Source organism: Salinicoccus hispanicus (genome assembly GCF_009831115.1).
GTDB classification, from domain to species: Bacteria; Bacillota; Bacilli; order Staphylococcales; family Salinicoccaceae; genus Salinicoccus; species Salinicoccus hispanicus.
Window position 1 is genome coordinate 57,234 of sequence record NZ_WUUK01000003.1, and the last position, 57,671, is coordinate 114,904.

Annotated in this window: 58 protein-coding genes and 1 riboswitch (2 of these 59 cut by a window edge); of the genes, 27 read left to right on the forward strand and 31 right to left on the reverse strand. The window is 47.8% G+C overall.

Features of this window, described 5'->3' with window-relative positions; translation table 11 throughout:
* The 6 genes from GQ671_RS07795 to GQ671_RS07820 all read left to right on the forward strand — a co-directional run.
* Positions 1–8: the final stretch of an ArsR/SmtB family transcription factor gene (locus GQ671_RS07795; protein WP_160655236.1), read on the forward strand. The gene continues 337 nt to the left of window position 1, outside the view; 8 of the gene's 345 nt are visible here — the last part of the coding sequence; its start codon lies beyond the left edge, outside the window; the stop codon is at positions 6–8.
* Positions 8–1,312, forward strand: a complete 1,305-nt coding sequence (locus GQ671_RS07800; protein ID WP_160656317.1) for an arsenic transporter — start codon at positions 8–10, stop codon at positions 1,310–1,312. Before GQ671_RS07795 ends, GQ671_RS07800 begins: the two co-directional genes overlap by 1 nt.
* A gap of 17 nt (positions 1,313–1,329) precedes the next feature.
* On the forward strand, positions 1,330–1,749 hold the full coding sequence (arsC, locus tag GQ671_RS07805; RefSeq protein WP_170288669.1) for an arsenate reductase (thioredoxin): 420 nt from the start codon (positions 1,330–1,332) through the stop codon (positions 1,747–1,749).
* A gap of 178 nt (positions 1,750–1,927) precedes the next feature.
* Complete coding sequence (locus GQ671_RS07810; protein ID WP_160655239.1) at positions 1,928–2,950, forward strand: NADH:flavin oxidoreductase/NADH oxidase; 1,023 nt, start codon at positions 1,928–1,930, stop codon at positions 2,948–2,950.
* A 22-nt stretch (positions 2,951–2,972) separates the two neighbouring features.
* Entirely contained in the window at positions 2,973–3,878 is a 906-nt protein-coding gene (locus GQ671_RS07815) for an acetamidase/formamidase family protein (RefSeq protein WP_160655242.1), read from the forward strand.
* 12 nt (positions 3,879–3,890) lie between these two features.
* Positions 3,891–4,970 (forward strand): glycerate kinase, encoded by a 1,080-nt coding sequence (locus GQ671_RS07820; protein ID WP_160655244.1) that lies wholly within the window; start codon positions 3,891–3,893, stop codon positions 4,968–4,970.
* A gap of 87 nt (positions 4,971–5,057) precedes the next feature.
* Here the strand turns inward: GQ671_RS07820 and GQ671_RS07825 are convergent, their stop codons facing one another.
* Positions 5,058–5,924: an aldo/keto reductase gene (locus GQ671_RS07825; protein ID WP_246153205.1), complete on the reverse strand. Its 867-nt coding sequence runs from the start codon at positions 5,922–5,924 to the stop codon at positions 5,058–5,060.
* A 154-nt stretch (positions 5,925–6,078) separates the two neighbouring features.
* On the opposite strand from GQ671_RS07825, the gene GQ671_RS07830 reads away from it, so the two are divergent.
* Genes GQ671_RS07830 through murJ form a run of 3 tightly spaced genes read left to right on the forward strand, consistent with a single transcriptional unit; the run spans position 6,079 to position 8,639 of the window.
* Positions 6,079–6,843: an ATP-grasp domain-containing protein gene (locus GQ671_RS07830; protein ID WP_246153206.1), complete on the forward strand. Its 765-nt coding sequence runs from the start codon at positions 6,079–6,081 to the stop codon at positions 6,841–6,843.
* A gap of 12 nt (positions 6,844–6,855) precedes the next feature.
* The gene (locus GQ671_RS12995; RefSeq protein ID WP_322789473.1) at positions 6,856–7,101 is read left to right on the forward strand and encodes an ATP-grasp domain-containing protein; all 246 of its coding nucleotides are present in this window, start codon (positions 6,856–6,858) and stop codon (positions 7,099–7,101) included.
* A 14-nt stretch (positions 7,102–7,115) separates the two neighbouring features.
* Entirely contained in the window at positions 7,116–8,639 is a 1,524-nt protein-coding gene (murJ, locus tag GQ671_RS07835) for a murein biosynthesis integral membrane protein MurJ (RefSeq protein WP_160655247.1), read from the forward strand.
* Between the two features lie 388 nt (positions 8,640–9,027).
* Here the strand turns inward: murJ and GQ671_RS07840 are convergent, their stop codons facing one another.
* The 7 genes from GQ671_RS07840 to GQ671_RS07870 form a co-directional block, all read right to left on the reverse strand.
* Entirely contained in the window at positions 9,028–9,555 is a 528-nt protein-coding gene (locus tag GQ671_RS07840) for a chromate transporter (protein WP_160655250.1), read from the reverse strand.
* Positions 9,552–10,088 (reverse strand): chromate transporter, encoded by a 537-nt coding sequence (locus GQ671_RS07845; RefSeq protein ID WP_160655253.1) that lies wholly within the window; start codon positions 10,086–10,088, stop codon positions 9,552–9,554. Before GQ671_RS07845 ends, GQ671_RS07840 begins: the two co-directional genes overlap by 4 nt.
* A gap of 9 nt (positions 10,089–10,097) precedes the next feature.
* A complete protein-coding gene (locus tag GQ671_RS07850) occupies positions 10,098–11,687 on the reverse strand; it encodes a gamma-glutamyltransferase family protein (RefSeq protein ID WP_160655256.1) in 1,590 nt (529 codons plus the stop codon).
* Between the two features lie 77 nt (positions 11,688–11,764).
* Complete coding sequence (locus GQ671_RS07855) at positions 11,765–12,793, reverse strand: Rho termination factor N-terminal domain-containing protein (protein ID WP_160655259.1); 1,029 nt, start codon at positions 12,791–12,793, stop codon at positions 11,765–11,767.
* A gap of 68 nt (positions 12,794–12,861) precedes the next feature.
* Positions 12,862–13,785 (reverse strand): AEC family transporter, encoded by a 924-nt coding sequence (locus GQ671_RS07860; RefSeq protein WP_160655262.1) that lies wholly within the window; start codon positions 13,783–13,785, stop codon positions 12,862–12,864.
* A gap of 14 nt (positions 13,786–13,799) precedes the next feature.
* Positions 13,800–14,087, reverse strand: a complete 288-nt coding sequence (locus GQ671_RS07865; RefSeq protein ID WP_170288670.1) for an AzlD domain-containing protein — start codon at positions 14,085–14,087, stop codon at positions 13,800–13,802.
* Positions 14,084–14,770 (reverse strand): AzlC family ABC transporter permease, encoded by a 687-nt coding sequence (locus tag GQ671_RS07870; protein WP_160655265.1) that lies wholly within the window; start codon positions 14,768–14,770, stop codon positions 14,084–14,086. The genes GQ671_RS07865 and GQ671_RS07870 overlap by 4 nt, the downstream gene beginning before the upstream one ends.
* Before the next feature lie 94 nt (positions 14,771–14,864).
* Here GQ671_RS07870 and GQ671_RS07875 point away from each other — a divergent pair, with 94 nt between their 5' ends.
* Positions 14,865–15,707: an HAD-IIB family hydrolase gene (locus GQ671_RS07875; protein ID WP_160655268.1), complete on the forward strand. Its 843-nt coding sequence runs from the start codon at positions 14,865–14,867 to the stop codon at positions 15,705–15,707.
* A 4-nt stretch (positions 15,708–15,711) separates the two neighbouring features.
* Here GQ671_RS07875 and GQ671_RS07880 read toward each other — a convergent pair whose 3' ends face one another.
* On the reverse strand, positions 15,712–16,314 hold the full coding sequence (locus GQ671_RS07880) for an alpha/beta hydrolase (protein ID WP_160655271.1): 603 nt from the start codon (positions 16,312–16,314) through the stop codon (positions 15,712–15,714).
* A gap of 78 nt (positions 16,315–16,392) precedes the next feature.
* On the opposite strand from GQ671_RS07880, the gene GQ671_RS07885 reads away from it, so the two are divergent.
* Together GQ671_RS07885 and GQ671_RS07890 are read left to right on the forward strand one after the other, a co-directional pair.
* Positions 16,393–17,319 (forward strand): VOC family protein, encoded by a 927-nt coding sequence (locus GQ671_RS07885; RefSeq protein WP_160655274.1) that lies wholly within the window; start codon positions 16,393–16,395, stop codon positions 17,317–17,319.
* Between the two features lie 17 nt (positions 17,320–17,336).
* Positions 17,337–17,918 (forward strand): protein-L-isoaspartate(D-aspartate) O-methyltransferase, encoded by a 582-nt coding sequence (locus GQ671_RS07890; protein WP_160655277.1) that lies wholly within the window; start codon positions 17,337–17,339, stop codon positions 17,916–17,918.
* A 77-nt stretch (positions 17,919–17,995) separates the two neighbouring features.
* On the opposite strand, the gene GQ671_RS07895 is transcribed toward GQ671_RS07890, so the two are convergent.
* The 4 genes from GQ671_RS07895 to GQ671_RS07910 form a co-directional block, all read right to left on the reverse strand.
* Entirely contained in the window at positions 17,996–18,958 is a 963-nt protein-coding gene (locus GQ671_RS07895; protein ID WP_160655280.1) for an ATP-grasp domain-containing protein, read from the reverse strand.
* A gap of 13 nt (positions 18,959–18,971) precedes the next feature.
* Positions 18,972–20,021, reverse strand: coding sequence for an LLM class flavin-dependent oxidoreductase (locus tag GQ671_RS07900; RefSeq protein WP_160656329.1), 1,050 nt, complete (start codon positions 20,019–20,021; stop codon positions 18,972–18,974).
* 78 nt (positions 20,022–20,099) lie between these two features.
* Positions 20,100–20,202, reverse strand: a riboswitch (SAM riboswitch).
* 89 nt (positions 20,203–20,291) lie between these two features.
* Positions 20,292–20,891, reverse strand: coding sequence for a response regulator (locus GQ671_RS07905; RefSeq protein WP_160655283.1), 600 nt, complete (start codon positions 20,889–20,891; stop codon positions 20,292–20,294).
* Positions 20,888–21,919 carry a sensor histidine kinase gene (locus GQ671_RS07910; protein WP_246153207.1) on the reverse strand — a complete coding sequence of 344 codons (1,032 nt, stop codon included), beginning with the start codon at positions 21,917–21,919 and terminating at the stop codon, positions 20,888–20,890. The genes GQ671_RS07905 and GQ671_RS07910 overlap by 4 nt, the downstream gene beginning before the upstream one ends.
* A 127-nt stretch (positions 21,920–22,046) precedes the next feature.
* On the opposite strand from GQ671_RS07910, the gene GQ671_RS07915 reads away from it, so the two are divergent.
* Genes GQ671_RS07915 through GQ671_RS07925 form a run of 3 tightly spaced genes read left to right on the forward strand, consistent with a single transcriptional unit; the run spans position 22,047 to position 25,145 of the window.
* Complete coding sequence (locus tag GQ671_RS07915; protein WP_160655286.1) at positions 22,047–22,976, forward strand: ABC transporter ATP-binding protein; 930 nt, start codon at positions 22,047–22,049, stop codon at positions 22,974–22,976.
* Positions 22,977–22,990: 14 nt separating this feature from the next.
* Positions 22,991–24,028, forward strand: a complete 1,038-nt coding sequence (locus GQ671_RS07920) for an ABC transporter permease (protein ID WP_246153208.1) — start codon at positions 22,991–22,993, stop codon at positions 24,026–24,028.
* Complete coding sequence (locus GQ671_RS07925) at positions 24,015–25,145, forward strand: ABC transporter permease (RefSeq protein ID WP_160655292.1); 1,131 nt, start codon at positions 24,015–24,017, stop codon at positions 25,143–25,145. The genes GQ671_RS07920 and GQ671_RS07925 overlap by 14 nt, the downstream gene beginning before the upstream one ends.
* A gap of 46 nt (positions 25,146–25,191) precedes the next feature.
* Here GQ671_RS07925 and GQ671_RS07930 read toward each other — a convergent pair whose 3' ends face one another.
* The 3 genes from GQ671_RS07930 to GQ671_RS07940 form a co-directional block, all read right to left on the reverse strand.
* A complete protein-coding gene (locus GQ671_RS07930) occupies positions 25,192–25,971 on the reverse strand; it encodes a hypothetical protein (RefSeq protein WP_160655295.1) in 780 nt (259 codons plus the stop codon).
* 72 nt (positions 25,972–26,043) lie between these two features.
* Positions 26,044–26,961: an EamA family transporter RarD gene (gene rarD, locus GQ671_RS07935; RefSeq protein WP_160655298.1), complete on the reverse strand. Its 918-nt coding sequence runs from the start codon at positions 26,959–26,961 to the stop codon at positions 26,044–26,046.
* 103 nt (positions 26,962–27,064) lie between these two features.
* Complete coding sequence (locus tag GQ671_RS07940; RefSeq protein WP_160655301.1) at positions 27,065–27,982, reverse strand: hypothetical protein; 918 nt, start codon at positions 27,980–27,982, stop codon at positions 27,065–27,067.
* Positions 27,983–28,162: 180 nt separating this feature from the next.
* Between GQ671_RS07940 and GQ671_RS07945 the strand changes: the two genes are divergently transcribed.
* The 9 genes from GQ671_RS07945 to GQ671_RS07985 all read left to right on the forward strand — a co-directional run bounded on the left by GQ671_RS07945 (position 28,163) and on the right by GQ671_RS07985 (position 39,473).
* A complete protein-coding gene (locus GQ671_RS07945) occupies positions 28,163–29,605 on the forward strand; it encodes a PTS mannitol transporter subunit IICB (protein WP_160655304.1) in 1,443 nt (480 codons plus the stop codon).
* Between the two features lie 27 nt (positions 29,606–29,632).
* The gene (locus tag GQ671_RS07950) at positions 29,633–31,633 is read left to right on the forward strand and encodes a BglG family transcription antiterminator (RefSeq protein WP_160655307.1); all 2,001 of its coding nucleotides are present in this window, start codon (positions 29,633–29,635) and stop codon (positions 31,631–31,633) included.
* 17 nt (positions 31,634–31,650) lie between these two features.
* Positions 31,651–32,076: a PTS sugar transporter subunit IIA gene (locus tag GQ671_RS07955; protein WP_160655310.1), complete on the forward strand. Its 426-nt coding sequence runs from the start codon at positions 31,651–31,653 to the stop codon at positions 32,074–32,076.
* A 1-nt stretch (position 32,077) separates the two neighbouring features.
* Positions 32,078–33,184, forward strand: a complete 1,107-nt coding sequence (locus GQ671_RS07960) for a mannitol-1-phosphate 5-dehydrogenase (RefSeq protein WP_160655314.1) — start codon at positions 32,078–32,080, stop codon at positions 33,182–33,184.
* A gap of 144 nt (positions 33,185–33,328) precedes the next feature.
* Complete coding sequence (locus GQ671_RS07965) at positions 33,329–35,323, forward strand: catalase (protein ID WP_160655317.1); 1,995 nt, start codon at positions 33,329–33,331, stop codon at positions 35,321–35,323.
* A gap of 161 nt (positions 35,324–35,484) precedes the next feature.
* Entirely contained in the window at positions 35,485–35,949 is a 465-nt protein-coding gene (locus GQ671_RS07970; protein WP_160655320.1) for a MarR family winged helix-turn-helix transcriptional regulator, read from the forward strand.
* Positions 35,933–38,578 (forward strand): MMPL family transporter, encoded by a 2,646-nt coding sequence (locus GQ671_RS07975; RefSeq protein ID WP_160655323.1) that lies wholly within the window; start codon positions 35,933–35,935, stop codon positions 38,576–38,578. The genes GQ671_RS07970 and GQ671_RS07975 overlap by 17 nt, the downstream gene beginning before the upstream one ends.
* Before the next feature lie 42 nt (positions 38,579–38,620).
* Positions 38,621–38,869 carry a hypothetical protein gene (locus GQ671_RS07980; RefSeq protein WP_160655326.1) on the forward strand — a complete coding sequence of 83 codons (249 nt, stop codon included), beginning with the start codon at positions 38,621–38,623 and terminating at the stop codon, positions 38,867–38,869.
* Between the two features lie 79 nt (positions 38,870–38,948).
* A complete protein-coding gene (locus GQ671_RS07985; protein WP_160655329.1) occupies positions 38,949–39,473 on the forward strand; it encodes a hypothetical protein in 525 nt (174 codons plus the stop codon).
* Positions 39,474–39,645: 172 nt separating this feature from the next.
* Here the strand turns inward: GQ671_RS07985 and GQ671_RS07990 are convergent, their stop codons facing one another.
* The gene (locus GQ671_RS07990; protein WP_160655332.1) at positions 39,646–40,752 is read right to left on the reverse strand and encodes an amidohydrolase; all 1,107 of its coding nucleotides are present in this window, start codon (positions 40,750–40,752) and stop codon (positions 39,646–39,648) included.
* A gap of 92 nt (positions 40,753–40,844) precedes the next feature.
* Between GQ671_RS07990 and GQ671_RS07995 the strand changes: the two genes are divergently transcribed.
* On the forward strand, positions 40,845–42,284 hold the full coding sequence (locus GQ671_RS07995) for a YfcC family protein (RefSeq protein ID WP_160655335.1): 1,440 nt from the start codon (positions 40,845–40,847) through the stop codon (positions 42,282–42,284).
* Positions 42,285–42,296: 12 nt separating this feature from the next.
* On the forward strand, positions 42,297–43,436 hold the full coding sequence (gene menC, locus GQ671_RS08000) for an o-succinylbenzoate synthase (protein WP_160655338.1): 1,140 nt from the start codon (positions 42,297–42,299) through the stop codon (positions 43,434–43,436).
* Between the two features lie 65 nt (positions 43,437–43,501).
* Here the strand turns inward: menC and GQ671_RS08005 are convergent, their stop codons facing one another.
* The 4 genes from GQ671_RS08005 to GQ671_RS13070 all read right to left on the reverse strand — a co-directional run bounded on the left by GQ671_RS08005 (position 43,502) and on the right by GQ671_RS13070 (position 46,077).
* Positions 43,502–44,131, reverse strand: a complete 630-nt coding sequence (locus tag GQ671_RS08005; protein ID WP_160655342.1) for a LysE family translocator — start codon at positions 44,129–44,131, stop codon at positions 43,502–43,504.
* Positions 44,131–44,982: a metallophosphoesterase gene (locus GQ671_RS08010; protein WP_160655345.1), complete on the reverse strand. Its 852-nt coding sequence runs from the start codon at positions 44,980–44,982 to the stop codon at positions 44,131–44,133. Before GQ671_RS08010 ends, GQ671_RS08005 begins: the two co-directional genes overlap by 1 nt.
* 61 nt (positions 44,983–45,043) lie before the next feature.
* Positions 45,044–45,898, reverse strand: a complete 855-nt coding sequence (locus GQ671_RS08015; protein WP_160655348.1) for an MBL fold metallo-hydrolase — start codon at positions 45,896–45,898, stop codon at positions 45,044–45,046.
* A 53-nt stretch (positions 45,899–45,951) separates the two neighbouring features.
* Positions 45,952–46,077, reverse strand: a complete 126-nt coding sequence (locus GQ671_RS13070) for a hypothetical protein (RefSeq protein WP_281354840.1) — start codon at positions 46,075–46,077, stop codon at positions 45,952–45,954.
* A gap of 28 nt (positions 46,078–46,105) precedes the next feature.
* Between GQ671_RS13070 and GQ671_RS08020 the strand changes: the two genes are divergently transcribed.
* Complete coding sequence (locus tag GQ671_RS08020) at positions 46,106–47,038, forward strand: aldo/keto reductase (RefSeq protein ID WP_160655351.1); 933 nt, start codon at positions 46,106–46,108, stop codon at positions 47,036–47,038.
* A gap of 87 nt (positions 47,039–47,125) precedes the next feature.
* Here GQ671_RS08020 and GQ671_RS08025 read toward each other — a convergent pair whose 3' ends face one another.
* The 10 genes from GQ671_RS08025 to GQ671_RS08065 all read right to left on the reverse strand — a co-directional run.
* The gene (locus GQ671_RS08025; protein WP_160655354.1) at positions 47,126–48,109 is read right to left on the reverse strand and encodes a Gfo/Idh/MocA family protein; all 984 of its coding nucleotides are present in this window, start codon (positions 48,107–48,109) and stop codon (positions 47,126–47,128) included.
* A gap of 78 nt (positions 48,110–48,187) precedes the next feature.
* Positions 48,188–49,423: a hemolysin family protein gene (locus GQ671_RS08030; RefSeq protein ID WP_160655357.1), complete on the reverse strand. Its 1,236-nt coding sequence runs from the start codon at positions 49,421–49,423 to the stop codon at positions 48,188–48,190.
* A 152-nt stretch (positions 49,424–49,575) separates the two neighbouring features.
* Positions 49,576–49,785 (reverse strand): copper chaperone CopZ, encoded by a 210-nt coding sequence (gene copZ / locus GQ671_RS08035; RefSeq protein WP_160655360.1) that lies wholly within the window; start codon positions 49,783–49,785, stop codon positions 49,576–49,578.
* Between the two features lie 114 nt (positions 49,786–49,899).
* The gene (locus GQ671_RS08040) at positions 49,900–51,165 is read right to left on the reverse strand and encodes a cytochrome P450 (protein ID WP_246153209.1); all 1,266 of its coding nucleotides are present in this window, start codon (positions 51,163–51,165) and stop codon (positions 49,900–49,902) included.
* Between the two features lie 81 nt (positions 51,166–51,246).
* The gene (locus tag GQ671_RS08045; protein ID WP_160655363.1) at positions 51,247–51,402 is read right to left on the reverse strand and encodes a hypothetical protein; all 156 of its coding nucleotides are present in this window, start codon (positions 51,400–51,402) and stop codon (positions 51,247–51,249) included.
* A 29-nt stretch (positions 51,403–51,431) separates the two neighbouring features.
* On the reverse strand, positions 51,432–51,566 hold the full coding sequence (locus tag GQ671_RS13075; RefSeq protein ID WP_281354841.1) for a hypothetical protein: 135 nt from the start codon (positions 51,564–51,566) through the stop codon (positions 51,432–51,434).
* A 56-nt stretch (positions 51,567–51,622) separates the two neighbouring features.
* Positions 51,623–53,407, reverse strand: coding sequence for a S9 family peptidase (locus tag GQ671_RS08050; protein ID WP_160655366.1), 1,785 nt, complete (start codon positions 53,405–53,407; stop codon positions 51,623–51,625).
* A gap of 499 nt (positions 53,408–53,906) precedes the next feature.
* Entirely contained in the window at positions 53,907–55,946 is a 2,040-nt protein-coding gene (ptsG, locus tag GQ671_RS08055) for a glucose-specific PTS transporter subunit IIBC (RefSeq protein ID WP_160655369.1), read from the reverse strand.
* A 118-nt stretch (positions 55,947–56,064) separates the two neighbouring features.
* A complete protein-coding gene (glcT, locus tag GQ671_RS08060) occupies positions 56,065–56,898 on the reverse strand; it encodes a glucose PTS transporter transcription antiterminator GlcT (protein WP_160655373.1) in 834 nt (277 codons plus the stop codon).
* 109 nt (positions 56,899–57,007) lie between these two features.
* Positions 57,008–57,671 carry the 3' portion of a M20 metallopeptidase family protein gene (locus GQ671_RS08065; RefSeq protein WP_160655376.1) on the reverse strand. It continues 497 nt past the right edge of the window, so the window shows 664 of its 1,161 coding nt (coding positions 498–1,161); its start codon lies off the right edge, out of view; it ends in the stop codon at positions 57,008–57,010.

The window sequence follows — 57,671 nt, forward strand, 5'->3', positions numbered from 1 at the left end:
GCTGCTGATGGAGAGCTTCCAGTCCATCATTGCGGTCGTCCTGTTCCTCGTCACTCTGTTTCTCGTCATCCGCCAGCCGCGGGGCCTTGGTATCGGCTGGTCCGCATGTATCGGTGCAATCGTTGCCCTGCTCTTCGGTGTGGTGAGCCTTGGTGATGTAGCCACCGTATGGGGCATCGTCTGGAATGCCACATTGACTTTTGTCGCTGTCATTCTCATTTCGCTGGTACTGGATGAGATCGGCTTCTTCGAATGGTCCGCACTCCATATGGCACGTTTTGCCAAAGGGAGCGGTCTGAAGCTTTTCGTCTATATCATCCTGCTCGGTGCCATCGTCGCCGCACTGTTTGCCAATGACGGTGCTGCACTGATACTGACACCGATTGTACTCGCAATGGTCAGGAATCTGAACTTCACTGAAAAGATGGTCATGCCATTCATCATGGCCAGCGGATTCATTGCAGACACTGCTTCCCTGCCGTTCATCGTCAGCAATCTGGTGAATATCGTCTCTGCCGACTTCTTCGGCATCGGCTTCATTGAATATGCTTCCCGCATGATTGTACCGAACCTGTTCTCGATTCTTGCGAGCATACTCGTTCTCTACATATTCTTCAGGAAAAGCCTGCCTGCGGATTATGATCTGACTGAACTTAGGCGTCCTCGTGAGGCAATTCGGGATCGGCGCATGTTTTCATGGTCGTTCCCGGTGCTTGCCCTATTGCTCATCGGATACTTTCTGAGTGAACCACTCGACATACCCGTTTCCGTCATTGCCGGTATCATCGCCCTGTTCTTCATATTGATGGCACGAAGTAGTGAGGCTGTACCAGTCAAGTCGGTCATCAAAGGCGCCCCCTGGGATATCGTCTTCTTCTCTCTCGGTATGTATGTTGTTGTATACGGGCTGCAGAATGCCGGACTGACAGGCATCCTTGGACAATTTATCGGTGCCGCCGCCAGCCAGGGACTGTTTGTCGGTACAATGGTAATGGGCTTCACTGCCGCCATACTGTCCTCTGTCATGAACAACATGCCCACCGTCATGATCGATGCGCTCGCAATTGCCGAGTCCGGCACAGAAGGGCTGGTTAAGGAAGGGCTCATCTATGCTAATGTCATCGGATCCGACCTCGGACCTAAAATCACCCCAATCGGCTCACTGGCAACACTACTTTGGCTACACGTACTGAAGAAAAAAGGTATCCATATATCCTGGGGGTACTACTTCAAGATCGGCATCATGCTGACCATACCTGTCCTGTTCATAACACTGTTCGGACTGTACCTATGGCTGCTCATCATTTCATAATATAGAGGAGAATTATCATGTCCAAACCCATCATCTATTTTCTATGCACAGGCAACTCATGCAGAAGCCAGATTGCGGAAGCTTTTGGCCACAAGCATCTGGACAGCCAATATGAAGTCCATTCTGCCGGAATCGAAGCACACGGCCTGAATCCGAAAGCCGTGGATATCATGGAAGAAGCCGGCATTGATATTACCAATCAGCAATCGAACATCATCGATAACGACCTGCTCAACCGTGCCGATTACGTCATCACCCTTTGTGGTGACGCCAATGACAACTGTCCGATGACCCCATTGCACGTCAACCGTATGCACTGGGGGTTCGAGGACCCTGCGAAAGCCACGGGCTCTGAAGAGGAAGTTCACGCCATCTTTGCAGATGTACGCGACGCCATCGAAGAGCGGATCATCCGATTCAAAAATGAAGGCAAATAGAAAGAGGAGGCTCTGAGGGCCTCCTCTTTCTATTTACAGTTCACCTACATACCTTCAATGCTGTTGCATGACAGCAATTATTTAAAAAGTTGATTTATTTTGTCAATTCAGGGGCTTTATCTTTGAACTTTGCTGCCATTTGCATAACAATGGATGTATTAGAACAAGGAGGGGTTTGATGATTTCTTTATTTGATCCATATGCAATCAAAGGTTTGGAATTGCGCAACAGGCTGGTCATGGCGCCGATGTGCCAGTACAGTGCGGTGGATGGGATACCGGACGAATGGCACTTCACCCACTATACTTCACGGGCGGTCGGTGGTACCGGGCTGATCCTGTTCGAAATGACGAATGTTGAATCAAGGGGAAGAATTACAGACCACTGCCTCGGCATCTGGTCCGATGGACACGTCCCCCACTACAAACGTATCGTTGATGCGTGCCATCGTCATGGTGCGAAGGTCGGTATACAGCTGGCCCATGCGGGCAGAAAGGCACGGGATACGGAACTGCCTGTATCCAGCTCTCCTATCGCCTACAGCGATGACTTCAAGACCCCTCATGAACTATCCACTGAGGAAGTGGAGGAAATGATCGATGCATTCCGCTGGGGTGCAAAGCGGTCAGTGGAAGCTGGTTTTGATACAATCGAACTCCACGCCGCCCACGGCTATCTCATCCATCAGTTCCAGTCCCATCGCACAAACAAGCGGTCGGATGAATACGGGCAGGACCTGAGTCTTTTCGGGTGCAAAGTCATAGAGGCGGTAAAATCGGTCATGCCGGAAGAGATGCCGCTCATCTTGAGAATATCTGCTGTTGAATTTGCGGAGGGGGGTTATGACCTGGATCATGCCGTCTGGCTGTCAAAGCAGTATATCAAAGCCGGAGTCGATATGATTGATGTTTCGGCAGGTGGCGAGGGGAAACCATCCGAAGACCGCTTCCCCGGCGCCTATCCGGGCTATATGGTCCCTTATGCGAAAACCATCCATGAAGAAACAGGCATTCCGGTCATGGCTGTCGGCCTGCTGGATGATGTCAATCTCGCTGAACACGTCGTCGCTTCAGAAGAGGCGGACCTCATTGCCATCGGCCGTGGTCTGCTGCGGGACCCCTACTGGGTGCTGAATGCTTTACAGGAGAAAAAAGAAAAGAGCGAATCATTGATCCCTGAACAGTACGAGCGCGCATATTAGAATTCTGGAGGCATACTGATAGATGAAACATTCCTTGAATAAATCACATTTCTACTACGCAATGTCAAAAGATAATGAAGCCGCACTGACAGTCGACACTGGAGATACCATTGAAATAGAGACACATGACTGTTTCCAGGGCCAGATCACTTCTGCGGATACAGTACTCGACACTCTTGACTGGGACCAGATCAACCCGGCCACCGGCCCAATATATGTAGAAGGTGTAAAAGCCGGCGATGTACTCAAAGTCGCGATTGATGACATTGCGCTCGATTCCCGCGGTGTCATGCTGACCGGGCCAGGACTTGGTGTCATGGGGAAATCACTCGAGCACATGGAAGCAAAGATGTTCGAAGTGAATGCTGCAGACGGCCATGTTTCATTCAATGGACTGGAACTACCGCTGAATCCGATGATCGGTGTCGTCGGGGTCGCACCGGAAAACGCGCCGGTCAACAATGGTACGCCTGAACGCCATGGTGGCAACATGGACAGCAAGAAGATTACGACAGGCGCCGAACTCTACCTTCCTGTATTCCATGATGGTGCGCTGTTCGGCCTCGGTGACGTCCATGCCAAAATGGGTGATGGCGAGATCAGTGTCAGCGGCCTCGAAGTCGGCGCAAAGATCACAGTGACGTTGGACAAGGCCCACAATATGGCGACACAGCACCCTGTGGTCATCGACCAGGATGGCATTCATATGATGGTTTCAGACAAAAGCCTGGATACAGCAGTCGAAGAGTCGGTAAAGCAGATGATTGCTCTCCTCCATCCGCATACCAATCTGACACTATCCGAAATGACGATGCTGATGAGCCTTGTTGGTGAAACACAGATCAACCAGGTCGTCGACCCGCTCAAGACGGCACGTTTCTTCGTGCCGCGCCATGTACTGGAACACTACGATATTTCTTTCAATTAGGGTGGGGGTAGAATGAAAATAGTCATTGCACCGGATTCCTATAAAGGGACACTCGATCAGCGTGAAGTAGCGGCAGTGATGAAAGCATCACTCGAAAGACTTGGGCACACGGGCATCATGAAACCGATGAGTGATGGCGGAGATGGACTGCTCCAAAGTTTCAGTAATGAAGGCTACGCACAGATTACCGTCAATATTACCGGCCCTGAAGGAGAAACTGTCGAAGGCGTCTACTATTTCAAAGATGGCACAGCAGTCATTGAAACAGCGGAAGCCTGCGGCCTTCATCTCATTACTTCTTCAAATCCCCAGGACCGGACTACATTCGGCGTCGGCGAGATGATCATGCACGCGATGGATCAGGGTGCTGATCATATCATCCTCGGTCTCGGTGGTTCAGCTACAAATGATGGGGGTTACGGGATGTTCATGGCACTCGGCGGCCGGGCTACCGGAGTGGATGGACTGCCTTGCGGCATCTTCAACAGGGATATTTCAAAAATCACATCAATTGATACAGACTCTCTTCGCAAGCTTGACAGTATCACCCTGACCATCGCTTCCGATGTCAGCAATCCTCTACTCGGTCAACGCGGTGCCGTACCGGTATTCGGACCACAGAAAGGGATTGCCCCTGAAGAAGTGGAATTGTTCGAAAAGATGCTTCGCCACCTATCGGAAAAAGCTCTTAAAGTATTCCCGAAAAGTGACCCCGATGCTCCCGGCGCCGGCGCTGCTGGTGGCCTCGGCTGGATGCTGATGAATCTGGGAGCCCGGATGAAACCTGGTGGTGATCTGGTTGCTGAAAAGATTCATCTCGAAGCGGCGATCATGGAGGCGGACGCCGTCATTACCGGTGAAGGGAAAAGTGATGGCCAGACCCTCCATGGCAAAGTGCCATCCGTCGTTGCGAAGCTTGCCATGAAGCATGAAAAGCCATGCTATCTGATATCAGGGCAGGTGACTGAGGATTTGAGTGACCACTTTACAGCTGCATTTGCCCTGGCAGAAACAGAAGACGATATTCAGCAAGTGATGGAAGACACATCATCCTACTTGGAAAAGAAGATAAAAGAGATATTCTCGAAATAAAAACTGTCCGGATGTGTAGTGCACCCCTAAAGTTGAACTCCAAAAATTCAACTTTAGGGGTGCACATCAATGATTCCGGACAGTTTTTTAGTCATCAAAGCTGAAGTTGTCAGGGTTCTTGCCTATACGCTGGTTCCTGTCGAGACCATCAATCCGCTTCATATCTTCATCACTGAGCTCGAAATCGAAGATATCGATATTCTCTGCTATACGGGACCGGTTCACGGATTTCGGGATCGTGGACACACCGTTCTGTACATCCCATCTCAAAATGATCTGGGCGGGTGTCTTATCATATTTCTCCGCCAGTTCCCGAATGACCGGCTCTTCAAATACGCCGCCGCGGTTAAGAGGAGCCCATGCCTCCAACTTGATGTCATGGTACTCACAGTAGGCGCGCATCTCTGTCTGGGCAAGATACGGATGGTATTCCAGCTGGTTCACCATCGGTTTCACGCGGCACATTGCAAATATGTCTTCAAGGTGCTGCTGATGGAAGTTGCTGACGCCAATCGCCTTCACTTTACCTTCGTCGTATAATTTTTCAAACGCCCGCCATGCTTCAGTGTATTTGCCCTCGATCGGCCAATGGATCAGGTAGAGATCGAGATAGTCGAGTCCAAGGTTTTCGAGACTGATGTCAAAAGCTCTCAAAGTCTCTTCAAATCCTAGATCATCATTCCATACTTTCGTCGTAATGAACAAGGATTCTCTTGGCAGACCGGATGCTTTAATCGCTTCCCCTACACCTTTTTCATTGCCATAGAAGGAGGCTGTATCGATATGCCTATAGCCGGCTTCAAGTGCAGAGAGCAGCACATCCTTCATCTGATCGCCTTCCTCGACTTTGTATACACCAAGTCCGATAATCGGCATCTCCACACCATTATGCAGTGTATACGTATCTTCAATTGATCGCCCCACGTTCCTCAATCCTTTCATAGTTGCTTTCATCTTTCATCATATTCCACTTGGCTCATATATATCAAACATATTACAAATATTCCATTCGTCATCATAGCCACCGGTGTTTCTGTTAAAATATATAATAAGAAAATTCATCAGAGTATCAAGTTGCAACGATTGTGCATTTAAGGAGTTTTTGGAAATGAATAGAATAAATATCTTGGTAACTGGTATCGGTGGCCCCATTGCTCAAGGAATCATCCAGGGTCTCAAAAAAAGGCAGGATATCAGGATTATCGGTGTCGATAGACGTGTTGTAACAGCTGGACACCATCTATGTGATCATACTTATCAGGTGCCCCGCTATACCGATACACAAAAGTATCTATCTGCCTTGCAGGAAATCACTGAAGCAGAAAAGATAGATGTCATCTTCCCCTCTCTTCACGAAGAGGTAAACATTTTTCATAAGCAACGCAACATATTCAAACCACTCATTGCCCTGCCGAACAGTGACGATTTCGAAACACTGATGCATAAGGAACATGCATATCAGAAACTCAGGTCATTGGGACTTGGCAAGTACATCCCTGTATATAGGGGATTCAATTCGAAAGAAGAACTGTTGGAAATCAAGGAATCTCTATTCAAGTATGACTCCCATTTTGTCGTCAAGACAGTGGACAGCTACGCTTCCCTCGGGTTCGCCATTCTGACCGATAAGGAAAACTATCTGTCTGCACTGAAGCATGCAAGAAAACACATCATCGACTTCGAAGACTACTGCGAAATCATCGATCCCAAAGCGCGTAAAATGGCGATGGAACGCATCGAGGGCAAGGAATTCAGTGTGGATGTCCATCTCTACAAAGGTCAGGTGGTTGTTTCTGTACCAAGAGAACGGACAGGGGTTTCCAACAACATTGTTCTGGATGGCAAAGTCGTCCAGCATGAAGAGCTGATCTAGGCCTCAAAGGAGATCACCGAAAGCCTGGTGACCGATGGATTCATCAACATCCAGTTCATGGAGAGCGAAACCGGCTATAAACTGACTGATATCAATCCCCGCTTCTGCGGCAGTCAGGTCATGAGCCTCGGCGCAAACGTCAACTTCCCCTCGCTGTTCATCGACTATTTCCACCTCGGCAATGCGGTTCCGGTAGAACCTGTCTGGAATACAAGAATGCTCAGATTCAGAGATCAGATATTCATATCTGAAGATTAGAACTGTGTAAACATATGAAAAAAGCAGTCATACTACTTATGATCCTGACCATCGTTTCCAAGATCTCCGGATTTTTCAGAGACCTGACACTGGCCTATTTTTATGGTGCATCCGAAATCAGTGATGTCTTTCTGCTTGCCAACAGCATTCCGACCATCGTCTTCGGCGTAATTGCTGCAGGCATTTCAACAGGATACATCCCACTCTATTCCCGGATTGAAAATGAGCTTGGATTGCAGGCTGGTATAAAATATACAAACAATCTGATAAACGTGCTGCTCGTGGGCACGACCTCAATCGTCATACTCGCATTGATTTTCACCGAGTACCTGGTGAAAGTGTTCGCCATCGGATTTGAGGGAGAAACACTTGCCCTTGCCGTAATGTTCACCCGCTTCAGTATTTTTGGCATCTACTTCACGATTGTCATCCGTATTCTGAGTGCCTATCTGAATTACAATAAAATATTTGCCGTGCCTTCATTGATCGGCATCCCGATGAACTTCGTCCTGATCGTTGCCATCATCATCAGCAGCCGTACAGAGTGGATTCTTGTACTCGCCATGGCAAATGTTATCGCCCTGTTTGTACAGTTTCTCATCATCATGTTCTTCTCACACCGGCATGCTTTCAGATTCAAGCCGATATTCAAACCAAAAGACAGGCATATCAAGGAAATGGCGGCGCTCGCATTTCCAGTCATTCTCGGCACCAGCGTGTCACAGCTCAACCGTCTCGTGGACCGCTCACTTGCCTCCTGGATCACTGTGGGCGGCATTTCATCCATCAATTATGCCAACACGATGAATACCGCCTTTATCGGAATCTTTGTCGCTTCCTTTGTGACAGTATTCTACCCGGATATATCAAGAAAGGGTGCCAAAGGCGATATGGACGGCCTTAAATATACGATGAACCAGACCATACTCGGCGTCCTCATCCTGATCATCCCTGCAACCATCAGTGCCATGATACTTGCAGAACCAATCGTACGCCTCTTGTTCGACCGGGGTGCATTTGACGAAAAAGCAGTCGCACTCACAACGTCTGCGTTCTTCTTCTATGCCATCGGACTGGCAGGCACCGGCATCAATCTGGTGCTGACACGTGTGTTCTATGCCCTGCAGGATACAAAAACACCGATGATCAACAGCGCAATCGCCATGGGAATCAACCTTGGCCTGAACTTCCTGCTTGCGCCGATACTCGGGCTAGGAGGACTGGCACTCGCAACCAGCATCTCATCACTGATTACAGTCGTGCTGCTGACATACCAGCTGCGCAAAAAACTCGGCCGCCTGAACCTCCGGACACTCATTCCTTCCGTCATCAAAATGACAGGCGCAGCAGTCCTCTCAGCTGGAGTCGCCTTTCTGGTCTTTGGCGCATTGGAAGCTGCCGCCGGCCTATACATCAGTATGATTGCAGCCCTTTTCGTAACGGTAGTGCTTTATTTCGTTTCAATCACGCTACTTAAAGTTGAGGGCGTCCAGACGTTCATAGATGCAGCACTGAGCCGCTTCAGAAGAAAGGGGTAGAAAATAATGCTGGACAAGCATAAAGTCATATCACTCACCTGCTTCCTGACATGCATTTTAATCTGGGTATCTAATGTGGTCTTTCAAGTGGCCAGCCCCTTTTGGATGCTGACTCTCCTCATTGCGCCTTTCGGACTCGTCTTTGCCCTATTAGGAAGAAGTTTTTGGCTGGTCATTGGCAATACCCTGATGTTCTTCAGTTTTTTCATACTCATGGCTACTGGATATTATATAAATTCAAGATCAGCAGGGTTCATACTCAATTTCTAACATGTTTCTCCATACAATAAATAACGTCCATTCTCTATCGTGAGAATGGACGTTATTTATTGTATGGAAATGTATTGATGTGATTTCTTATTCTAATCGAAATATCAGGAGCAGGTTCCTATAATAGTACAGCACCATATACAAGGCCGAAAATTATGACGAGTGCGGGATGGACTTTGAATTTTGTCAGCATCAGCAAGCTTGCTACAGTCAGTATGACTGTATGGATCACTCCTGAGTCAATGTAGGAACTGCTGAAGAAATCGAATGCGATGATGCCGAGCAGTATTGCAATGACCGGCCTTATCAAGGTGGTCAATGTATCGAATTTCTTCGTGCCTTTGAGTTTATACAATAGACCCGCCAGGAACACCATGAGCAGCAGTGACGGCATGACTGTGGCTGCAACTGCGACTGTTGCACCGAGTACACCGCCCACTTCAAAACCGATGAAACCGGCCATCTTTGTGGCAATCGGTCCCGGCAGTGCATTACCCAGAGCCAGCACTTCCGCGAACTCCTGGGAAGTCATCCATTCATAGTTCTGTACAACCTCCTGCTCCACAAGCGGAATCGAGGCGGGGCCGCCGCCGTAACCGAGTATTCCGGGGATGAAGAAGGCGAGAAATATCTTCAGATAGATCATATGCGCCCCTCCTTCCTGAGCAGACTGAAGCCGACGATCAGCAGAATGATGATGGCAGGGTGTATTTCAAGCACTGCCAATAGAACAAACGCGACGAGTGTAAACAGAATGAGAAACTGCCATGTCGTCCTGCCCTTCGCCTTGGCCAGGAATTCATACGTCAATATGAAGAGCATCACACCGACTACAGGCATGACACCATGACTCATCCCCTGCACCCAGCCGAGATCCTTGAACTCGGTAAAAAGCTTCAGCAGGATGATCATCAGTATGATGGTCGGAAGAATCGTTGCAAAAACGGCATTGGCCAATCCGAGCCACCCTTTTTGCAAGTATCCGATATAGCCGGCGAGCTTGGTCGCAATCGGTCCTGGGAGTACATTGCCGATGGCAAGCGCATCCTGGAACTCCTCGTCGGTCATCCATTTATAAGTATCAACCACTTCTTTATGTACAAGGGGTATGGACGATGGTCCACCGCCGTACCCCAGCATTCCTACTTTGAAAAATGACCAGAAAATTTTAAAATGCATCGTTTTCTCCTAATAGATAGATATTGAACCGTCTGTCCGTGATTCGGTACCGCCAATCAGAGCACCATCCTCGCCACGGATGATGACCTGCCCCCGTCCGAAACTGTTCGGTTCGAGATTGACACTGACTTTATGACCCCGTCTGGCAAGTGCCCGGGCATGATCGGCATCGAAGCGATCCTCGACGTCGATGTCCATGCCGGATTTGAACTGCCATCTCGGCGCATCCAGTGCACTTTGCGGGTTCATGCCATAGTCGATCAGATTCATGGCGACCTGCAGATGTCCTTGAGGCTGCATGAAGGCACCCATGACACCGAATGGACCGACTGGCCTGCCTGCTTTTGTGATGAAGCCCGGGATAATGGTATGGAATGGCTTTTTGCCACCCCCCACATAATTGGCATGGGTCTCATCCATCGAGAAGTTGTGCCCCCTATTGTGCAGGGCAAGGCCGGTCTTCGGAATGACGACGCCGGAGCCGAATCCCATATAGTTGCTCTGGATGTAGGACACCATATTGCCTTCACTGTCCGCTGTTGCCAAATATACCGTGCCACCCTGTGGCAGATCACCGTGTGTTCTCAGTTCTGCCTGTTCAGTGATTTCACTGCGCCGCTGTTCCAGATATTTTTCATCCAGCAGATCGGCTGTTTCCACTTTCATATGTGCGGGATCTGCGACATGGGTCGTCGTATCGGCAAATGCCTGTTTGATTGCTTCTATCTGATGGTGATACGTCTTTTCGTCCAGTGTTTCGAATGCATCATCTTTCAGCATACCGAGTGCCATCAACGCTGTCACACCCTGACCGTTCGGCGGAATTTCATGAATTTCATGTCCTTTATAGCTCATACTGATCGGATCCACATACTCGACTTCAAAGTTTTTAAGATCCTCATGTGTCAGCAGTCCACCTGTCTCATTGCTGTATTCGACGATGCGGTCGGCAAGCTCCCCTTCGTATACACTTTTGGCATCTGTCTCCGCAATGTCCTCGAGTGTTGCAGCGTGATGCGGCAGCCTCTTTATTTCACCAGCAGTTGCTGTGCCGAAAATATTGAGCCATGGCTTGATCTCTTCAAATTGCTCAACCTGCTGGCTGTAGTTCTGGTAGGCAGCCTGCCAGTATTTTGCAACGACCGGTGTAATGGCAAACCCTTCACGTGCTGCCCGGATTGCTGGTGCAAGCACTTCCTTCAATGTCAGGTTCCCAAAGTCATCGATCAGACTTGCCCATGCTTTCGGAACCCCGGGTACATTGACAGGCAGCCAGCCGAACTTCGGCATCTCATTGAATCCTTTTTTCCTGATTTCTTCCATGCTCAGTTTTTCCGGGGAACGCCCGCTGGCATTCATGCCGTGCAGTTTGCCGTTCATCCAGGCGATCATGAAGGCATCTCCGCCGATACCATTGCTTGTCGGTTCCACAACAGTCAGGGTGGCTGCTGTTGCAATGGCTGCATCCATGGCATTGCCGCCCTGCTTCATCACCTCGATGCCTGCATCGGTGGCGATTGGATGTGTTGTGGCCACCATCCCATTTTTTGCGTAGACACTGAAACGTCGATTGAGATACGGGTAACTGTAATGATTCATATGTACTCTCCTTTTTGAATATTCAATCATGAATTTATGTAAATTAAGTCCCGCCATTTCAGCAGGACTCTATAAACTTATCTGCCACAGCATTTCTTATACTTTTTGCCGCTGCCACAAGGACATGGATCATTCCTGCCCACCTTGACCTCATTTACGACTGTCTGTGTTTTCAGTTCAGACTCCTTATGACCGCGGTATTTGAAGTGCCGTGTATTTTCCACAATACCGGCAATGGTATCGAAAAATTCGCGCTGGTCATCGACTGTGCTGAATTCCACATTCAATGTCATCAGGTATTTGACGATTTCATCCCGCTTCGACCCCTGCATGATCATCTGAAGAAGAGATATATATACACTGTGGTGCTTGCCGGCGGGTACATCGATATTCTCTTCGACCCATTCCTTCAGCTCCCTGTGATATTTTGATTCATCAATGTAGTTCGGGTCGCTGAATTTGATGAACTTCGCAAATTCCGGCTCATAATAGGGACGGTCGCCCTGGAGCCTGCGAACCATTTCGTACTGGTTGTAGTTCATGTCATCGATGACAATCTGTCTGTTGTCCTGATCGATGGAAATATCATAGGGTGAGCCCTCGAGAAATTCAACGAGCGCTTCCGGGCTCATCTCCATGCTGTAATACTTCTTGAACAGATGGATCAGCTGTTCAAAGCTGACGATACCATATAGATGGAGGGCTGCGCGGATGAGGTTGAGCTTACGCTGGATGACAAGCCGCGCTTCACGTTCCTCATCGCTGTCCACTGTGCTGAATAGTTCAGGTACACCTTCAGCAACGAAAAAATCGTCTTCCTGCTCAGGATCCTCAAAGGCATAACCCATGATATAGAGGCCGAAAAGGTCCTCGAGGTTGTACCTCGCCGCCGGTTCCATGGAAGACTTTTCCCATGTCTCAAAAGAACGTTCATCGATATATTTGTAGGCATATGCTGCCGTCTGTGAAGTATGCTGCTGCTCGACGATTGCATCGATCAGTTCATTTTTCTTATATTTGGAAAAGTTCTTGATCGAAATTGTACGTGCCAGACGTTTAAGATCGGCCATATTATAATCTTTCAGGTAGGTTTTTGCATTTTCCATATTAGAAAACTCCTCGCTCATGATTCTATCCTTCATTTTACCACATCAGTACGGTCATTGATAAATAATCAGAAGATGGCCAGGGCAATGTAGATGACGCTTGAGACCGTCACTGAACTGAGCAGTGTACTCATCATGACAATTTCGGCTGCATACTCCGGATCATCACTGTACTCCTGGGCGATGATGGAGCTGTTCACCCCAGCCGGCATGGCAGATGCAATCAGGATGACCTGTGCTACGACACCTTCCATATTGAAGAGCATGAGCATGACGAGCGCCAGGGCCGGACCGATGACGAGCCGTGCCAGGGCACCGACAAATGCACTCCACCTGAGACGTTTGAACTTTATACCCGCAATCTGCGCCCCGAGAATGAACAGTACAAGCCCGATCATGGCATTTCTGATGTATTCGAGTGCCGTTTCAATCGGAGCGGGTACCGGCAGATGGAAGTAGTTGAAAATGAGGCCGAGCGCCAGTCCATAGAAAATGGGCATTCTGAAGTATGAAAGGAGCGCCTTTGTTCTTCCCACATTCTTTGCACTGAGTGAAAAGATGCCGTAGGAGAAGGCGAACATGTTCTGGAATACCACAAGCATCACCTGGATGCTCATGGCATACGGATCGCTCCTGAATACAAGATCGTTCACCGGCACCCCATAATTCCCGGCATTATAGAACAGGTTGGCATTGGTGAACAGCACGGTTCTGTCTTTTCCAATGTTCATGAACCTTGCAATGAGCCGGCACAGGATGAAGGACAGGAAGGCATACAGTATGAGAAACAGCATGACATTGAGCAGCAGCGAGAAATCTATGGAGGATTCGTAGAGGCTCATGAAAATGAAGGCTGGCATGACGTAATGGATGGAAAGCTTTGCAAGCGTCGAGCGGTCGAGTCGGAGCTTCAACTGGATGACATAGCCCGTGGCCACAATGATCCCGATGGGCAGGATGATGCTGTTGAAGATAAATATGAATTCATTCATTTTGTGTCATCCTTCTATAGCATGATAATGTATACGAATACGATCGATCCGAGTACGATGAAGAACAGCGGGACGCGCAGCAGTGCGAGTATGACTGCAAAAAACCCGCCGAGCATGCCATGTATGGGATGCTCGACTGCATTGAGAATGCCGGGGAAGATCAGTACACCGAGCGCTGCATAAGGGATATAGTTCAGATATGTAACACACCACTCAGGCAGCATCAGACGATCTACAATAAAGGCCGGAATGATCCGTGGTATGATGGTGACAGCACAGAGTGCGGTAATAAGCAGAATCAATTGTATACCTCCGATCGCTCGAGAATCAGGCCAAGCAGTGCAGCAAGCAGTATGGCCGCAATGATGGCAATGCCTGATGGAAACGAGGGGATGATGCTCAGTATGTAGTGGAGAATCATTCCGAATACCGCAACAATGCCATATTTGTAATGCACTCTGACCGCTGGGACCAGCAGTGCGATGAACAGTGCATAGAGTGCGATGCCACTGGCGACGATCCAGCCATCACTCATCCATTCACCGGCAAGATATCCGACCGCAGAGAATACGACCCAGAACAGGTAGGCGATGATGAATGTTGCAAAGTAGTTCAGGAATGTACGCTGCTCCCTGGTACTGTTTGCAGTCACTGCGAATGATTCATCCGTCACATAGGACGAGAGGACCAGCCGTTTCAGGAATGATTCATGCTTGAGGTCATAGTTGACCTTGAATGCCATGACAAAATGTCTTGAATTGAGTACGAACACAGCAATGACGATGGCCAGTGCACTGCTTGATGCAAGCATCTGCAGAACAAGAAACTGGCTCGCACCGCCGTATATCATTAGACTCATCAGTACTGTATCCAGCAGCGACATGAGCGGTTCTGCACTGATGCCGAATGCGATCGCAACAGGGAGATAGCCCATTCCGATGGTAATGCCGTCCATGATGGATTTTTTCAAAGCTGTCTGTGCCACGGTATCCCCCCATGATAGAATAATAGAAACATTTTAACACATCTGCACTGGACGCGCAGTGCCTTAAAAAAGATAAATTGGAGTGAGAAGCAGAATGAAAGCATTAGCATTGGACATGGATGGCACCATCCTCGATCATAGCGGGAACTTTCCCGAGAGCCTGGTGGAGACACTGATTGAATTGAAAAGCCGGGGTTTTCTTATTTTTTTCGCAACCGGACGGACACCTCACGAAATCACCAGCATCACCCCAGCTGGATGCCCCCTCGATGGTTATGTCGCAGCCAGCGGCATGGGCATCTACATCGATGGCAGGCTCGTTGAATCCGCATCTTTTGAACCGGACTTCGTAAAGAGGATGGTTGAAGAGGCCAGAAGCAAGGAGATATACTATGAAATCCATACGCTCGAGCACTCCAGCCGGACACTGCTGCAGGATCGGACATACATATTTGAAGACCTCAGCGAAGAACAGCCCGAGACCATGATGAATGCCGAATATACTTATGCTAAAGATACACTTGAAAGTACTACGCAATGGGTGGTGGATCTGTCTTTCGAACACGTTGTGAAGATGTTCTTCTTCAGTACCAATATGAATAAGATCAGAAACTGGTACGACTATCTTGAGAACCACCAGGACAGTACAATATATGCACTCTACACGACAAGCCGGCATAATGCAGAAATCATGCTGAACGGCCGTGACAAGGCAAACGGCATGGAAGTTCTGCTCGATCACTACGACATCAGTTTTCGAGACGTGCATGCCATCGGCGATTCGATGAATGATCTCCCTCTGTTCGAGAAGGCCGGCCGTTCCACAGCAATGAAGAATGCCCCTCACGCCATCAAGGAGAAAGCCGATGACATCACTGCGTCAACATGCGATGAGAATGGACTTGAACGCTACCTTAGAAAGGAATATCTGAAATAAAGCCCTATTTCACTTTGAGGTACCAGACGTGACCCTCCATCAGCTCATCGGAGACGATTTCATGACCCCCGTCCGTCAGTTTGACATCCGCCGTCGCCCCTTTTTGTTCAAGCTGCTGTTTCAGCTGATAGGCCTCTCCGGCTGTCGCCACCATATCACGTGCGCCTGCTGTCAGCAGTATCTTTTTGCCGAGCAGATCTGCTTTTCGGGACACCTCCCCTTTATAAGCCGGATGCATCAGCATCGCACCGGCAACCGGGACTGGATGGTTGAACAGCAGATGGGCAGCCATGTTGGCACCGTTCGAATAGCCGATATAGATCGCTTTTTCAAGATCCAGTCCATATTCGGCCGCAAGTTCATCCAGCAGCCCGACAATCTTCTCACCTTCAGCTCTCAGGCTCTCTTCATCATGCCCTCTGCCCTGACGCTTGAAAAATCGGACCTGTCCACCATCCTCGGCATCGCCGCGTAACGCCAGTATATTCGCTGATCCATCGACCATTGTGGCAACTTCAAGCAGATCCGTCTCCCTGCCGCCGCTGCCATGAAAAAGTATCAGCGTATTTTGTTTATCCTTTTTCGCTTTTATAAATAGATGTTTCACTGTCACGTCCTCCTTTATTAGAGTTTACCCTATTACTATAATATACTTGAAGCAATAGACACAGAAGGAGCGATATCCATGACAGTAAAAGGCATCCACCATGTTTCTTCCATCACTAAAGAAATCCTCGACAACCATGAATTCTATACGAACACTCTCGGTCTGAGACTTGTGAAGAAGACAGTGAACCAGGACGATACAAGCATGTATCACCTCTTTTATGCCGACTACAATGGCACACCGGGCGCTGACATCACATTTTTTGAAATTGTGAATGCACCGCAATACCAGTCAGGCACCAACAGCATATCAAGAACCTATTTCAGGGTGCCGACGAGGGAGGCACTCGAATTTTTCAAAGCACGCTTCGCCTCGGAGGGTGTCTATCACGAAGGCATCATCGAACAGTTCGGCAGGACCACCATGAAATTCGAGGACAATGAAAAGCAGCGGCTTGCTTTGGTTGTCGAACAGAGTGATGAACATACGACACCGAATGACCACCCGGACATACCAAAGATGCATGCCATCACTTCCATCGGTGCAGTCGAAGTGACCGTACAGTATATCAAACCGATGGTCCAGTTCCTCGAACTGCTTGGGGGCAAGGTGGAAGATGGTTTTGACGATGACGCCACTGAAGCGGTAGTCGATGTCGGCAACGGCAGTGTCTACGTCATCGAACAGCGCAACAGCCAACTGGAAAAGGAAGGCTATGGCAGTGTCCACCATTTCTCCCTGCGTGTCGATGATGATGAGGCCCTGCTTGAAATGAAGCAGAAGATCGACCAGGAAAACTGGCGAAACTCAGGAATCGTCAACCGCCATTATTTCAAGGCATTATATATCACCACTGTCGGCAACATTACAGTCGAAATCTCCACAGACGGCCCCGGCTTCGATGTCGATGAGCCTATCGAAGCATTGGGTAAGAACCTCTCCCTGCCTCCAAAGTTCGAAGACCAGCGTGACTTCATTGAGAGCTATCTGATTCCGATCAGCTGAAAAGGAAGGTGAATCTCATGAAATATGATGAAAAAGAGATTACAGCATTTTTCCATACACTCGACCGAAGCAGATTCATGGATCGGTATAAGGAAGAAGCGGACATTGATATGCCCTTCCCTATTGGCCATGGACAGACGATCTCCCAGCCCTCGCTCGTGCTGGAAATGACACTCCGCCTTGATCTTGAACCGGGTCATCGCGTGCTGGAAATTGGAACCGGATCCGGCTTCCAGACTGCCCTTCTGGCAAAATTTGCGGATAGTGTGCATACAGTCGAAAGAATCCGGGCACTTCATGACAGTGCCAAAGAAAAATTGGATGCAGAAGGATTTTCGAACATCCATTTCCATCATGGGGACGGTAATCTCGGTTGGGAGGCAAACGCGCCCTATGACCGGATCATGGTGACTGCCGCCGCCAAAGAAATCCCCTCAATCCTCATCCAGCAGCTGGCACCGGGCGGGAAGATGGTCATCCCCGTCGGTGATACTTTCGCCCAGGAACTCAAGCTGGTCGAAAAGGATATGCATGGCCAGATTCATACCGCATTCATCGAGCATGTAAGATTCGTCGACCTCAAGGGGGACAAGGCGTAGCGCGTCCTTGTGGAAATTGGATAAAAAATAGAGACCTCATCCATATTGCATGGATGAGGTCTGTTTATGACAATCAATCATTTCGGTGCGGAGACGGTCTCTTCCTTCACCGCTTCAAGCTCACGGGCGAGGAACTTTGCAAGTTCCAGCATGCCGAACTGACCCGCTTCCGCTTCCGCATCACTGTTATAGTTTGTGTTCGTATTGATATCATAAGTATAGAGATTTCCTGCTTCATCCTGGATGAATTCGATGCCCGCGACGTTGATGTCATTGCTTTTCAGAACCTTCTTATAGCTTTCAAGAACAGGATGGTCGAAATCCTGCACGATGCTGAACTTCGGCCTGTCCGAGGGCTCACTGTCTGCTGGACAGAACAGGTCCTCGATCGAGCATGCATCCGCTGGACATAGTTCAAATCCTTCAGACGTATCGACACGGACGGCATAGACGAATTCACCCCCGACAAATTCACAGCGTGTAATGAAGGACTCAGGAGACTTGATGTAGTCCTGGAGCAGCGTCACCCCATCGACCGGTTCTTCGAATGCCTCGCTCTCGACATATCTTTCGAGTGCATCAATAGAATCGAACAACTGGACACCGAGACCCTTTCCGGCACGGTTGTGCTTTGTAATGAAGGATTGTCCTTCAAACTGCTCTGCCGCTTTGATAACCTGATCCTTACCGACTGCAGCAATGGTTTTCGGTGTTTTTACGCCATGCTTCTCAAGCTCCAGATACTGTAGCACCTTGCTCACTTCAAGCTGAAGTGCCCGGCTGCCGTTGATGACTGTACGGCCATGGTGCTCAAGCCACGCAAGTACAGCATTGGCCAGTTCAGGTGCATAGCGGTTGCCCCTTGTATGGGAAGAGGCACTCATCCTGTTATAGTAGATGCCTTCAGGCGGTGCTGCTGTCAGATCAACCATACCTTCAGACAGCTGCCAATCTTCATAGGGCAGCCCCAGTTCATCGAGACGTTTGAAGAGATGCTCTGTCCATTCCGGGTTTTCATGCAGTACATATATTTTTGTCATGATCATTCCTCCTTTATTTACTTCCCACTGCGCGCAGCGCTTCCACTTTCGGCATCACCTGTTTTGAGAACCGTTCCAGTTCCTCCAGCTGCGGAGAGGACTGAAGCAGAAGCAGATCCACCCCGGCCGCCTCGAACGCGATGATCCTTTCAGCAATCTGATCCGGTGTTCCTACGAGGTTCGGCCGCAGACCCCTGTTGGATACTGAATAGTCCTTCAGCTCTATTTCCTGCTCCAGCTGGGATTTCGATGTGAAATCCTTGAATCCCGAATAGCCATCCGAATCCTTGACGTCGGTGATGCGTGCAAGTTCGGCTTCCGCTTCCGCCTCAGTATCCCGGCAGATGACATAGGCTGCCATGCCGAATGACTGGAACGGGGGCTTGCCGGCTTCTGCCCTGGCCGCCTTCATACCATCGATCTTCGCTTTTGCCTCTTCTACTGTATGGCCGTGGAGGACGTAGGCATCACAGTGCGACGTGATGATCGCCTTGCCCTTTGCACTTTCTCCACCGGCATACAGCTTCGGATGCGGATGCTGTACCGGTTTTGGCGCGAGTTTTGCATCTTCTATCTGATAGAACTTGCCATCATAGGAGAACGTCTCCTCACGCCACATGCCTTGCATGACCTCAAGAAATTCTTCCGTCCTTGCATAACGCTCATCATGTGCAGTGAATTCTGCGCCATACTGGCTTGCTTCGCCTGCCCACCATCCGGAAACGACGTTCAGAGTGAAGCGTCCATTTGAAATATGATCGATATTCGCCGCCATTTTCGCCGTCACTGCAGGGTTGTGGAACACAGGCCGCACAGCAGTCATGATTTCGATTTTTTCGGTCACTGCGGCAAGTGCTGCAGCCGTCGACCAGGCCTCAAGTGAATCCGCTGACGTGCCCTTAATGTCATTCAGGTACAATTCCGCAATGAGTGTGACATCATATCCCCACTGTTCTGCAGACTGTGCAACCTTTTTTACATACTCATATGTCGGCGGCATAGATTCATTCTCTACATTTCTCAGCCATCCGCCGAAAATCGGCATCCAGAATCCATACTTCATCCATATCATTCCCTTCAACTGCCATAAAAATAGAAGCTCTTTCCGGATAAGAAAAGAGCTTCCTGCAACATTCATCTCTTCTCATCTTCCAGGTGGACACCCGATGGAATTGGCACAGTATTCAAAGAACCCGCTGCCGAAGCGTCATCGGGCCATCTCCCTCAGCTTCTCTGGATAAGAATATAATTCATATTAAATTACTAGGTTAATGGATATGATAAAGCAGAAATAATTATCTGTCAATAGATCGGATCGTGCAATTCCATTCGATCAACTCCGGTAGTAATACACGACGAGCTGCGTCCTATCCCGGAGTTCAAGTTTGTTGAGCATCTGAGAAATATAGTTCCTGACCGTTCCCTCACTCAGGAAAAGCCGTTCCGAAATCTCCCTGTTGCTGAGCCCTTCTGCAACAAGCTCCAGTATTTCACATTCCCTCTTTGACAATGCCTCCAGCGCCTTGAAATGGGACCGCGTCGACATGCTTTTTACAATATCACTGTCGAATACCATATTGCCGGATGCCACTGCCTGGATGGCTGGCAGAATCCCCTTGAAATTGTCCTTCAGCAAGTATCCTTTGCAGCCGATCTTCAGCGCTTCGTGGATATACACATCGTCTTTGAATGTCGTAATCAGGAGGATGTTGGCATCCTTCCACTGTTCAAGTATGGTCCGACTTGCTTCAAGTCCGGTGACACCACCCATTCTGATGTCCGTCATAAGCAGATCCGGCTGGTGTCTGCGATACAGTTCAACCGCTTCTTCTCCACTGCTGCCCGTGGCGGCAACGGTATAGCCGGAACCTTCAAGAATGGTTGTGAGTGCGCTGACCACCAGTGCATCGTCATCGACTACGACTATGTTCATCTGTCTTCCCCTTCCTTATATAGCGTGATATGGACGGTAAAGCCGTCATCATGGAATGTGTTGAACAAACCGTTGTATTTGCCGACCACCTCCTGCATGGCAAGCAGTCCCATCCCCTTTTTGGCAATGGGACGTTTCGATCCATCATCTTTGACTGATATCGTGATGAAATCCGTCTGTTCCCTGATTGCGATTCTGATCATCTCCGCATCCGAATGCTTTCTGATATTATTCAGGGATTCTTTGACAATGCCCAATATATCCATCTTCAATTCATGATCCAGGGCAGAGGTGACGTCAAAGCGGAACCGTGTCTGGTACCGGCCCATGCCGCTGATGTACTCGGCAATCCTAGCCTCAAGGTCGATGGATGTTTCATACAGCTGGTGGATGCTCGTCCGGATGTCATCCATGCCGTCTTTCAGACGTTCCTGGAGCAGTCCAAGCGACTGCTTTATCTTTTCTTCGTCCTTTATGTACTGTAGGGATTCTATCAGCAGGATGCTTGTACTGAGGGAATGCCCGAGTGCATCGTGCATATCGCGTGCAATACGGTTCCTCTCATTCAGTTCCGCCATATGAACATCTTTTTCATGATTTTTCAGCAGTTCATTGTGCTGGCGCCTGAGCAGCAGGTTATCACTGGTAAGCTGGTCCCGTATTTTCCTGTTCTCCTGTTCATATGTCAGGAGTCTCATTCTCAAGTAGCCCATGTAGATGACGAAGGTCGATATCATCAGCATTACCAGTTCCGGAAAGATGATGTAGGCCGCGAGCGTGAGGAGTGAATAGACGCCATATCGATAGGCGATCACCAGGGTGAGCAGCGGCATATAGAAGATCCAATCTAAACTGATGAAAATGAAAAGCAGATAGACAATCCCCGCAGCAGGTACACTGAAGCGGTGCTCAATGATATCCACGATGAAGAACAGGATGAATGCAACCAGTGCAATCACCAGACTGGACCCATCTATTGTGGCGAAATAATACGCAGTCAAAATGAAATATAGAACCATCTTTTCCATTACATTTATCAGAGTCCCCACCCCACATTCATGACAGATGTCATGTGCTGATATTATTCTGTGCACTGACGCAGATCTTAATAACAGTATAAACTTAAAACAACAATCAATACAGGGGGGCATCACTATGATCAGAATGGAGAATGTCGTTAAGAGATACAATGAACTGATTGCATTGGACCACTTCTCTTTCAGTGCAACAGAAGGTGAGATCATCGGCCTGCTCGGACCGAACGGATGCGGCAAGACCACCGCCATCAACTGCATGCTGTCTCTGCTCACTTTCGATAAGGGTGAAATCGAGATCTTCGGCCAGGAGGTGCATCCGAACAACAATGCAGTCAAAGGCCGGATCGGCATCGTACCCCAGGAACTTGCCATTTTCGAGAAGCTGAATGTCTACGAGAACATCGACTTCTACTGCGGCCTCTATGTTTCCGATAGGAAAGCCCGTAAAGCACTCGTTGAAGAAGCCATCGATTTCGTGGATCTCGCCAAGTACCGCAAGTTTGTTCCGAAGAAGCTGAGCGGTGGATTGAAGCGGCGCCTCAATATTGCCTGCGGCATTGCACATAAACCGTCTCTTCTGTTCATGGATGAGCCGACGGTGGCCGTCGATGCCCAGAGCAGGAACTTCATACTGGAAGGCATACGTAAAATGAAGGCACAGGGAACGACCATCATCTATACGACCCATTATCTGGAAGAGGCGGAGCAGCTGTGCGACCGCATGGTCATCATGGATTCCGGCAGAAATATTGCACAGGGGACCGTTCATGAACTGCAGAATTCAATATCCACCCAGGAACGGATCGAAGTCGGTCTGATCACCGATGACAATACCATCGAAGCTCAGCTTGAGGAACTGCCGCACGTTGTAAAGGTGACAAGGAGAAACGGAAACCATCTGATTCATTTTGAAAAACAGGAAAATAACCTGCCGAACCTGATCAAATTCATCGAATCGAGAAATCTCACCTACACGGAACTTTCAAGCGAACGGTCGACACTGAGTGATATCTTCCTTGAGCTCACGGGCAAGGAGTTGAGGGACTGATGATGATTCTCCGCATGATCAAATACTTGATCATTATCAATTTCAAGGATTTCGGCTACTGGTTCTGGACATTGTGCTACCCGCTTCTGCTGTGCGGACTATTCACAATGTCCACACCGAACATGAGCAGTACGGAGATCGAAGATATAGATGTCGGCATAGAGCCGGGCCACCCTGTAGCAGAAGTGTTTGAGTCCATGGACTTCATCGCGCTTGCCGAACTCTCCGAATCAGAAGCAGTCGAAAGGATGAAGGACGGCGACATGGCCGGCTATATTCATGGAGAAAATGAGCTGCTGGTGACGGAGACAGGCGTCAACCAGACCATCATCGAATCCATTCTCGATGAGATCAAGCATGTCAGCGCATCCGGCATTCCCTACCAGAACTTTGACTATGACCGGGAATACATCATCCCGAACAGCCAGGATGCCCAGCCTGAGACCATTCTTTTCTATGCACTGATCAGTATGATTTCCATCTATGGCATGTTTTCGGCAATAGAATTCATCTCTACGATGCAGCCGAACCTGAGCCTGATGGGAGCAAGGTTCTCAGCCAGTCCATTCAGCAAGTGGAAGTTCCTCTTTTCAAGTGTTGCCAGTTCACTATTGCTGAATATATTTTCAAATACAGTGGTACTCATAGCCATCGCAATCCTCTATCAGATGGCGATCTTCACCGAACTCTGGCCGACTCTCCTGCTGATTTTCACGGCCAACCTGACCGGAATCGGAATCGGCCTGTTCATCGGGCTGATACCGGGCATCAACGCCAATATAAAGACGGTTATCGCAGTCATCCTCATGATCGCCCTGTCGTCCTTGGCAGGTCTCATAGGGCCAATCATCAAAGCGGTAATCAGCGAGAACATGCCATGGTTAAACACTGTAAATCCACTGGCCAGACTGACAGATACGATGTACAGGATCAATTTCCTCGGAAACTATAACGACTACTGGACAACCATCGGTATTCTCGCCTTATACGCGCTACTGTTCTTCGGCGTAACATTTTTCGTACTGAGGAGGAAACAATATGACAGTATTTAAAGCCATACTCCTCCACTTCTGGAAATACAAGTACTTGATACTGATTTTTCTGACTGCCTTCTTCACCTTCGCATTCGGATTTTCACAGAATAGCGGCGGCCAGACTTATGAAAGTGAGCAGCTGGATCTGAAGGTGATCGATCAGAGCCGCAGTGAAATCAGCAGAGGGTTCGTAGACTACCTCTCTGCGGACAATACTGTGGAAGTGATGAACGACAGCACGGAGCTCGACGCCCTTGAAGAAGACATCTTTCTCGGCATTACTGATGGTATCATTCAAATACCGTCCGATCTTGAAGCACGCCTTTCTTCATCATCACCGGCTGTCGAAATAATCAGCGACCAGAGGGGGATGGTCCACCTGCAGCTTGAAAACATAGTGAACCGGTATTTCACCTTCGTGGATGCCGGACGCACAACGTCCGGCACAGTGAATATCGAGGAGATGAACACACTGCTTGCCGATGGTATATCAGTCGAAATGCATGAGTCCGTCGATGTTGCATCACAGAATAACTTCGTCTATATGAGCGCGTTCATCAACTTTGCCGGGTATTGGATCATGCTTTTCCTGCTGATCATTGTCGGTAATGTCATGTCGGAATTCAACACCACAGAGCTCAGGCAACGTATAGATGTTTCACCGATGCAGACAAGAGCTCTGATGCTGCAGATGATTACCGCACAGGCCATCATCGGACTATTCGTTGTGTGTTTCATGTTCTTCGGCGGCATCCTGCTGAGGTCAGATGAGCTGGAAGGTGTGCCACTTGGCAAGATGTTCATTGCCCTCATCCTGATTACATCCTTCACACTGGCAATCCACTATGTGATCGGTGCCATGACGACGAATAAGTTCATCATAAACGGACTCGCCAACTTTCTTGCCATCGGAATGGCCTTCCTGTCCGGCATCATGATTCCGCTTGAGCTCATGGGAGAGGCCGCCCAGAGCATCGCCCAATACCTCCCGCTCTACCACTTCACCCAAATCTATGCGGAACCCGATATTACGTGGGTGGACAGCGGATTCTCGATACTGATTGTCGTCCTCTACACGATCTCCTTTCTGATCATCGGAATGATACTTGAGAACAAGCGCAAAATTGCATCGTAAATAGAGAAAAAAATGCCTATGGAGCATATCTCCATAGGCATTTCCATTATTGTACCGCTTCAGGCAGTTCTATCTCGTCTACATCATTGAAGGAAGTGAATTCAACTTCACCGGAGAGTTCGTATGCACCTTCCGTATCTTCCCCTTGCGCATCATAATTGATCGACTGGATGAGAGAATCCTCTTTGCCGACAGCAATTTCCAAGTCATTCTCTATTTCGGAAGTATCAATATTTCCGAATTCCACTGCAAACAGTTCTTCGAAAGTTTCAAACACTTCGTCGCTCTGCCCCTCGAGCGTATAGATCACCTGATCTCCGCTTTCTTCCGATTCAAGTTCATTCTTGATATCGGCAAATGACAGGATTGCGTTCCTATACGTCACATGATAGAGCTGATCGACGTTGACGGAATCGGATATATCGATCCAATCCGTACCATTATTGTAGAATGTCGTCCCGTCTTTCGAGATTGTGCGGTCCTCACCTTCCGACATCAGGTGAAGGGAAGGTGGTTCTCCATCTTTGAACCGTACCTCTGCCTCAAGTGTTTCAGGCTGACCGCCATCGACTGCAGCAGTAAGATCCAAGGATGCCTCATAGCTTTCGATTGTTTCAGCCTGCTCAAGTATTGCTGACAGTGACGCATCGTCCGTCTCTATCTCTGAGAGTTGCCTGCCCCCGGTCTCCACTGTTGCTGTTTCGGTTGTTTCCACTGCCTCTTCGTCTGATGTCTCCTCTATATCATCCTGCGGCGCATCCTCCTGGCAGCCGGCAAGAATTGCAGTTGCCGTAAGGGTGGCGAGCAGATATTTTGGTACCTTCATATTTCCTTACTCCTTAGAACGCTGATTTTCCATAAATCATATCATGATTTTTTTCAATTCACTAATAATATGCTAGTCGGTTGCACGCCGCCTTGGCGTTTTCCGAGCATTTTTGCGCATCTCTCTGAATCGGCTGAATGTATAGAGACCAAGCCCACCCCATATGAAAATATAGGCGACCGTGTGAATGTGTGTAAAGGCCTCCCCATACATGAAGACACCGATCAGAAGCATGATCGTCGGTGCGAAATATTGCAGAATACCAATCAGTGACAGGCGGATACGCTGCGCACCGAGCGAGAACAGCAGCAGCGGAATTGCCGTGATGACACCTGTACCGATCAGGATCAGGCTGTCCATGTTGACACCGAAACTGCCGACACCACTGCCTTCCAGGAATAGAATATAGATGAGGGCAAACGGCGCCAGCACAAATGTTTCGACAGCAAGTGCAAATACGGCATCCATATTGATGACTTTCTTGATCAGTCCATAGACGCTGAATGACAATGCCAGATAAAGCGAGATCCATGGTGCTGAACCGAGACCGACTGCGAGATATGTAACACCTGCAAAGACGATGATGATTGCAACCCACTGCAGCTTCGAAAAACGTTCACCGAGAACAACGAATCCGATCAGGATACTGATCAGGGGATTGATGTAGTAGCCGAGGCTCGCATCCAGAATATGACCATTATTTACAGCAATGATATACATCAGCCAGTTGGAAGTGATGATGACTGACGCAGCAAAAAGGGCAACGATTTTCTTCTTTTCTTTGAATATGAATTTCAGATCCTTATAGAACAGGTGCATCCTGTTTGTCACAAGGATGAAGACGATCATGAAAATGAATGACCAGAACACCCTATGGGCGATGATTTCATAGGAAGAGATATCTTCGACCTGCTTCCAGTAGATGGGCAGGAACCCCCATATCAGATAGGCTCCAAGCGCAAACAGGATACCTTTTTTATTTTCGCTCAATTGCACACCTCCGTTTTAGACACTACAGCAATTCTACTCCATGCACATGCCATTTAAAATACAAAAGAAGATTGAAACCGAAGTTTCAATCTTCTGAACAGCATTATACTTGCTGCTGCGCCTGGTATTCATGATCCAGATGATTACGGCCTTTGAAATAGTAGGCTGTGATGCTGCCGACCATGAAATACATTACTATGAAATAGGCAATCATCATGAAGATGACCCCGGCGGCCAGCATTACGATGAAGGCCGTCTCTGCAAAATAGCTGCCGAGGAGTGCTGCGCCACCGATAAAAAGGGCGTAGATGATAATCGGAACGATCCATAGGATCAGATTGCTGAATATCAGCCTGAGGATACTCTCTCCACTCCGGAACATTACGTCCCAAGCCATCTGGAACTTTTCCGTTGTCGGTGTCAGTGGTTCATCGATATAGGCCATATAGACCAGAAACATGTAGATTGTCACCAATACATAAGGAATATATGACAGCACGACAAGCAATAGGTTGAGCAGCAGGACTGTAACGATTGTACCGATCTGCCCGCTTGAAAATGGATCTTCCATATTGTTCGCATCAAAAAATGCAAACAGGGGCGCGTTCACCATCATGAAGAGGACCTGCATGATCATACTGACTGCAAACGAAAATATCAAGTAGCCGATAAGCGTCAATAGCCCCAGCTTGATGACCTTGCTGTAGTTGCCCTTGTTGAAAATCTTGAATGCATCCTTGAATCTGAAGCTTTGACCACGGTATGCTGAGGCAAAATAACGCATCACCCCGACGGATAGTGGATAGAAGACAAAAAGCGATGCCAGTATCAAAAGCAGAAAGATTGCGATGGCAGGCAGTACCGCCAGACCGGTATCAATCAGGAAAAATGGTGTAATCATAAGAAGCACAAAAAGTACTGCTGCGACGTAGATCAGGATGAAGACCAGTATGGATGACCAGAACGTTTTCATGTGAAGATCTCTGCCGTTATCCTTATAGGCGCCTTGGTATTGGAACATGGTGTTTCTCCTTTATGTATCATTTTTCTTAATTATACCATGACAGTATTTGTCTTTTAAAACATAACATGTGTTTTGTCACGGTTTGTGTGCCAAACTCGCTTTTTGTTTATATTGTAAGCGTACACGTTACGGGCTATCATTTAGTTACAAACCAATTATTCATAAGGGGGAACTTATATGTCCGAACAAAAGAGTGGCATTTCGCGTAAAGTTCAAGCATTCGGCTCGTTTCTGAGCAGTATGATCATGCCGAACATCGCTGCATTCATCGCCTGGGGTCTTATAACTGCACTATTTATTGAAGCTGGCTGGTTACCAAACGAAGATCTGGCCGGTATGGTCGGTCCGATGATCACTTACCTGCTGCCACTGCTCATCGCCTATACTGGTGGTAAGCTTATCCATGATGTGCGTGGTGGGGTTGTCGGTTCCACTGCTACAATGGGTATCATTACTGCATTCCCTGATTCTCCAATGCTGCTTGGTGCCATGATCATGGGTCCACTCGGTGGTTACCTGATCAAGCAGCTCGACCGTGTACTGGTACCTAGAATCCGCCAGGGACTTGAGATGCTCGTCAACAACTTCTCTGCCGGTATCCTGGCATTCCTGCTTGCACTATTCGGTTTCTATGGTCTTGGTCCAGTCGTATCCTGGTTGACCAACATGCTCGGAAACCTTGTTGATATCGTCGTTGAAGCAGGATTGCTGCCACTGGCGAGCATATTCATCGAGCCTGCCAAAGTCGTCTTCCTGAACAATGCCATCAACCACGGTGTCTTGACGCCGCTTGCGACTGAAGAAGTACAGGAAGCCGGACGTTCCATCCTGTTCACACTGGAATCGAATCCGGGACCAGGATTCGGTATCCTGCTTGCCTACATGGTATTCGGAAAAGGCACAGCACGTGCAACAGCGCCTGGTGCGGCCATCATCCAGTTCGTCGGTGGTATCCATGAGATCTACTTCCCATACATTCTGATGAAACCGATACTTGTTGTTGCAGCCATTCTTGGTGGCGCATCCGGTATCCTGACTTACACTCTGTTCGATTTCGGCCTTTCAGGCCCACCGGCACCAGGCAGTATCATTGCCTACGCTGCCATGACACCAAGAGGAGAGCTGCTCATCATGCTTCTCGGGGTATTTGCAGCTACACTCGTGTCATTCATCGTCGCTTCACTGTTGCTCAAGTTTACAAAACAGCCTGACGACGACATTGCAGGAGCGACACAGAAGATGGAAGCCGCAAAAGGTAAAAAATCAACCGTTGCTGGTACACTGAGCCAGTCGGAAGCAGCAGCTGATGAAACTGCCGCTACAACTTTCGACTACAGCCAAGTTGATAAAATTGTTTTCGCTTGTGACGCTGGAATGGGTTCAAGTGCCATGGGAGCGGGTATGCTTAAGAATAAGTTCAAAAAAGCAGGACTCGACATCGAAGTGACCAACTCTGCAATCAACCAGCTTAAAGGTGATGAAGATATCATCATCACACAAAAAGTACTGACTGAACGTGCAGAAAGCAAAGTGCCGACTGCCAAGCATATTTCGGTCGACAACTTCCTCAATAGTCCGAAATACGAAGAATTGACGGAAGAACTGCAGAAGCACCAATAGTCTGAATGAATCAAAGGAGGTACCATTATGATCAGCTCAAGAGAGAAGAAAATCATCAACGAGCTCATATATCATAGTGGTACCTTTTTACTTATTAAAGAGCTCGCAGACAAACTGGGTGTGTCTTCAAGAACCGTCCACCGCGAGCTGAAGAATGTTACAGAAACGCTGGAACAACTCGATATCCAGATGATCCGCGAATACAAGAAAGGCGTCAAAGTGGAACTTGATACAGATGAAATGGATGCACTTACAGCCTACATCAATGCTCATGCAGATAAAGACCTGAGCAATGAGGAGAAGAAAGTGGCACTCATCTATAACCTTATGCTGAATACCGAAGGCATCAAGAAAAGCGCCCTCGCTGTCGAGCTTGGGGTCAGCGAACACACAGTTGATGAGCTGATCGGACAGATGACCGATACCTTGAGGGCATTCGAACTCGAAATCACCAAGATTCGATCGATCGGCATCCAGCTTGTCGGAGATGAGCTGAACAAACAGAATTTCCTCGCCGATATGATGGTCAATGAACTGAACTCGAACAGTATCTACTCGGTCATCGAGAACAACTTTGTATTCAGTTCACTGGTCAACAACAAGATCATGGGGCTGCTCGAAGCGGATAACATTTTCAAGGTGGAGCGGCTGCTCATGGATGAACTGGATGTCCTGCCCTACCAGCTGACTGAAAATGCCTACCTGAACCTGACACTTCATATTGTGCTGGCAATAGACCGCACCGAGCATTCCAATAATGTATCAGTGAAGCAGTCACTCAAGGAAGAACTGGGAGAAACCCAGGAATTCGAGGTGTCGCTCGCATTGACCAGCAAACTGGAAACCGAGTTTTCCATCACTTTTCCAGAAGAAGAAGTCTATTTCATATGCATGCACCTGAGGGGAAGCCGCAGAAAGTTCCAGTCGGAACGGGATACGGATTCCATCGAATCATCGACTGTCCAGTTCATCAACACTGTCAGCCAGAGGATGGACTACCCTTTCTACGCCTATCCTGAACTCAAGGAAGGGCTGATACTTCATATCGAACCCACACTGCATCGCATGGAGTCCGGCATCATCACCGTCAATCCACTGCTCGACACAATCAAGGAAAAGTACCCCGCCCTGTTCGAAGTCGTCGGTGAGAGCTTCAAGCAGCACTTCGGCACACGCAAGCTCAACGAATCGGAAATCGGATTTCTGATCATTCATTTCGGCGGTATTCTGCATGCCAACCCTAAAATCGAAGTGACGACAGTATGTTCAAGCGGAATCGGCACAAGTCGTATTCTTGCGAACCAGCTGAGGACCAGGTTCAACAACATGTACATTCGGCAGGAGCTTTCCATATCCGAAGTTGCAGATACCGAAATCCATGATAATGAGCTGGTACTCAGTACAGTTCCGCTTGACCTTGAAAACTATATTCTTGTCAGCCCACTGCTTGATGACAGTGATGAAAAGAAGATCATGGAGGCCATCTCACGTCTTGATGCCACCCCACTGCTCAATACGCCTGATAGGGAAAAAGTGATGGTCGAGGTCGACCCCGAACAGGTGATACAGGCGTCTGAACTGTACCTCAACCGGCATTTCATCACAGATGGTAAGCGTGCCGATGCCCTCACCTCCGTCCGCCAGGCACTGTCTTCAGAAACAGATATGCCACAGGACGATATCAGAGAGATTCTCACAATGCTTGAAGAAAGATTCGAAACAACAGGGTTCGTCGTTGGAGAGTCCGGCTTCTCCTATCCCCACATCAGGTCTCCAGTGATCAAAGCGCATCAGATGGTGTTTATTCATAACACAGCGGGTATAGAAGACCGGAACTACAAAGGAGACGCGGTAGCAGTCAATCACCAGATTCTGCTGCTCGTCCCGGAAAAGACACTTGTAGCCGACATGATCAGCGAAATAAGCATCCTGTTTGGAGAACACCACCTGAGTATCGGTCAATTGTTTGAATCGCCAGCTGAAGTGGAAAATATAATTAAAAACTACATTAGGACACTCTATAAATAGAAGGGAAATGATTTTAAATGATACAGAAGGAAAATATTGTACTGAACCAGACAGCAGGCTCAAAAGAGGAAGCAATCAGAAAAGCAGGACAGATTCTTGTCGAACAAGGTGCTGTTGAAGCGGCTTATATCGATTCCATGCTCGAGAGGGAAAAAGTGGTTTCCACATTCATGGGCAATGGTCTTGCCATCCCACATGGTACAGATGAAGGCAAAACTTCCGTCATCAAAAGTGGACTTTCCCTTGTACAAGTACCAGGTGGTGTCGATTTTGACGGAAATGAAGCCAAAGTCGTACTTGGTATTGCAGGTAAGAATAACGAACACCTCGAAATGCTGCAGAAGATTGCCGTTCTATTTTCAGAGGAAGAAAATGCAGAGAAAGTAATCAACGCATCATCTGCCGATGAAATCATCGCACTATTTGAAAACGAGGACCTTTAATATGAAAGCTGTTCATTTTGGAGCCGGCAACATCGGACGCGGTTTCATAGGTAAAGTTCTCCACGATAATGGTTATGAAGTGACTTTTGCAGATGTGAATGCTGAAATTATCGATGCATTGAACAGAGATCACGAATACACGGTTCATATTTCGGAGGAAGATGGCGCATCCTATAGAATCAAGGGCGTGGACGGCATCCACACTGCCAATGACGCAGACCAGTTGGCAGAGGCCATTTCCGAGGCAGATCTCATTACAACAGCAGTCGGCGTCAATATTCTGCCGATCATTGCCAGAACGCTTGCACCTCACCTGGCGAACCGTACGACAGACAGACCATTGAATATCATTGCATGTGAAAATGCAGTACTTGCAACGGATACATTGAAGGCAGCCATCCTTGCCGAAGTCGATGGCGCATCCCTTTCCAACATTGGCTTCCCTAACTCTGCTGTCGACCGTATCGTACCGATTCAGAAGAATGATAATATACTGGATGTAAAAGTGGAACCATTCTATGAATGGGTCATCGAAAGCGACAGCTGGGTTGGAGAAGACAAGCTGGATGGTGTCAACTATGTAGAAAATCTCATGCCATATATTGAGAGAAAACTGTTCACTGTCAATACGGGCCATGCAGCCATCGCCTATTATGGCAAGACACTTGGATATACAACCGTATCTGAAGCAATGGATGACGAGAAAGTTGTCGCATACTTGAGACAAGTACTCGGGGAAACGACGCGCTACCTGACCGAGAATTATGATTTCATGGAAGAACAGCAGAAACAGTATATCGAAAAGATCATCGCAAGGTTCAGGAATCCTTACCTGTCGGATGACCTTGATCGTGTCGGTCGTGGTGTTCTGAGGAAGCTCAGCCCAAACGATCGGATCATCAAACCGCTTGTATATTTGCACGAAAACAACATGGACCACGGCGCACTGTCCAAACTCGTAATGTTCGCATTGCAATTTGATAACAGTGATGATCCGGAACAGGTTGAAATGAATGGCAGGATTGAATCAGCAGGAACAGATGGATTCCTTGCCGAACACAGCAAACTTGATAGCAAGCTTATAGAAGAGATCAAATCAAGCATATAACGAAAAGTTGGAACCTAGGTGACAGGTTCCAACTTTTTATTTTACCCATCTTAAAACTTGGCAAACGCAATAATAGAAATACGTGTAACCTCATCTACATACTGCTAACATGGACTGGAAGAGATCATTTTTAGGGGGCTTATCATGAATAGAAAAAAGGAAGACTTACAGAAGAATACAATAGACAATACTAAGAAAGCTAAGATGACGACAAATCAGGGCTTGCCTATCAGTGAAGACGAATTTTCTTTAAAAGCAGGCGAACGCGGTCCAACGCTTATGGAAGACTTTCATTTTCGTGAAAAGATGACCCATTTCGATCATGAGCGTATTCCGGAGCGTGTAGTACATGCCAGAGGATTTGGTGTACACGGTGAATTCCAAGTGTATGAATCTCTTGAAAAATATACAAAAGCAGATTTTCTAAATGACCCAAGCAAGAAGACGCCCGTCTTTGTTAGATTTTCCACGGTCGCGGGAAATAGAGGTTCCATGGACATCCCACGTGATGTACGCGGCTTTTCTACAAAATTCTATACTGATGAGGGCAACTATGATCTTGTCGGCAACAATATGCCGGTATTTTTCATCCAGGACGCCATCAAATTCCCGGATCTGGTCCATGCTGTAAAGCCCGAGCCTCACAATGAAATTCCACAGGCTGCTTCGGCGCACGATACTTTCTGGGATTTCGTCTCACAAAACACAGAAAGTGCCCATATGATCATGTGGTTGATGAGTGACCGTGCCATCCCAAGAAGTTTAAGGATGATGGAAGGCTTCGGCGTCCATACGTTCAGACTCGTCAACAAGGAAGGGAAGAGCCACTTCGTCAAGTTCCACTGGAAGCCGAAACTTGGTGCCCACCAGGTTGTCTGGGATGAAGCTCAGCTGATCAACGGCAAGGATATCGATTTCCACCGTAGAGACTTGTGGGAGAATATCGATAAAGGAAATGCAGTCGAGTTCGAACTCGGATTGCAGGTCATTCCAGAAGAGGACGAGTTCAACATGGACTTCGATGTTCTCGATCCAACTAAAATCTGGCCAGAAGAAGACGTCCCGGTTCAACTCGTCGGTAAGATGACACTGAACCAGAACGTTGATGATTATTTTGCAGAAACGGAGCAGGTTGCTTTCCATCCTGGCCATGTTGTTCCGGGCATCGACTTCTCAAATGATCCATTGTTGCAAGGTCGACTATTCTCGTACACCGACACACAGCTGATTCGTCTCGGTGGTCCAAACTTCCATCAGATTCCGATCAATCGCCCTGTCTGTCCTTTCGCCAACAACCAGAGGGAAGGCTACAATCAGATGAACATCACTAAAGGACAGACTTCCTATCATAAGAATGCCCTGAATGATAATCAGCCGGAACCAGCCAGTCCTGAGGAAGGCGGCTTTGAACACTACAATGAAAAAGTCGAAGGTAGAAAGGTGCGCGCTAGAAGTGAAAGCTTTAAAGACCACTTCAGCCAGGCTAAACTATTCCTGAACTCTATGCAGCAACACGAGAAACAGCATATGTTTGATGCTCTGAGTTTTGAACTGGGTAAATGCAAGAACATGGAGGTCAGAAACAATGTCCTTAGCGAAGTACTCAATAAGATCGATCGTGAAATGACAGAGTACGTCGCTGAGAAGGTCGGTGCAGAGCTGCCTGAGCAGATTGAGGAATCCACTTATGAAAAGAGCTCTCAGGCACTCAGCATGAAGAATACTCCTGCTTCACTTGAAACACGTACCATCGGTGTCATGATTACACCTGATGTCGCAGAAAAAACATTGAAAGAGACAAAAGATAAGTTCGAAAAACACGGCATTGATGTCAGTTTCATTTCCGATAAGATACAGAGCGTAGGAGATGTGAGAGTTGAAGAGACCTTCGATACCGTTCACTCAGTCCTATTTGACGCTGTTGTTGTGCTAAAAGGCAAGGAGCCACTCCAGCCGGAAGCAATCGAAAATCTCGCCATCGCCTTCAAGCATAAGAAGGCCATCGGCTATGGTGTCGATGAAGGAAATATTTCTGAGGTACTTCCATTTCCAATGGATGCGAAAGGTGTCACGAACATCGAAAAGAACGTCGATCAGTTCCTACAAGATGTCAAAGGACACCGTATATGGGACAGATAGTCAGTTGAACAGGAGGCGCCCTTTGTGGCGTCTCTTTTTTATTCCATGCAAGTTTACATAAGTGTCACATATTATCTTTTGACCAGGGTCTCCTCTCGTGCTAAACTATGGTATATTTCATTTAGTTGAGCATGCTCAACAATTAAGCGGGGCTGTAGTACATGAAAAGAAAAAATGATATTGTCCATAATCTGAGGGACATATACGGTTATGGATATACACGAGTATTCAACGACGTGACCGACTCTGTTGCACGCCTGCATATTTCCAAAACCCAGATGGATATCATCCAGTACATCTACCTGAATGGACATGCGACGCCTTCCGCCCTGGCACTCGAACTGAACGTTCAGAGAAGTGCCGTTACTCATACTGTAAAAAAACTTGAGCGTAAAAAACTTGTCACCGTCAGGCAGAACGAGCTGACACAGGATAAGCGTTCCAAGCTGATTTTTATGACTAAGGAAGCTGAAACATTGCTTGAGGAGTTCATGGATAATATTCTCAGTAAGATCAGAGCGGATGTTTCCAATCTGACGACAGATGAAGAAAAAAAGCTCTACGAAGCAACACTCACAATTTTGAAGTATATACCTGGAGGTACCCAAGATGAAACACATTCTTAAATTCAAATGGCCGGTTACCGTATTGATGCTCATCTTTACTGTAACGACCTTTCTGCTTTCCCCCAACCTGACCCAACTGTCGACAGAAAAAGGGGATATACAGCTATCCGACGAATCTCCAAGTGAACAGGCACGACAGTTCCTTGAGGAATACGGTCAGGATAAGGAAACGATGTCTCTCGTTCTGGAATTTGACGGCGAAGTCAGTTCACATGAGTCGGGCATTGTCTCCTATATTGAAGAGATTCGATCTCTTGATGAAGTGAATAATGTCATCAATCCTTTTACTTATGAAGAATCCGTTCAGAGCAACTTCATCAATAATGAGAATGGCGTCATCATGATTCCGATGGACTATGTTGGTCCTTTGAACGACATCAGCAGCGTTGCGGATTCAATTGAAGAAATGAATACGACTGAAGCCGATACTTCCATGACTTCGAATGAACTGATTCAGAGTACAGTCGAACAGGATGCCATGGAAGGCATACAGTCCACTGAGATATTTACAGTCATCATCGTTGTCGGCGTGCTTCTGCTCATGTTCCGTTCCATTGTGACACCATTTGTACCTGTAGTGGTTGTCGGTGTTGCCTATCTGCTCGGACAGTCATTTGTCGGATGGTTTGTACAGTGGTTCGGTTTCCCGATATCACCACAGACACAAAGTTTTTTGATTGTCATTCTGTTCGGTATCGGTACCGATTACTGTATTCTGCTGCTCAATCGTTTCAAGGAGGAGCTCGAACATCATGAAAAGTATGATGCCATCATCCGCACCTTCTCCACTGCCGGAAAAACAGTATTCATCAGTGGCCTATCCGGTGCCATCGTATTCGGTGTACTCTACTTTGCCAATTTTGAAATATACCGTTCAGCAGTCGGTGTAGCACTCGGTGTCATCTTCCTGCTTCTGGCAATTTTCACACTGCTGCCGATATTGATGTACCTGCTCGGCAGATATATCTTCTGGCCGAACATCAAGAAAACGGAGTTCAAGGAAAGCAGACTCTGGACACCACTCGGCATATTGTCATTGAAATATCCGACACGCATCATCTTCTCCATCTTCGCAATACTTATTGCGATTGCTCTATTCTACAATGATGAAGTGAACTTTGATTCCATCGAAGAGCTGGATGACGGCTACTCGACTGTGCATGCCACCAATGTCGTCAGTGAAAACTTTGACGAAGGACAGCTCTTCCCGGTGGAAGTCATCCTGTCCAATGGTGGGGATCTATTGAACCAGGAGAGCCTGTCGAGGCTTGATGCAGTGGCTTCCACAGTATCCAACCTTGAAGGCGTAAAAGAAGTGCAGACCCTGACACGTCCTGCGGGTGAAGCAATTGAAGATTTCAATGTACGTAACCAGCTGGAGCAGACAAATGAGGGCATTGCAGACATGCAGGATGGTCTATCGGAAATATCTGCTGGTCTGACTGATGCAAGTGACAGCCTTGCTGATACAGGCACATCGGGTGGCGATCTGTCCGAGCTGGAGTCAGGCATTGACGAAATCAATGGCAATATCGGCCAGATCACCGAATATATGACACAGACCGGTGATGCTGAAGGTGCTGCCGAGCAGCTCTCGCAAGTACAGGAAGGTCTAACAACACTATCCGGTGAAGTTTCTGCTGCCAGTACAGAGATGAATGAACAGCAGGCAGCGGCAAACGAACAGCTTACAGAGCTCAGTGACGGGCTTGCCGAATCGGCTGCAGGTATAGATGAGATCCAGGACGGTCTTGAAGAAGTAACCAGCCTGCTTGACGGCATCAGCAATAATGAGGCGGTCGACCAGACCGGCATCCATGTACCGGAGTCATATATAGATAATGAAGAAATTCAGGATGCCATCGACCAGTATGCATTCGGCGACAGCAATGAAGCGCTCACCATGAATGTCATTCTCGCCGTTGATCCATACAGTCATGAAGCCATGTCCACCTTGAATGATATTGAAACAACTGTGGAAGATGAGATCCATCGTCTTGGACGTGATGATACAAATGCCTACTTCTCCGGTGTCACGAGCATGAACCGTGACCTGAATCAGATCTCAAATGACGACTACAACCGGGTTGTGACGATATTCATATTGACACTGTTCGTAGTACTGGCCATCATCTTCAGATCCCTTATCCTGCCGATCTCAATGATCAGTTCAATTTTCATCACCTATTTCGCATCCGTAACCATTACACAATGGCTGCTCGGATTCTTCGGCTACGGTGAACTGAACTGGGCGGTACCATTCTTCAGTCTGATCATATTCGCAGCACTCGGCATCGACTACTCGATATTCATCATCGACCGGTTCCGTGAAGAATTGACAGGACGCAGCATCCGGGATGCAATCGAACAGTCCATCAGACGGATGGGGGGCGTCGTCATTACGGCAGTCATCATTCTGTCCGGTACATTTGCGGCTCTGCTTCCATCCGGGATGATCATACTGATCCAGGTTGCAAGCATCATCATCTTCGCCCTTCTCTTCTACGCATTCATCGTACTGCCACTACTTGTACCTGCGTTTGTCATCACATTCGGACGCGGCAACTGGTGGCCATTCAGAATGCCGGGTGGCAGAGCACGTGAAGAAAAGTTTAAAGACAAGGAATAACGGGTAGATATATATAGTTAAGAAGAATCGAGGAGTGAAAAAATGCCTTCACAAAAAAGTTCCGGTATTGCAGCTGTCCTGAGTGCCCTGGTCAATGGACTTGGACAGATATATAACGGTCAGATTCTGAAAGGAATCATCATCATCCTTATCCAGGTGATAAATGGTGCATTGACAATTGTACTCATTGGTTATGTATTCCTGCCTATTGTATGGATCTACGCTGTTATTGATGCCTATCGCAGTGCTGAAAAGATAAACGCTAGAAATTACCGTAGATATGGCAGATGAAAGTAGGCTTTCGAGCCTGCTTTTTATTTTATGGAAGTTAATAAATATGGTATAATTTCACTGAAGGGTGTGAATAAATATGGAAATAATTGGTCTTCTAGCTGGTCTTGCCATCGTAGGCATACTGCTGGTCATCTTCTTTTCACTGATCGGCCTCGTCAAATGGCTGTTGCAAGGGTACTTCCTTTTCCGCGTGGCTGAGAAAAAGAATCTTGATATTCCGCTGCTTGGATTTGTTCCTTTCGGCACGTTCTATCTTGGCGGTCAGATGTTCGATGGACACGTGCTGGATCGTGGGAAATTCAATCCTAAAACGATCGGCCTCACGTTTGCCATCGTTGGTCTTGTCGTATATGTGATGGGACTTTCCATTGGTGACATTGCCATCTCCTACGTTCTTATGGAATCCATCGCGTTCCTTGGTATTTTCAAAGCCTATACGAAAAACTTTGGTACTGCTGCCCTGCTTGCCGTGCTCAACATGATCACTGTAGGTATAGCATCCATCATCATCCTCTTCCTCTACAACCGTAAACTGGAAGAAGATGCAATGGGTATTGTTGATGAGAGCGACATAGGCGAAGAACAGTATAAAAGCATATAACGTAAAATAGATCCTGGACACTGTCCAGGATCTATTTTTATTCCAACGGTATTTCAAGCAGTCTATCGTCATTCTTGGAAATGCTGCTTCCGTCAGTGTTGCCACATACCGAGAGGATAACAATCAGCAATGGCAAGACCGCTTTTCTCATATCATCCCTTCTTTCCCGGGCTTACTCTGCGTTCACAATTGCCTGGTACAGTATTTCAGTACCATTCTGCATGGCCGAATGCTCAAATGACATGTCCGGATGGTGCAATCCAGGTTCGAGATCGCATCCGATACCAATCATTGCCCCTTTCAGCTTCGGCAGTTTGACAGTATAGTAGTGGAAATCATCGCCGCCACTCGTCACAATCGGTTCCAGGCACTTCTCTTCTCCAAGTACATCCACAATGGATTTACGCAGTACTTCAATCGCATCGGGATGGCTTTCACTTGCCACGATTCCGGAAAACTCCATATCTTCGATTTTGACGTCGTAGAATTCCTCAATGTATTTGAGGATATTGAAGACCCGCTCTTTCAGCTTGTCCATCTGCTCATTTGTTTGCGCGCGCATATCAATGCCGCATTCCGCCACACCAGGGATGATGTTCAACGACTTGCCACCGGCGAGAAACTTCGTCATCTTGACTGAAGAGGGAATGACTGGATTGATGTGTATCTTGGACAGCATATTGACGATATCCGCACCGACCTCAATCGCATTGTGGTTCAGGTGCGGCCTGGCACCATGCGCATCATCACCGACAATCCTGAACTTCAGAGAACCCGCCGAACCGTGCTCGATGCTTGGCGTAGCGAAACCGTTCGTCGCCTCCTCGATCGGTCTCAGATGGATGCCGAAGAAGTAGTCCAGATCATCTATCACCCCTTCATCGACAACAGAAAGTGCCCCAGTCCCCACTTCTTCAGCAGGCTGGAAAATGAAACGTACACCCTTCCTCTCAAGTGCCGGATCATCTTTTATTTTCAGCATTGTGCCGATGACCATTGCAGTATGTGCATCATGGCCACAGGAGTGATTCGCCTGCTTGATGCCGTTCACTTCCTGGTAGAGTGCATCTATATCCGCTCTGATGCCGATGATTTTGTTCCCCTCTTCAAAACTGCCGACATCGCAATAGAGTCCTGTCGTGTTATTGAACTTTACCGGAGCAAAACCCGCTTTTTTCAAATAGTTGTATATGTACTCGGTCGTCTCCGTCTCCTCATAGCTCAGTTCCGGATGTGCATGCATATGTTCAAATACTTCCTGAATATTCTCTTTCAGCAAAATAAAACTCCTTTCATACAAGTTATTGAATAATAATTCACTCTCTACTATAATATATTTAATTGCTTGAAAATTCAAATAGGAGGTATTTTATGACAGACAAAAACGAATCGACTGAAGAAAGTAATGTTAAGACCGAGAAAAAGAAAGGATTCCGCATGCCGGATGCCTATGCCATCCTTTTCGTCTTCCTTGTTCTTGCAGCCATTGCGACATACATAATCCCAGCAGGTACTTTCGAAACCGAAGAGTCCTCTGAAGGCATCGATGTCATCATACCCGGCACATTCAGTGTCATCGACTCCAATCCGGCGGGATTCCTCGACATCTTCAGTGCCATAGTCGAAGGGCTTATCAGCACTTCGAACCTCATATTCCTTGTTCTGATCATCGGTGGTGCGTTTGCAGTCATCGAAAGAACGGGTGCCATCGATGCACTGGTCACTAAAATCATACGAATTACGGAAAATAAGGAATGGCTGCTCATCGCACTTGTCATGGTCGTCTTTTCCATATTCGGTACACTCGGCATTGTCGTCAATGCGGTCATCGCTTTCATCCCGCTTGGCATCATCCTTGCCCGCTCCATGAAAATGGATGCCATCATAGGGATATCCATCATCTATCTTGGCGCCTATGTCGGCTTTGGTGTGGCGGTCCTTGACCCGTTGACCATCGGTTTTGCGCAGCAGATTGCTGAAATACCACTCTTCTCCGGCGCACCGGAACGTACCGTGATGTACATTATTACACTGATCGTAACCATGGCCTATGTCATCTGGTACGCGAATCGCATCAAGAAGGATCCAAGCCGTGGCATATTGAAAGAGAATCCTTTCCCGAAAGTGCCTTCAGAAGGTCAGGATCTTGGTCAGCAGGACATGAAGTTGAAGCATATTCTCGTCCTGCTTGCTCTGGCAGGCGGAATCGGGGCCTATGTCACTGGTGTATTCATCGCCGACTGGAGCCTCGGTGAAATGTCTGCCGTCTTCCTTGTCATCATGGTGGCGGCAGCAATCATCGGCAGAATCCACGTCAACGATATGGTCTCCACCTTCATCGAGGGCGCCAACACAGTACTTTATGGTGCACTCATCATCGGGATGGCCCGTTCAATTGTCGTCATCCTTGAACAGGGAATGGTGCTCGATAGTGTGGTCAACTTCATGGCCGTTGTCATGGAACCTTTCTCCAGTACAAGTGGCGCCATCATCATGTTCCTGGCCAATGGACTGTTCAACCTGATCGTCACTTCAGGCAGTGGCCAGGCGGCGATCGTCATGCCGATCATGGCACCCCTCGCAGATATCATGGATTTCCCGCGTCAGGTGGCTGTGCAGGCCTATACCATGGGTGACGGTTTCACCAACATCATTACACCATTATCCGGTGTCCTGATGGCGAACCTCGCCATTGCAGGCGTGCCGTACACGAAATGGGTCAAATTCGCCCTGCCGCTTGTGCTTATATGGTATGTCCTCGGCATTATCTATATAATTGTCCTTGTAGCCATCAACTGGGGCCCAGTATAGGAGGAGAAATGAATGAAGATTACAGAAATCAGACTGCATCAGCTGATGATGAAGATGAGAACACCTTTCACCACAAGCTTCGGCACACAGCAGGATCGTTTCATTACAATCGTTGAAGCTGTTGATGATACCGGTCGATCCGGTTTCGGAGAATGTGTGTCCGGGGAAGACCCCCTCTACTCCGAGGAGTTCATGGATGCATCCATCATTGCGATGAAGAAGTATTTTGCTCCAATAGTAATCCAGAATGAAATCGATCATCCGGATAAGGTCTGGGAACTTTTCAAACCTTTTAAAAGAAACAACATGGCAAAATCCGCAATTGAAGGTGCCGTGTGGGATCTCTACGCCAAGCAGAACGATATGACACTTGCTGAAGCAATCGGCGGGAAGAAACAGCAGGTGGAAGTCGGTATTTCACTCGGTCTTGAAGACACTGACGAACTGCTTCTCGAAAAAGTCCAGGAGAAGGTCGACGAAGGCTATAAACGCATCAAAGTCAAGATCAAGCCCGGCCGCGATGTCGATATGATCCGCAAGATCAGAGAACGCTTCGGCGACATCCCGCTCATGGCTGATGCCAATTCCGCCTATACACTGGATGATGTCGAGACTTTGAAAGCACTCGACGCATTCGACCTGATGATGATCGAGCAGCCCCTCGCTGCCGGTGACCTCATCGACCATGCCAAGTTGCAGAAGGAAATCAGCACACCGGTGTGCCTCGATGAAAGCATCGATTCCTATGAGTCTGCTCTCGGTGCCATTGAACTTGGCAGTTGTGAGATCATCAATGTGAAGGTCGGACGTGTCGGCGGCATTACACAATCCAGGAAAATTCATGATCTCGCCGAAAAGCACGACATACCTCTATGGTGTGGTGGCATGCTCGAAGCCGGTGTCGGTCGTCTGCATAACATCGCCATCACGACCCTCGGTAATTTCACATTGCCTGGTGATACCGCATCATCGAGCAGATACTGGTATGAAGACATCATCACCCCTGAAGTCGTTGCAGAAGATGGCCTGGTCACAGTCAGTAGTGCACCCGGCATCGGTGCCGATGTCGATTTCGCGAAAATGCAGCAGTATCTGAAGAAGACAGATGTGATCACAGGAGCAGATGCTCCGGACATGATCTTCTATGACTGATCATGAACAGAAGACCCGGAGTGGCCAATTGGCCATTCCGGGTCTTCTTGAATCTATAGGGTGCATCAGGCATCCAGCGCGGTACGGATGCCGAACAGGATCAGTACGACACCGGCTCCTTTGGCAAGCCAGTTCTGGAAAGCTCTGCTTTTGAGCCATTTCTTCATGACATTGACAAGTTCGACGACAATCAGAAACCATAGGGATGAAATGCCGATCAGCAGGCAGGCAAGAATGACCAGCTGCTGGTTCTCTCCGATATTGCCACCGACTGTCATGAATTGCGGCATGATGGTGATATAGAGCAGCAGCACTTTCGGGTTGAGGATATTGCTGATCAGTCCCTGCCTAAAAGCCTCGCCCATCTGTCCTTTTGTCTTTTGCGCCTTGTGCTTCAGATCATCCACAGAGACCAGCTGACCTGCTGTAAAGCTTCTGATGCCGATATAGATCAGATAGGCCGCACCGATATATTTTATAGTGCTGAACAGAAGAATCGAATTCGCAATGACGACAGCGAGACCGATGACTGCGATGAATGTCCAGAACAGATGTCCGAGGATGATGCCGAGAATCGTCACCCTGCCTGCATTGCTGTCGACGTTCAGCGTATTCTTCATGATGATCATCGAATCGGCGCCCGGCATCATCGCAAGAACGATGACGACTGCAATATATGCTGGCAGATTATCCATTACTCCGCCCCCTCTGTCCTTTTTAGTTCCATGACGACAATCTCCGGACGATTGAATACGCGGAACGGGAAGCGGCTGTTGCCAAGACCCCGGCTGACGACCATGCTGGTACCATCTTTGCCATACACCCCTTCAGTATACTGCGGGAGTACACCCTGATGTGGTGCATAAAGTCCTTTGACGATCGGGAGACGGATCTGTCCGCCATGTGCATGACCGGTGAACACGAGGTCGATCGGGAAACGGGTATACATATCGAACAGTTCCGGACGGTGAGACAGCACAATCGTAAAGCGGTCAGACCTGTTCTCAAGCCGATGTTCAAGATCCTGCCTGAAATCAGCCGTCACCTGATGATCTCCATCCGTGCCATAGAACCAGAGATCTTCCATACCGATCAATCTGATATATTCATGACCGATATTCAGACGTTCATTGCTTTTGCTGATATTTTTCATACCGGATGCATCGATCGCCTGCTCGAGCTTATCAAATTTCCTATAATGGGCTTCATGGTTGCCCGTCACATAGTAGGTCGGCAGGATGTCCACAAGCTGTGTGACCAATCCCATCGACCGCTTGAAATTCGGCGTACGGCGGTCGATTACATCACCTGTGACAAATATGACGTCCCCATCGATTTTCTTTATTTCACGAATCAGTTTGGCAGAACGAAAGCCGAACCAGGCATTATGGAAATCAGAGACCTGGATGATCTTATAACCATCAAAAGCTTCAGGGACTCGTACGGATTCATGCGTATGGTAGGTGGTGGTAATATCCTTGTCCTGCTTATAGAGAAAGCGTGCCAGCGCAATGGAAAAGCCTAATGCAATCTGGGAAATCTTCATGTGGCTACCTCGATTTTTCTTTCCATTATAGAGCAAATCAGCACGCCTTGAAACTCATATTCTATTTTTCGTCATCTACATATTTTCCGTGTGACGGTTTTGCCACTTCATCAAAATTTTCGGCAAGCATATTCAGACCTTCACGCAGTTCATCATTCTGCAGTGCCTTGCCATGACCGAATACTGCTGTTTTCGGTTCGATGGATGCCAATTTTTCCACCGATGCTTTTGCCGCTTCCCAGTCGTTTGTGAAATAGACTGGCGGACCGTGTATCTCCTTCTTCTGAGTCATTGTCTTATACAATGAATCCTGCTGCACAGTGACGAATGCATCGCCAACAATCAGTGTACCATCAGAGGCACGATAGAATGAAACATGCCCCTCGGAATGCCCAGGTGTATGAATCCATTCGAATTCAGGCAAATACGGTACTGTACCATCTGCCGGCAGCGGATGTACATTTTCAGCCAGGTCAATCGGTTCTTTCGGATAGATTGATGACATTTTGGCCATCATACCGCCTTCAACCGTTGGATCAGGGTCTGGATAAGGCGTCTTTCCTGTAAGATAGGGAAGCTCAAGCTTATGAGCATAGACCGGCACGTCCCAATGTTCGATCAGTTCAATGATCGAACCGACATGGTCGAAATGCCCATGTGTCAGAATGATGGCCTGTGGCCGCGACCCCTGCCCGAAGCGCTCCTCCACCACTTTGATGATTGCATCTGCCGAATTGGTCAGTCCGGCATCAACCAGTACAAAATCCTGTCCTTCCGGATGTCCAACCATATGCAGATTGACGATCTTGTTCGTATAGGTGCAGAGGTCCGGAAGCACCTCCCTCACATTGCCGCTTTCAGTCGAATAGGTCGGTAAATTTTTGTAGTCACTGCCATATTCCATCCTGCTCATCATAATCCCCCTTGAAATTTAATATATAGCATTCATTTACCCAAGGTTATGGCACTCTATTCCAAAAATAGAAGACTGTCCTCACTTTGAAGACGATCCATCCAGACGAGGTGCCTTCTGATTACATCGAACAGAATGTCGGTCAGACTGACGAATTCGATGGCGAGAATAAGTTTATGCATATGGTAGAATAAAAATGAGGTGATCGATATGGATAGAATCAAGCTCGGAGACTCAGAACTGGAAGCTTCAAGAATAGTCCTCGGCTGTATGCGCATTTCGGAAATGGAAACGAATGCACTGGCCAGGCATATCAGCACGGCAATCGATTGTGGCATCAACCTGTTCGACCATGCAGATATCTATGGCCGTGGGGAATGCGAACGAAAGTTCGGCAGACTGCTCACTACCGAACTGAACAGGGAGGACATCCTGATCCAGAGTAAATGCGGCATCCGTCAAGGAAGTGGAAAGGATATCCAGTACTATGATCTATCAAAGTCATATATTATTGATGCCGTTGATGGCATACTGGAGAGGCTCAGTACGGAGTACCTGGATCTGCTCATGCTGCATAGACCCGATGCACTGATGGAGCCGGAAGAAATTTCAGAAGCATTCGATACACTTTATGATGCTGGAAAGGTCAGACACTTCGGGCTCAGCAACTTCAATGCCACCCAGTTCGATTTTGTCCAGAAATACGTGGGACGCAAGCTCATCACCAATCAGGTGCAGTTCGGACCTGCTGCTTCCCATATGGTCAACAGTGGCATACAGGCGAACACGCCTTTTGATGGGGCTGCAGACAGAGATGGTGGGCTGCTCGAGAAGTCTCGTCTGGATAACGTGACATTGCAGGCATGGTCCCCTTTCCATTACGGCTACTTTGAAGGTATCATCATGGATGACCCGAAATTCGAAGCCCTCAACGAAGTACTCGACGATATCGGCAGGTCCCATGGTATTACGAAGAATGCTGTGGCTGTCGCCTGGATACTGAGACACCCTGCCACCATGCAGACGATTGTCGGTACAACAGACACATCAAGACTTGAAGACATTGCCAAAGCCGGGAATGTCAGGCTGAATCGGGAAGAATGGTACCGTATATACAGTGCAGCCGGTAATATGGTACCTTGATGACACCAGCTTCATGTCACCAATAAAGCCCCCATCAATTGATGGGGGCTTTAAAAATAGATATGATCCTTACCGGATGCAAGTCTACTACTCTTTGTCTGCCGGATACAGGATGTTTGCACTTTCTCTTGCCTTTTCGAATGTTTCCATTACATTTATGGAATGATCCAGCCATCCGGATGCCGATTGATAATCATCATTATCATAAATTTCCTTGAAATCTTCAACTTCAGATACCATATTGTTTTCGTGCTGTCCGAGGTCGATCTTTTCATCATGCCCGTCAGTGCGAATTTCGATGGAATTGATGATATTCGCCGAGCCGTTGACTTTGATATACCCCTGGTCACCTTGGATCAGAATGCTGTTTTCACTTTCCGTATCTTTGGATCCTATACATGTTGCGATGCTTCCTTCATATTCCATCACACACACGCCAGATGTATCGATGCCATTTTCAAATTTATTCGGGAAGTAGGAAACATCTTCAGGTCTGCCCAGCAGTCCGATGACGAAATGAAGATTATAGATGTTAAGGTCCGCCAGTGCACCACCCGAATATTCCAGGTTAAAGACGTTGGGCACTTCTCCGTCTTTCAGTGCATCATATCGGCTCGAATACTGGGAATAGTTCGCCTGGATCACTTTAAGGTCTCCTACTCTGTGCAGATGCTGCTTCAGCACTTTGTAGTGGGGAAGATGGATCCCGGTAACAGCCTCGAACAGAAAAAGACCCTTCTCCCTGCTTAATTCAATCAGTGCCTGCAGTTCCCGTTTATTGGAAGTGAATGGTTTTTCACAGATGACATGCTTCCCATGCTCGAGCGCCTGTCTGGCATACTTGTAGTGCAGATTGTTCGGTGAAGCAATGTAGACAGTATCGTACTGGTCATCAGCAAGCATTTCTTCTACATCAGTAAAGTAGTTGCCGATCCCATGTCCTTCTGCAAAAAGTTTTGCACGTGTTTTCGTGCGTGAATGCACGCCATGGATTTCAACACCTTCAACCTGTTTCGTCGCTTCTATGAACCGGTCTACTATGAAACCAGTGCCTATTGTTGAAATAATCATTGAATCATTCCTTTTCCTGATGTTTTCCTATAGTCTAACATATAAAAATGACGTACATCCGTATGGATGTACGCCTATCTATTGACTTTTCTCTTTTATTATATCGACCTTACGGATCATCTGATCTTCCATGACCATCACTTCGAACTTCAGACCGTCATATCGAAGCGTATCCCCTTCAATAGGAAAATCTTTGAATTCCTTCAGCAGGAATCCTGACAGTGTATCTTCCTCCTGTGGAATATCCGTATCGAATATCGAATTCAGTCGATGAAGTGTAATCTTGCCATCACAGACAATTTGGGTTTCCGTAATGGATTCCACGAGTGCATCGTTCCTGAGGTCCGTTTCATCCTCGATTTCAAAACCAAGCATGGCTTCTATAATATCTTCATGGGTCAGGATGCCTTCCGTACCACCGAACTCATCGATGACGACTGCAAGATGTCGCCGCTCTTTGGTCATCTTGCGCAGGACGTATTCGACCGGCTGGAATTCATGAATGATCAATGGATCCAAGTCGCAGAAGTCCATCAGATTCTTGGATGGATCGACCGACCACTGCAGCAGGTATTTCGAATGGAATACACCGATGATGTCATCCATGTCTTCAGCATATACAGGATAGCGTGTATACATGTGCTTGATGACATGGTCACGCGCTTCCTCATATGTTGCTGTAGAGGAGATGACCTCCATCTCGGTTCTTGGTGTCGTCAAAACGTCCTTTACATTCAGGTTACGGAACTCCAGCACGCCTTTGATCCTGTAGGATTCATCTTTCGCCAGCATCCCTTCGGAATCTGCAATATCAACAATCGTCCGCAGTTCATCTTTGGAAACCGATGATGCACCTTCAAGTTCTCCTTTTGAAAGTACTCTGGCAATCGCATCCGTCAGCCAATTGAGCACAACCGTAATCGGCTTGAAAATAACCACAAAAAAGGTGATTACAGGTGCGACTGCCATGGCGATGGGTTCTGGAAAAGTTGCAGCCACCGATTTCGGAATGACCTCTGCGAAAACGATGATGACAATAGTAAGTGCAGCAGAGGCGATTGCGACATTTATACCATAATCAAGTGCCATTGTCGTTACAAGCGTAGGTAAAAGGATGTTCGCTATATTGTTACCGATAAGTATTGTGGTAATAAATACACTCGGTCTCGAAACCAGTCTCAGGAGACGTTTTGCAGAAGCATCCCCTTTATTCGCCCTGGACTGTAATTTCATTTTATTGACTGCTGTCAGGGCTGTTTCACTACCTGAAAAGAACAGTGAAACGAACAGCAGTATAATGATCGCAATGATCAATTTTTATCCTCCTCGAATATCTCTCTGATTATCTTAATATGATTTTGCACAGATTCTTTTCATTTTACCATTTTTCGTTGTGAATGTGTACTTATTTGCCATATTGCCTATAGAAAAATACCTGCTCCATTGAGAGCAGGCAGAATTCCTGTTTAAATCTTCACATCATAACCCTGATCTTCTATAGCTTCTTTCATGGTCGATTCGTCCACTTTCGATTTATCATATTCCACATCCACTTTATTCTCGTCAAGATTGACATTGGCAGAACTGACACCTCCGAGTCCCGATAGTGCACCTTCGACGGCACTTCTGCAATGTTCACAAGTCATACCTTCCACCATGATTGTTTTCTGAGCCATGCAAAATCCCCCTTGTCCAGCATCTATAATTTACCTCTGTATGTGTATTCATTTGCTGCATCTCTCGTACCCGCCCCGGACATGAGATACTCCACAGTCCGAATAAGGCTCCGGCTAGAGAAATCGGAAGTTGTTTATTTTCACCTTGTCATTCGGCACTGCCGGGATATCGTTGAACTCAAAGCTGAAATCCTGATCCGGCACATCATATGCAAGATGATTGACGAGAAAGTCGAGTGTTTCCCGCATCATGACAATCGTTACAAATTCTCCGGCACATCGGTGTCCGAAGTCGTAACTCCCTCCGCCCTGCGGAATGAAGTTGAACGGTGTCTGCTGCCAGCCTTTAAAGCGTTCCGGCATGAATATATCAGGATCCACCCAGTCCGAAGGGTGGCGGTTCGTACCATATAGATCAAGCAGCGTCAGCGTTCCCGCTTCGAAAGAATATCCTTGCCACTCGAAATCGGCATCCGTCCTTGCAGCTGCAAAAGGAAAGAATGGATAATATCTGCGCACTTCCTGGATGAACCATTCAAGTTCGATATCATCGGCACCTTTCAGCTTGTGCTTTTCTTCAGGGAACTCATGCAGTGCAAGACCGATCATTGCCACCCATACACTCACAGCGTTCATCGGGCGTATGAGGTTCAGAATTTCAACTGCTACAGTCTTTTTATCCAGCAGATTGCCTTTTTCATCCCGATGCCAGGAAAAGGTGTAGAGTGCTTTCCCCTGATCCACTTCAATCCGGCCTTCCCTGACGTCTTCTACAAGACCCTCAATCCAGTCGTTGACCTTCGACCGGGAGCGGCGGCCTTTCCAGTGCTGGATACCCAGTGCAGCCGGCGACTCGTACAGATCGGAAATCCGGGATGCCAGCGTTTCCTTCTCGGGATCTTCAAGCGGCACACCCGTCCACTTGCAAGCAACTTGAAGGAAGACCACTTTGGCAGCTTCATACAAGGACACGGTCTCAAGACTTCCTGCTTCTTTAAAATATAATTGCCAATACTGAGGCACGAGCATTCCAATCTCATCCATGGCCTCGTCATCCATCAGGGACATGAACATGCCCTTTCTGTTGTAGTGCGCCTCTTCATCCAGTGTCTGGACACCACCTTCACCAAACAGTGTCTTCTCCACTCTGGCAGGTGCAGCATCCCGCCGTCTGAAGCGTGTATCATCATAGAAAAGCTCCGCCGCTTCGCTGCCTGTCAGGCATATCGCCTTCTCTCCCATGATTCTCGTTTCAAATACATCGGTATTCAATGCTTCACGCCTGTTCATTATGAAGCCATATCCCTCTTTAAGTACATTCAGTGTTCGATCGAGTCCTTCATCCCTAGGCATATCCTGTGCCACCATATCTCCTCCCATGAATGCGTTTCCGGTACTCTTCTCTTCCCCTTCTCGCAAGCTTTAAGCATATGAATCAGTATAAGAAAACAGACCTATGGATCAGGTCTGCTTCTTATCATCTTTTGGTCTGAGCACAAAAAAGTTCGTCACTGCAAAAAATATTCCTGCAAGTATGCCGAGCAGCCAGTTATCGAAGCCGACTCCAATCAGTACTAGAAAAAATACCCCTATGGTCAGAGCGATGGCTATACGCATATATCTTCACCTTCCAAATCTGAAACACCCTACAATGCACTGATTATACTTTTTATCATCCTCATGATGAGTCCGAATGAACTCAGGAACATTTCGAATAGAAAGCTGTACCAGGCGTCGTGCTTATGGAGCGGTGTCTCGTTCTTTTCATTTTCTTTTGCCATGGATATCCTCACCCACCTGCATCATTCTAATGGTCCTCACAAAGAATCACAAGGATCTACTGGTGCTTTTCAAGAAATTCGAGCATGGTCTTGTAAACTTTGATCTCGTTCTTTTTCTTTGAAAATCCATGACCTTCATCATCCAGGACAAGGTAGTCGATCTCCCTGCCTGCACCTCTCAACTCCTCGACAATCTGGTCCGATTCCTCCTTGACGACCCTCGGGTCTTTTGCTCCCTGAATGACCAGCATCGGTTTTGCCATCGTATCCAGGTAGGTGATCGGCGAATCTTTTTCAAACCTTTCCTTATCCTTCTGAGGATCCCCGATCCACCGTTCCATGATCGGCTTCCAGTGATCCGGTACGGAGTTATAGAAGGTGAAGAGGTTGGAGACACCGAATATATCGACGACTGCCTTGAAGTATTCCGGATGTCGGCCGTGCAGCAGCAGTGCCATATAGCCGCCATAGCTGCCACCGACAAGGAAGAGTTTTTCAGGAGACGAGATGCCGTTATCAAACAGCCATTCAATAGCCGACACATTATCGAGACGTGGACCATGGCCCCAATCCTGCTCGACAAGCTTTACAAATGAAGACCCGTAGCCCGTGCTGCCTCGGAAATTCGGACAGAATATATTATAGCCGCGGTTCAGGAACATCTGGAACATCGCCCGGTAGAACTTGCGCTCTGCCGCCTGCGGTCCGCCGTGTGGCCAGAATATCGTATAGCCATTACTGTTCTCTTCCTTCGCACGGAACAGCAGTGCCTCGATCTGCAGTTCATCATAGGAAGTGTACTTTATGGTTTCAGGCTCCACCATATCATCGGACGTCACACCAAGTACGCGGTTCTTGGTCAGTGGTGTCCATTCCTCCTGGCTGAATTTCCAGATGTTGAACGGTTCTGCTGCACTGCCACCAAGTACATAGAGGTTTCCACTCTTTGCTGCAGCAAGCTGTCTGATGGAGTCGAACGGCAATGAGATTTCATCAGACAGATCATGATTGAGGTCATAATAGTAGAGCTTATCCACAACCCCCTTCTCTGTTGTGAGATAGAGCATGTTTGTATCCCGGTTGAACTGGAGGTCCGTCAACGACTCATAGCCGAAGTCCATGACTTTTGAAAACTCTTTATTCTCCAGATTGTATTTTGCCAGATAGTTATACTCACTCTCGTAGTCCGTGCTGAACCAGATTTCGTCATCCTTTACGAAGGTCAGGCCGCCGACCGTATGCACAACATCCGGATCCGGTGTAATAAAGTCGACGCCCGACGGCGTCTTGACGAAGCCGAGAATATAAGTGTTGGCCAGCAACTGGAGGTGCGCTGTATTCTTTTCATCGATCGATACATCAGCCAGGTAGGTCGGTCCCCGCTCTCCTTCATGCAGCGTCCGCTCTTCACCCGTCTCGATATCGAACACCAGGGTGTTCAGGAAACTCTCATTCCCTTTTGAAGTCATGTAGTACACTTTTGTGCCATCCTGGGACAGCTTGGCAAAGAAGTACTTCTCATCCGCTTCGCCGGTGATCAGCGGCTTCGGCACACCACCTTCCGGCCCCGTTGCATAGATCTGGTAGTTCTCATCCCCATCGTGATCATATCCAGCCAGAACATAGCGGCTCTTCGGATCATATTTTATAAAGTTCGTGCTCTCATCCTTCTGCGCAAAAAGGTATGGATATGTATCTGCAGTATCCATAGCCCAGATATTCACTTTGCCATTCAGGTTGGTGCTGAACAGGATCTTTTTTTCATCCGGACTCACAGTAAAATTGTTGATATTATAGGATGTAAAGAATTGTTCGACCGTCGGTTTTGGAAATTCAATCATTGTACAGACCCCTTTTTATTTAAGTATATGCTTTCCACCATTGTAGTCGAAAATCATTTTTGTGACAATTCAGAAATATAAAAGTGGTGATTTTGTCTGTTTTGTTACCTCTCCATCGCAGACGCTACCAAGGCGAGTTAACCTCCTATCTCGCCATCGTAGACGCTACCAAGGTGAATTAACCTCCTACCTCTCCATCGCAGACGCTACCAAGGCGAGTTAACCTCCTATCTCGCCATTGCAGACACTGCGAAGGTGAGTTAACCTCCTATCTCTCCATCGCAGACGCTACCAAGGCGAGTTAACCTCCTATCTCTCCATCGTAGACGCTACCAAGGTGAATTAACCTCCTACCTCTCCATCGCAGACGCTACCAAGGTGAGTTAACCTCCTATCTCGCCATCGCAGACGCTGCGAAGGCAAATTAGAAACCGAGCTCCACATTCACTCTCCACAAACAAAAAACAGCATGCACATAATGTGCATGCTGTTCCTGGTGTTACTTGATATTGATGACGACATCATCATTGCTTACTTTGCCAAATTCTCTGGCTGCAATTTCTGTACCGGCTGGTCCAGTGATGATGATCGGTGTGATGTCGCTCTTCGCGTTCTTTCTGATATGGTCGAGGTCGACTTCCATCAGTACATCACCTTTTTTGATCTTGTCTCCGCTCGCAACTTTCAGGTCGAAGCCTTCACCTTTCAGGTTGACTGTATCGAGTCCGAAGTGGATGAGGAGTTCCAGTCCGCCTTCATTGACGAGACCGAGTGCGTGCTTGGTCGGGAAGTCAGTGACGATTTCCCCGTCGAATGGTGCTCTGACTGTACCGCTTGATGGTTTGATTGCAATGCCATCACCCATCATTTTCTCACTGAAGACCTGATCCGGCACTTCGGAAAGATCGACTGCTTCGCCTTCGATCGGTGAATAGACATCTTTATTTTCATCGGACATCATCTGTGAGTCCTTGGCTGCTTCCATATCATCGTCTGTGGATTCCGTCACTGTTGTTTCAGCTGGTGAAGAAATTTCTCCGTCGATGATGCGCTGCATGTCATTTCTGATCTGGTCGGATTTCGGTCCGAAGATTGCCTGCATATTATTGCCGACTTTCATGACACCTGAAGCACCAAGTGCTTTCAGTCCCGGCTCATCAACAGCAGCAGTATCCGCAACTTCTACACGCAGACGTGTGATACATGCATCGAGATGCTTGATGTTCTCTTCTCCACCCATTGCAGCAAGTACATTGAATGGCAGCTCCTGCGCTGTAGAGACTGTTGTTTCTGACGTTTCATCTTCTCTGCCTGGTGTTTTGAGGTTGAGTGCCTGGATGAGTACACGGAAGATGACATAGTAGATGACCGCATATGCAGCACCCACAACAAGTACCCACCACCATTCGGTACGGTTCTGAAGAATACCGAAGAGGAAGAAGTCGATGAAGCCACCTGAGAATGTGTAGCCCAGATTCAAGTCAAGCAGGTACAGGATGAGGAAGCTGAGTCCATCCAGTACTGCGTGAATGACATAAAGGATTGGAGCAACAAAAAGGAATGCGAATTCGAGTGGTTCTGTGATCCCTGTCAGGAAACTTGTCAATGCTGCTGAGAGCATGATACCCGCAACATACTTCTTACGTTCAGGACGTGCTGTATGGTACATGGCCAGTGCGGCTGCCGGCAGACCGAACATCATGACCGGGAATTCACCCTGCATGAAGTTACCTGCTGTCAGTTCAACACCATCACGCAGCTGTGCGAAGAAGATGTTCAAGTCTCCACGTACAATTTCTCCTGCTGCATTCGTGTATGTTCCGAATTCGAACCAGAATGGTGCGTGGAAAATATGGTGCAGTCCGAATGGGATAAGTAGTCGTTTGATCATACCGAAAGCAAATACACCAATTGCTGTATTTTCTTCCATGAGCCAGAGTGATACTTCGTTCATTGCACTCTGGATCGGTGGCCAGACGATGAACATTGCCAGACCGATGATGAATGCCAGTGCTGCCGTCACAATCGGCACGAAACGTTTTCCGGCAAAGAAACCGAGGAAGTCCGGCAGATTGATATTGTAGAATTTGTTGTAGGCCCAGGCAGCGAGTATACCGATGATGATACCACCGAATACACCTGTCTGGATTGTTGGAATTCCGAGTACACTTGCAAAGGCCGGATCATCTGAAGCCATCTCCGGCGTCACGCCTGCAATCTGTCCCATTGTAACGTTCATGATCATGTAGCCGACGAATGCTGCAATCGCTGCAACACCGTCACCTTTGGCAAGGCCGACTGCTACACCTAATGCAAAGAGTAAGGCCAGGTTATCGAATACAACCGAGCCCGCGGCCTGAAGCATGTCGGATAGGGCAACAATCCAACCGGCTTCCAAAAACGGCAGCCATTCAACCATTGCTTCGGTCTGCAGTGCAGCACCGATACCGAGCATCAGACCGGCAGCCGGCAAGATTGCAACGGGTAGCATCAGGGCTTTACCAATACGCTGAAGCTGTCCAAAAAGCTTTCTGAACATAATATTTTTCCTCCCAATACTATATTTTTTATGAAGAAGACACAGAAAAAGGACACGAGAATACAGAGAATAGTTAAATAAACCATTCCTGTAGACTCATGCCCTTTCGGTAACACGTCTATTTAGAATAATGTCTGAAATGCTGTATATGCATGGTAAGATAAACGACTTCCGAGTCATACACCTTACGCTGCAGTTTATTCTGTATCATCTTCATAATTTTTACAGCTATATTATAACACACCGGATATTGCGCTTTCAACAGCAAATCGAACTGTTCCTGCGAAGGTACGCTTTCACCATTCATCACCCGCTGTACACAGAAGCTGATATGCCGTACAAACCGGTCATACTGGATGGATGACTGGTCGATGGTCGTATCGAGTCCGTATTCGATGATGACGATCGCCTGGTGGACGACTTCCGACAGGACATTCATATCATGAATGGACCGGTTGTATATGGATGAGTGCACATGGAGCGCAATAAAGCCCACTTCCGCTTCCGGCAGGTGGATTCCATATTTTTTGTTGAACATCTCAACGACTGCTTCCGCGATTCTGAATTCCTTCGGATAGAGTGCTTTCGTCTCATTGACGAAAGGATTGGTGATTTCTATGCCCTCCTCCTGCCGCTTCATTGCGAAAAGCAGATGGTCCGTCAGCGACAGCAGAATCCTGTTGTTGATATTTTCGGTCGTCATCTCATCAATCAGTTCGATCGCTTCCAGCGTGGACTGGAAAAGCCGTTCGTCCGCCATGGTCAGAAGGGTCTGATACCTGCTTGTATCCTGCTGGCCTTCAAGCTTGTACACTTTATCCGCCTCTTGAATATCCAGCACATCCCCATCCTTCTTGCCGAATCCGATACCTCGGCCGATCAGCACGACTTCCTCAAATTCATCCTTACCGATTACTACGTTATTATTCAGTGCTTTCTCAATCGTTACCAAAGGGTCTCCCACTTTCATCATCTGCTCATTCAAATATATATAACGCAGACGATAAGTGCAAGGTGTACATTTCCAATAAAAAAAGCCGGGATTGCCGGCTTGGAGTATATTACCCACGAGTCGTGAAGTTGACGAGCGAGCGGATTGCAGTTTCAATGCTTTTCTCGGAAAAGATGACTTCAGGGCTGTGGAGGGAATACGTGCTTTTCTCCTCGTCCCTGATCTGTGTACCGATACGGAATGCTGCACCGACGTAATCCTGCATATAGAAGGCGAAGTCCTCGGAACCCATGGAAGGCTCCTTCAGTTCATGGAATTTCACATCATCACCACTGCTGATGAAGTCGTTGACGAGCGCTTTGTTATTGATGACAGGTGGACAGTAGCGGCTGTATTCTATATCACAGTCGGCATCCGACATCTTCATCAGATCATCCGTATACTCCTCGAGCATATGCTTCGCCATTTCAATCGATTTTTCCGAGAAGCTGCGGATACTACCGCCAAAATGAAGTTCATCCGGAATGACGTTATTCTTCTCTCCGGCATGAATCTGACCGACGGTAATGACAACAGGTGTCGCCGGATCATTGAATCTTGAAGCAATTCCCTGGATGAACTGGATGATGTTCGAAGCCAGATATATCGGATCGGCCGTCGTGTCCGGATGGGCGGCATGTCCTCCTTTGGCAGTCAGTTTGACATCAAAGGTGATCGAGCCGGCCATCATGTCCTCCTCCCTGTAGCCGACGAGCCCTTCCTCGAGCGTCGGC

Excerpts from the sequence above, each read along its gene's own strand:
- GQ671_RS07800 (WP_160656317.1), top strand. The coding sequence starts at position 8 with ATGGAGAGCTTCCAGTCCATCATTGCGGTCGTCCTGTTCCTCGTCACT.
- arsC (WP_170288669.1), top strand. The coding sequence starts at position 1,330 with ATGTCCAAACCCATCATCTATTTTCTATGCACAGGCAACTCATGCAGA.
- GQ671_RS07810 (WP_160655239.1), top strand. The coding sequence starts at position 1,928 with ATGATTTCTTTATTTGATCCATATGCAATCAAAGGTTTGGAATTGCGC.
- GQ671_RS07815 (WP_160655242.1), top strand. The coding sequence starts at position 2,973 with ATGAAACATTCCTTGAATAAATCACATTTCTACTACGCAATGTCAAAA.
- GQ671_RS07820 (WP_160655244.1), top strand. The coding sequence starts at position 3,891 with ATGAAAATAGTCATTGCACCGGATTCCTATAAAGGGACACTCGATCAG.
- GQ671_RS07825 (WP_246153205.1), bottom strand. The coding sequence starts at position 5,924 with ATGAAAGCAACTATGAAAGGATTGAGGAACGTGGGGCGATCAATTGAA.
- GQ671_RS07830 (WP_246153206.1), top strand. The coding sequence starts at position 6,079 with ATGAATAGAATAAATATCTTGGTAACTGGTATCGGTGGCCCCATTGCT.
- murJ (WP_160655247.1), top strand. The coding sequence starts at position 7,116 with ATGAAAAAAGCAGTCATACTACTTATGATCCTGACCATCGTTTCCAAG.
- GQ671_RS07840 (WP_160655250.1), bottom strand. The coding sequence starts at position 9,555 with ATGATCTATCTGAAGATATTTCTCGCCTTCTTCATCCCCGGAATACTC.
- GQ671_RS07845 (WP_160655253.1), bottom strand. The coding sequence starts at position 10,088 with ATGCATTTTAAAATTTTCTGGTCATTTTTCAAAGTAGGAATGCTGGGG.
- GQ671_RS07850 (WP_160655256.1), bottom strand. The coding sequence starts at position 11,687 with ATGAATCATTACAGTTACCCGTATCTCAATCGACGTTTCAGTGTCTAC.
- GQ671_RS07855 (WP_160655259.1), bottom strand. The coding sequence starts at position 12,793 with ATGGAAAATGCAAAAACCTACCTGAAAGATTATAATATGGCCGATCTT.
- GQ671_RS07860 (WP_160655262.1), bottom strand. The coding sequence starts at position 13,785 with ATGAATGAATTCATATTTATCTTCAACAGCATCATCCTGCCCATCGGG.
- GQ671_RS07875 (WP_160655268.1), top strand. The coding sequence starts at position 14,865 with ATGAAAGCATTAGCATTGGACATGGATGGCACCATCCTCGATCATAGC.
- GQ671_RS07885 (WP_160655274.1), top strand. The coding sequence starts at position 16,393 with ATGACAGTAAAAGGCATCCACCATGTTTCTTCCATCACTAAAGAAATC.
- GQ671_RS07890 (WP_160655277.1), top strand. The coding sequence starts at position 17,337 with ATGAAATATGATGAAAAAGAGATTACAGCATTTTTCCATACACTCGAC.
- GQ671_RS07895 (WP_160655280.1), bottom strand. The coding sequence starts at position 18,958 with ATGACAAAAATATATGTACTGCATGAAAACCCGGAATGGACAGAGCAT.
- GQ671_RS07900 (WP_160656329.1), bottom strand. The coding sequence starts at position 20,021 with ATGAAGTATGGATTCTGGATGCCGATTTTCGGCGGATGGCTGAGAAAT.
- GQ671_RS07905 (WP_160655283.1), bottom strand. The coding sequence starts at position 20,891 with ATGAACATAGTCGTAGTCGATGACGATGCACTGGTGGTCAGCGCACTC.
- GQ671_RS07910 (WP_246153207.1), bottom strand. The coding sequence starts at position 21,919 with ATGGAAAAGATGGTTCTATATTTCATTTTGACTGCGTATTATTTCGCC.
- GQ671_RS07915 (WP_160655286.1), top strand. The coding sequence starts at position 22,047 with ATGATCAGAATGGAGAATGTCGTTAAGAGATACAATGAACTGATTGCA.
- GQ671_RS07920 (WP_246153208.1), top strand. The coding sequence starts at position 22,991 with ATGATCAAATACTTGATCATTATCAATTTCAAGGATTTCGGCTACTGG.
- GQ671_RS07925 (WP_160655292.1), top strand. The coding sequence starts at position 24,015 with ATGACAGTATTTAAAGCCATACTCCTCCACTTCTGGAAATACAAGTAC.
- GQ671_RS07930 (WP_160655295.1), bottom strand. The coding sequence starts at position 25,971 with ATGAAGGTACCAAAATATCTGCTCGCCACCCTTACGGCAACTGCAATT.
- GQ671_RS07940 (WP_160655301.1), bottom strand. The coding sequence starts at position 27,982 with ATGTTCCAATACCAAGGCGCCTATAAGGATAACGGCAGAGATCTTCAC.
- GQ671_RS07945 (WP_160655304.1), top strand. The coding sequence starts at position 28,163 with ATGTCCGAACAAAAGAGTGGCATTTCGCGTAAAGTTCAAGCATTCGGC.
- GQ671_RS07950 (WP_160655307.1), top strand. The coding sequence starts at position 29,633 with ATGATCAGCTCAAGAGAGAAGAAAATCATCAACGAGCTCATATATCAT.
- GQ671_RS07955 (WP_160655310.1), top strand. The coding sequence starts at position 31,651 with ATGATACAGAAGGAAAATATTGTACTGAACCAGACAGCAGGCTCAAAA.
- GQ671_RS07960 (WP_160655314.1), top strand. The coding sequence starts at position 32,078 with ATGAAAGCTGTTCATTTTGGAGCCGGCAACATCGGACGCGGTTTCATA.
- GQ671_RS07965 (WP_160655317.1), top strand. The coding sequence starts at position 33,329 with ATGAATAGAAAAAAGGAAGACTTACAGAAGAATACAATAGACAATACT.
- GQ671_RS07970 (WP_160655320.1), top strand. The coding sequence starts at position 35,485 with ATGAAAAGAAAAAATGATATTGTCCATAATCTGAGGGACATATACGGT.
- GQ671_RS07975 (WP_160655323.1), top strand. The coding sequence starts at position 35,933 with ATGAAACACATTCTTAAATTCAAATGGCCGGTTACCGTATTGATGCTC.
- GQ671_RS07980 (WP_160655326.1), top strand. The coding sequence starts at position 38,621 with ATGCCTTCACAAAAAAGTTCCGGTATTGCAGCTGTCCTGAGTGCCCTG.
- GQ671_RS07985 (WP_160655329.1), top strand. The coding sequence starts at position 38,949 with ATGGAAATAATTGGTCTTCTAGCTGGTCTTGCCATCGTAGGCATACTG.
- GQ671_RS07995 (WP_160655335.1), top strand. The coding sequence starts at position 40,845 with ATGACAGACAAAAACGAATCGACTGAAGAAAGTAATGTTAAGACCGAG.
- menC (WP_160655338.1), top strand. The coding sequence starts at position 42,297 with ATGAAGATTACAGAAATCAGACTGCATCAGCTGATGATGAAGATGAGA.
- GQ671_RS08005 (WP_160655342.1), bottom strand. The coding sequence starts at position 44,131 with ATGGATAATCTGCCAGCATATATTGCAGTCGTCATCGTTCTTGCGATG.
- GQ671_RS08010 (WP_160655345.1), bottom strand. The coding sequence starts at position 44,982 with ATGAAGATTTCCCAGATTGCATTAGGCTTTTCCATTGCGCTGGCACGC.
- GQ671_RS08015 (WP_160655348.1), bottom strand. The coding sequence starts at position 45,898 with ATGATGAGCAGGATGGAATATGGCAGTGACTACAAAAATTTACCGACC.
- GQ671_RS13070 (WP_281354840.1), bottom strand. The coding sequence starts at position 46,077 with ATGCATAAACTTATTCTCGCCATCGAATTCGTCAGTCTGACCGACATT.
- GQ671_RS08020 (WP_160655351.1), top strand. The coding sequence starts at position 46,106 with ATGGATAGAATCAAGCTCGGAGACTCAGAACTGGAAGCTTCAAGAATA.
- GQ671_RS08025 (WP_160655354.1), bottom strand. The coding sequence starts at position 48,109 with ATGATTATTTCAACAATAGGCACTGGTTTCATAGTAGACCGGTTCATA.
- copZ (WP_160655360.1), bottom strand. The coding sequence starts at position 49,785 with ATGGCTCAGAAAACAATCATGGTGGAAGGTATGACTTGTGAACATTGC.
- GQ671_RS08040 (WP_246153209.1), bottom strand. The coding sequence starts at position 51,165 with ATGGGAGGAGATATGGTGGCACAGGATATGCCTAGGGATGAAGGACTC.
- GQ671_RS08045 (WP_160655363.1), bottom strand. The coding sequence starts at position 51,402 with ATGCGTATAGCCATCGCTCTGACCATAGGGGTATTTTTTCTAGTACTG.
- GQ671_RS13075 (WP_281354841.1), bottom strand. The coding sequence starts at position 51,566 with ATGGCAAAAGAAAATGAAAAGAACGAGACACCGCTCCATAAGCACGAC.
- GQ671_RS08050 (WP_160655366.1), bottom strand. The coding sequence starts at position 53,407 with ATGATTGAATTTCCAAAACCGACGGTCGAACAATTCTTTACATCCTAT.
- ptsG (WP_160655369.1), bottom strand. The coding sequence starts at position 55,946 with ATGTTCAGAAAGCTTTTTGGACAGCTTCAGCGTATTGGTAAAGCCCTG.